Genomic DNA, 56,533 nt, shown 5'->3' with positions numbered 1-56,533 from the left:
GTCCGGGTCTGCAGCGAAAACCTCCTCCAGAAGGGAGGCGACCATCCCGGTCCAGCGCCCCCTGATCATAGTATTTCCCACCTGAAAGGACTCAGGGTGGTGATCGAGGTAGGGTCTGCCCCGTGCGGCAATCTCAAGGGTTGTGAGGGGGTGCTGGTGCGATATGGTGAACGCCCCCTCTCCCGGCATGGCACAGGGTGTGACCCCGAACGCTGCACAGAGGCGCTGCTCGGGACGGATATCGACGTTGAAGACCTCTGCAGTGTAGTGTGTCTGCTGTTCGATCAGTTCGGCGGTATGGCGGGGTGCTGTGATGGAATATCCGGTTCGCCGACCATGGAGCGTGCTGAATGTACACTCCCTGCAGTCTGTTTCTCTCTCGAGTGCCTCGATCATCTGCCAGTGCAGGTGCGGATCCTGAAGAGAGAAGAGAAAGGGAGCAGGAACCGGTTCGCGCCGGCATCTGATCTCGCCCCCCTCCTTCTCCCAGATGTCGACCGCACCGTTGTGCGGTGCCAGATCAAGGATCCACATCAATGTCCTCTCCCTATTCGAACTGTCCGGTCCGCCTGTTCTGTGACTGCGGCAAGAGTCGGGTCGAACCCGGTGGCACAGATGATGACGGTGGCGGAGAGGGCAAAATCGCGGCAACCTCCCGCAAACACCATGGACAGTTCCGTCAGATCACCGAAGGTTTCACGGTCATATTCGATGATGACAGTGCTCTCGCTGGCTGTTTGCAGGATGGTGATGACCTGGAAGGCGGTAAGTGCCCTCCGTACAGAAAAACCGGGATCAGGGATCCGGATCGTTCCGACCAGGCGTGAATAGTTGGGGGAGATGTAGAGGGCCCGACTGTCTGCAGCATTCAGGCACTCCTCCAGCACGCGCCGCAGCATGTTCTCCGGTGCCACAAGCACCGAGATGGCGGATGAATGCAGGATGGATGAGATGAAACAGGGGTCGGGCATGGTGGCGAAGATCTTCTCCGCATACCGATATGAGTGATCGCCGTGTGTGCGGGGTGAAAGTTTACTTCCTCGTGGAAAGGAAGCGGGTGTGGGCCAGCATCAGGTCGGTCCTTGTCAGAAAACCGGAGAGAATGAATGGGTCATCCTCACGGACCACCGGCAGGTGATGGATGTCGTGCTCGATCATCACCTGGAGCGCCTCCTCAAGGGTGCTGGTCTCAGCGATCGTCACCACATTCCTGCTCATCCGCTCGCTCACCGGCAGCGAGAGATCCCCGTCTGCAAGGAGTTCCCGGACATCCCGTGTGGTGATGATCCCGACGATCCGGTTGCCTTCGAGCACCGGGTAGCCCGTATGGTGTGTGGTGGTGATGAGGGAGAAGACCTTCTCGCAAGGGTCGGTGGGGTCGAGGGATATGACGGCAGGGCGCCCCACCATCACCTCCTCAACACTGATCTCCTCCAGCACGTCGACGGAGAATTCTCCCCTGTGCGCTCCGGACTGTGCCTTGTTTGGTACCTGCTCGATAAAAATTGTCTTTTCACCGATGAGCACATGGGCAACGGCCACCGCACCCATGGCCGGTACAAAAAGGGAAAAGTTTCCGGTCATCTCTACCACCATGATCATCACGGCGATGGGGGCATGTGAGATGGCGCCGAAACAGGAGATCATCCCCACGACCACAAAGCCTGGTATGATCTCCGGGGGGATGAGGGAGGGGATCACGATGTGCAGGGCCATGCCGATGGCACCTCCGGCGGCACCGCCGATGACGAGGCCCGGGGCAAACACACCTCCACTCCCGCCGGAACCGACGGTCAGGGATGTGGTCAGGATCTTGACGAAGGGGAGGACGAGCAGGACCGAGAGGGGCAGCATCGAGTAGAGGGCGAGCTGGACAAAACCGTAGCCGGTGCCGAGTCCTCCAAGCCCCATCATCGCTGTCTCGGGGGAGATGTAGCAGAGGGAGACGACGATGGCCCCGGTCAGGAAGGCGCCGGAGAGGGGTTTGATATGGTTCGGGATCCGGTGCTTCTCGAAAAACGACGAAAATACCTTTTTTGTCCCGTAAAATGTCTGGATATAGAGGATTCCGAAGACGGCGGAGAAGGCGCCGAGCAGGAGGAAGAAGGGGAGGTGCACAACCGACCAGTCCACCGATACCGGGGAAAACACCGGTTCAAATCCTTCAAAAAAACCAAATATTGCATAACCGATCACTGAGGCCAGGAAAGCGGGTACTATTGCATCGGATTCGAAGTCTCGGGTGTAGAGGATCTCTGCTGCCAGAATGGCCCCGCCGAGCGGGGCCTTGAAAATCGTTCCGATGCCCGCCCCGATGCCGGTGGCGATGGCGATGCGGCGTTCACGCTCGGAAAGACCCAGGAAATCCGCCACCATCGATCCGAACCCGGCGGACATCTGGGCGGTGGGACCTTCACGCCCCGCACTTCCGCCGGTGGAGATGGTGATGATGGCGGTCAGCGCCTTGAGGAGGGGGATGCGGCGCCTGATCCTCCCTTCGCCATGGAAGGCGCGGATCGCCGCGTCAGTCCCGTGCCCCTCCGCCTCCGGAGCGTAGGTATAGACGAGGAGACCGGAGAGGAGACCGCCAAGGCAGATCACCGGCAGGATCAACCATGGAGATTGCGGTGGGGACCACATGGCGATCTCGGTGAAACTCTGCCCCTCCTCAGGCAGGGAATAACCGACGATCGTCTCCATAAAAAAATGTGTCCCGATCTTCAGGCCTTCGAAGAACAGGAGGGCGCCGACACCGGAGATGACCCCGACAACGATTGCAATGAGGAATACTCGTTGATACGTGATGGCGCCATCGGACATGGTTTTCCTCATACATATTGCAGAGCAGATGAGAAAAAGCATTTCATCCGGCCATTTTTTCGTCAGGGCGACTGTCCGGGGGAGGAAGCGGGTGAATGCTGGATTCTGCGCGCCCGGTGTGGCATCCCCTGTTTTCGGCGCGTATTCGGGCTGAAATATGGCGGGATCAGGGGTCGGACGAGGCGATATGTATTAATTTTGGCCATTTGTAAACTATTTCATATTTACTTCTTGATCCTGATCGGTGGTGTCTGACACCCACAGTCATGGGAGTTCTGGCATCAGATTAGAAAGTGTTTAATACGATTTGACAAGAGTGTTGTTTAGCCTATACGAGAAAGACTTTATAGTGCTGGTATAGGTAGGACGTTTAAGAGGTGTAAGAAGAATGGTGTTCCATCCTCCAGTAGCAATCGTCGCCAAAGCAGGCGATGCAGGGAAGTATAAGACGTCCCTGCCAGCGTGGAACATGATCCTGAGGGGATTCATGGCCGGTGCGTACATCGCCATCGGCGGCGCCCTCGCTACAGTCTGTAGCACGGGTGTCTCGACTTTCCTCGGAGCAGGTTTCGCAAAACTCATTCTGGGTGCTGTTTTCCCTGTTGGGCTTATTATCATCGTTCTCACTGGTGCTGAACTCTTCACCGGCGATGCGATGCTCGCTCCGATGGCCGCGTTTATCCACAAGATCTCGTGGGCCAGTGTGATCAATCTCTGGGTCTGGGTATATATCGGCAACCTTATCGGTTCGATCGTCTACGCCTACCTGATGGCCGTCGGTCCGTTTACCTCCTGGGATGCAGCGGGCGCCGGCACTGCAACCGCATTCGGTCTTTCTGCTGTGAATATCGCCGCAGGAAAGGTCTCATATGTTGGTCTTGCAGCCCAGTGGTCGCTCTTCTGGAAGGCAATCGGCTGTAACTGGCTCGTCAACCTCGCCATCCTCCTCGGCATCTGCGCCGACGACCTGATTGGCAAGTTCTTCGGCATCTGGTTCCCGATCATGGCTTTCGTTTCCACCGGATTCGAGCACTGTGTCGCAAACATGTATTTCATCCCGGCAGGTATCATGACCGCCCCCTACCTCACTCCTGAGCAGGTGGCGATTGTGGGCGCAAAGCTCCAGAGCCTGAACTGGGTCACCATGTGGACCAACAATATCATCATGGTCACCATCGGCAACACCATCGGTGGCCTGCTCTTTGTCGGTGTCCTCTACTGGGTCGCCTTCAAGAAAGAAATTGCCGCACTCAAGTAAGCAGTGTGTACAATGGAAATCAGAAATGTCAATGTGCGAATGTCGGCCCTTTCGATGGCCGTATTCGCCTTTTTTTCAGTTTTGATCGTCATCACGGTCGTACTGACCGGTGAGCTGTCGTTTCTCGTCTGGGCGGTTCCGACGCTGATTGTCCTGCTGATCATACCGCTGGCCCTGAACTATTTGAGCCAGAAACAGTATGCCGATCTGCTTCCTGTGTATGAGGCAGAGTCAAAGGACTACCGCATCAAGGCGATCAATGCCACGATGATCGGTTCTCCGGTACGGATCCGCGGCATCGTTGAAAAAGCGATGTTCCGTTTCCTGAACAGGCCTCAGTTCGTTGTCGCTGACAGGAGCGGAGAAATCTCGGTGAAGATGTTCACCACGCCGCAGGAAGATGTGAAGGAGGGCGACCATGTCGAGGTGCTCGGACTGGTCATCAAGCGCTACATCGCAACCGGCGATCCGGTGATAAACTGCGTCTCGATCCGGAAGATCGATCCGGAAAAAAAGAAGCAGACGTAACCTCTCTCTATTTTAAAAGGTGGGGATTTCTCACTCAAAGCCTCGTTTCAGCCCTTCGTCCATCGGAGATTTCGCCTCCCGGTTCAATCGCTCGATATAGTCATCGAAGAGGTGAATGCGGGTGCTCACCGGGAAGGGGATCCGCAGCGTGGAGATCACCGCCTCGCCGGTGTCAAGGGTCTGAATTTCGGTATCCATCCTGGAAAGATCCTGTTTTGCGCTGCTCCCGATGATGTCGCGGTCGCCCCTGTCGCCGAGTCCCATCACCACAAAGGTGTTGATCTGGGCGAGCACACGGGCGTCGATGTTCTTCGGCTGCTGGGTGATCACGCAGAGACCCACACCGAACTTTCGCCCCTCCATTGCCGCCTCCCTGAAGATCTGTGTCCGCCGCCCACCCGCACCGAGGACGCGCTGGGCCTCCTCGATGGCGATGAGCACCTGTGGGGGCTCTTCTTCCCGGTTCACCCCCCATTCACGGTGCCGCCCCAGGATGCCGCGGGTGATCACCGAGAGCACGAAGAGTTCGCTGCGCTCGCCCATCTTTGGTATATCGATGAGCACCACCCGGTTCTCGTCGAGGGCCCGCACGATCTCGCTCAGGGCAGATCCTGACGGCTTCAGGAAGGCGGCGTTCGTCCCGGTGAGGATCCGGACGTGCCGGGCGATCACCTTCAGGCTGCCCGGGTGGAAACCGCGCAGGCGTTCCGCGATTGCCCTCCCCCCCTCCTCCTCCGGGTAGGTGGCAGGTTTATCGGGATCAAAGGTGTCGAAGTCGACGTTGCTGAAGAAGTCGATAAGGGCCGATCCCCCCACGTCTTCAAGGATCTCGAGCACGTCGCGCTGGGCGTCGGAGTGGTCGAAGAGCAGGTTGAGGTCAGATGCCCGTACATCGTCGTATTCAAGCCTGAGCCGCGAGAAGGTGTAGGTCCTGATCTTTGCATCATCGATGGTGAAGACCGAAAGCCCGTCCCGTCCTGCAGTATTGTGGACCAGACCCTTTGTGGCCTCCATGGTGGATGAACGCCCTCCAGTGGCGTATTCGCCGTGCGGGTCGACGATGAGAAGACCGAATTTCTTCTCTTTCATGCAGGAGGCGCAGAAGACCTTCATGAAGTTGCTCTTGCCCATGCCGGTCGTTGCAAACACCCCCATATGCTGGGCCATCACCCGGGCATGGAGTCCCACCGGCACCCCCTCGAGCACGCCCTGCCCGGTCTTCATCACCCCGACTTCGATCTCCCCCATCATCTCTCGCAGAAATGCGAGATCCTCCGCGGTGGCGACCGACACCGCCGAGAACTTGGCCGGGATCGTCTTGGGTTTCCTGAAGGCGCTCTCGCCGTCAAGGTAGCCGAGGGGGACCGCCTCGACGCCGAGGAATACGTCCTCTCCGATGGTGTAGAACCGGTTTGTATAGGGCCGGGTGTCCCAGTTGGGATCAGAAAAATTGCAGTCGTGCACAAGGTCGGTGACCTTTGCAAAGAATGTCAGACCCTTTGCATCGTCACTGATCCGGACCAGATCGCCGATGCAGAGGAGTTCGTCATGGGGAACAATGAAGCGGTAGGCAAGGACGCTCCTGCCGATAAGCCGGTATTTTGCGCTGTCCCGGGTATCAATAGCGTGCAAATTCATCATGGTAATCACCAAAATATGAGGTATAGTCGGATTCCTGCATCCCCATCCCGGCCATCCGCCCCCTGAGTTCCTGCCTGACGGACTCGGTCTGATCGGCGGTGATGGCTGCGAGGCGGTGGGCATCGAAGAGGGGATAGGGATATCCCGTCACCCTGCCGTCGTCGGCATAGGCGGAGAGGGCGGAGAAGACGGCTGATACCTCCGTCGTCCCGCATCCCTCGGGCAGGTCCACTTTGAAGGCCCGCGGTGAGCAGCGGTGGAGGGATGCGACATAGACCGACTCGAAGTGCCACTCCCGGTGGTGGACGGCATCGAGGAGGTGGGGAGGGATCTCCAGGTACCAGGGGCCATGGATCCCGCTCTCCCGCGCCAGCGCCTCTGCCGACTGGACGATCGGGATGCCGTCCCCCCATGTCGAGGTGGCGGCCTTTGTCACCGCGGCGATATGCACGCCCTTCCTCCGTGCGTCCGTGAGGATCCGTTTCATCACCTGCCTGAGCGCCCCGTGGTTCACCCGCAGGGTGCCGTCGATGAGCAGCACGTCACCCTCCCCCAGGATCGCCGCCACGCGGGAGAGCGTCCAGTACTCGAGGGTGTCCCTGAGGACGGCGGCGGCGCGGGATCGGTCCTCATTTTCAAGAGGTTCGAGGGGGTCGTCACCAAAACACTCGAAATAGAGATCTTCATACCCTTCGTTCGTCTTCTCCGGGCCGATACGGACGAGCCGAAGGGGTGTCTCGCCGGCATGGACACGTGCTCCCAGATGGAAGGTGGTCTCGACCGCCCTCACGGCGGCGACGGAGAAACTCCCGCTCTCGAGCACCATGGCATTGCTTCCGTCGACAGCCGAGATATGCCCGGCAAATCCGGGGAGGCACGGCTGGAAGGATTCTGCATCAAACCCACCCTCTCGTGCAAACCGCTGTGCCAGGTCGGATGGGCGGATCCGTTCCATCCAGCTCATGATCGCCGAGAGATCAGACTGCTCGGGGGGGATCATTCGACGCACTCCACCCGGCTCTGTTGACCGGGGCCCGCCTCAACGCGGAGCGTTGTCTCGAACTCCTCCTGCACCTCGCCGATATGGGAGATCAGAAGTATCTGGGGGAAATGCGCCTCCTGTGTCCGCAGTGCTCGGATCAGGTTCGCCCTTCTTTCCTCGTCCTGACTCCCGAAGATCTCGTCGAAGATGAGGACGGTGGGGTCGCGGGCGCCCCGCACCTCGGAGAGGTAGCGGGAGAGGGCAATCCGCAGTGCAATGGCGATATCGTCCTGTTCTCCGCCGGAAAAACGGTCGGCAGGATAATCCGCGCCCATATCATTGATGAGGGGGGTGAAGTCGTCGTCGATGAGGACGGAATCGTAGCGCCCGTCGGTGATCTCGGAGAGCACGTCGCCGACCACTCCCTCCAGGTGCCCCCGCACCACGCCCAGGAGATAGGCGGCATACTCGGAGATCAGAGTGCGGGTGAGCTTGAGGCGCTCGCGTTCTGCACCGATCTCGGTCTTTTTGCTGTGGAGGGCTGCCGCACGCTCTATTTTTTCCTCATATCCTGTTTTCTTCTCCTGCCAGTGCGAGATGTCCCGCCGCCGTCCGGCGATCTCCTCCCGCAGGGCGGTGATCCTCCGGTCGGCGTCCTTTGCTTCTTCCCGCAGGGCGGAAAGTATGAGGGGATCAAAACCGAGTGCCGCCTGTCTCTTTTCACATTCGCAGAAACGCTCCGCGGCGGCGCTGAGTTCGGCACCGGCATGCGCCTGACGCTGTCGGAGCGAGGGCAAATGGCCAGTCGCAATCCTGAGCTCCTGATAGCGTTCGATACGGGAGCGGGAGGCTTCAGCAGCGCTCCTGAGCGCCTCAAACCGCTCCCTATCATATCCGAGTGCTTCAATCTCTGCAGAGAGCGCCTGAAGGTGTTTTTCAGTTTTGAGCAACTGTCCCGAGAGGGTGTTCCGTTCAGCCTCAAGTCCGGGCCGTTGGGCGCACCGTGCCTCCGCGGCCAGGAATTCCTTCACATCCACATCGAGGGCGTTCAATTCGTCCTCGAACCGTGCGATCTCGCCAGGATCGTATCGGATCGTCTCCTGCTCCCGGCGGGTGCGATCGATCTCCCAGATGGCGCCTTCTGCTGCGGTGTACAACCGTTCCCTTTCTGTTTCTTTCTGAGGGAGGGCGGCGCACTCGCCGGTGAGGCGTTCATACCGTATCTTCACCTCCCGGAGGGCGTCGCGCCGCTCCTGCACCGCACGGTGGTGCGCCGGATCATACTCGCGGCACCCCAGGTTTGCAAGCGCCTCTTCTGCAGAGAGAATGGTTGTCCGGCAGGACTGTATGTGTGTGCCCCTGGTCGTGGCCTCCGCCTCCATGGCGGCGATGCGGCGCTCCATCTCAGCAACTTCCCGGGCAGAGTCTTTGATTTCTGCGGTCCGTTTTCGGAGTTCTGCCTCTTCTGTTTTCCATCCGATGATGGCCGTATCCAGGTCCTTTATCGATGAGGCCAGTGCCGCCGCCTCTGTTTCTGAATCCTCAAGGAGGGTTGCGTGGTGGTCATGGAGGGGGCGGGTGCAGGTGGGGCAGGGTGAATCCGGTCCCAGCCTCCGGATCTCTTCCCTCCATTCGAGGAGTTCCTGCCGTTTTTTCTGGAGACCGGTCCGTTCCGATTCCGCCCGGATTATCTCCTCTGATACCCTGCGCACGGCGGACTCGGCCGTCTGGATCTCCTCCTCAGGATCGCCGCATTTTTTGATCGCCGTCCTGAGAGAATCGATACCGCTCCGGAGGCGGCCGCATTCCCGTTCCTCCTCTGCGATCGCAGACCTGAGGCGTTCGATCTCCTGTACATGGGTTCGGGCCCTCTCCAGTCGTTCCGCTTCTGCTGATACCGATTCGACGTCTGCACACTCGGCCTCAAGGGCTGTGCACTCCTCGAATTTTTCCCTGAGGTGTGTGATCTCTGCTTCGAGTGAGGCAATCGCCCGTTCGATCTCTGAAAAATGTGCCTCAGCGGTTGCGGTCCGGGCCTGTGCATCGCGGAAACGCTGCTCCTTTTTCCGCGCCTCTGCAAGGGCGACCGTCACCTCGTCTCGCCGTTCCACCGATGGCAGCAGGGCGGTGCACCGGGCTGTATCCCTGTCGATGTCCTGGAGGGCGGTATCGATCCTGGTGATTCTGGTGCGCAGACCGGAGGCCTCGGTATCGAGCACCTCCATATGGTCGCGGCAGCGCTCGTTTTTCCTGTGGCGCTCTTCGTAGTCAGAGTAATCAGTAATTGTCTGTCGATAGTCCGGTATTCGGCGCTCCAGATCCTCGCACTCGGCAACAAGGGCGGCACATCCGTCGATCTCTGCGGCAAGCCTCTGGCACTCATCCTGAAGATCGGAGATCTCCTTTTGTGCGGCCTTCGCCTGCTCTCCAAGCCGGAGATACTCGCGCTCTCGCCCCTCATGTGCGGCGATCTCGTCGGCGCGCCCTGCCTGTTGATCAGTCAGGCGGGTGCATTCCTCCTCCCTCTCGCACGTCGCCGCCGTCAGGGTCCGGATCGTCTCTGTCGCCCCCTCCAGCGCCCTGCCTGTTGCCTCCTCGTCGATCTCCGCCAGTCGCCCGCCGATCTGATCGAGGTCGCCTTCAAGCCGATCGCTCTCCTCCTTCAGGATGGCAAGACTCTCGTCCCTGATCCGGTCGATCCCGAGGACGCGCATGAACCATTCCTTCCGCCGCCCGGGCTGGGTGTCGAGGAGGGAGAGGAGATCCTTCTGTGCCGCAAACACCGTATGCCTGAAATCTGCCGGACTCATGCCCAGCAGCCGCCGTACCTCTGTCCCGACCGCCGAAACGCCGTCGGCTAGCTGCCGCCCGTCCATAAAGAGTTCGGCGTCGTGCTGGGTGGACGACACCGTCCGCCGGTAGGTGCGCCTGACGGTGTACTCGGTCCCCCCGACTGCAAAATCGAGTCTGACCTCGCACCGTTCCTTCGGACCGGCAAATGATGAGACGATATATGCCGAATTCGGTCCCCCCTGCAGCCCGAAGAGGGCGAAAAATACCGCCTCGATGATGGTGCTCTTCCCTGCCCCGTTGTTCCCGACGATGCCGGTGATCCCGTCGGCAAAACGGATCTCGGTCTGCCGGTAGCGCTTGAAGTTTTGGAGGACAAGCCTATTCAGAAGCATCGTCCGCCTCCGTCTGCCGCTGCATTGCCAGTGTCAGGGTCTCGAAACCTTTTTTCAGGGCATACTCCTCGATACCGGCGGGGAGATGTTTCTCCTGTACAAACCGCCTGAACTCCTCTGCAAAATCGATCCGGCGGAGGTCATCTCCCGCGAAACGGGTGCGCTCCTCCTCAACAGACTCGACCCGGATCCTGAGATCGAGGAGGGCACGGGTGGACTCTCTCATGCCGCTCCGTGCGATCTGTCGTTGCATCTCCCTGTTCAGCCCCTTCAGGGTGATCTGGGCCATCGCATGCTCTGCCGTGATCCCCTCCAGTCGCTTCGCGACGCTCTCTGCCGCCTCCATGGCGGACATCCCTTCGCAGGAGATGGTGCCAAGATTGAGCATCGGCGTCTTCGGGAGGGAGAGATGCTCCGCCCTTCCGCTGACGGTATCGACGACAAGACCGCCCTTCGTGTCATCGATCTCGCCGTAGGTGCAGTGCTCGATGGACCCGCTGTACCAGGCGTTGGGCGCCACCTGCACCTGCCCGTGGTAATGACCCAGGGCGATGTAGTCGAAGGCATCGGAGATCATCGCCGCATCGATCTCGTGCTCGGCAACGGTGTTGAGGCGGTGGTCCTTCAGCATGGAGGCAAGACCATGGGTGACGAGCACATTCTGGCTGGAGGGATCGATCCTGATGTCATCGAAGGCGTGCCGGTATCCGGCTGGATCGAGCATGTTCGGGATGAGGTGGAAGCGGGTGTCGCCGCACTCGACCATCTCATAGCGGTAGCGGTAGGCGGCGTGGACCTCGGCCCCATGGTATTCGAGGACCGCAAATGGGGACTGGGTATAGCGGGTCTTTGTCATCGAGTGGTTGCCGGCGATGAGGATGAGGGGGACGCCCGCATCCCTGATCAGGTCGAGGGCCGCAAGCACGGTCGTATAGGCGCGGGTCTTGGGCTTCACCATGTGGAAGAGGTCGCCGGCATGGACGATCGCGTCCGGGCGCTCCTCGAGGATCCGCCGGGTCGCCGCCAGAAAATTGTCGTACACCAGTCGTTCCCGGAGGTTCATCCCGCTCTCCGGGTCCAGTTTATTGAAGGCCGAGAGGCCAAGGTGCGTATCGGCGATATGGACACATTTCATTTAGTTACTCCTCATCTGGCCGATGGTATAAAGGAATGCTCCGTGCGTCCTGAAACTGAACGCCGGGGAAGCGTCACCACTATCTATTGAGGGGGCACAATATGAGGGTGGTGATTCTGTGACACAGCGGGCAGTGGAGGCGATCTTTCAGGCGCTCTTTCTTCTCACCGATCTGCGGGTCATGATGCGGGAAACGGCGCCATCTCATGAACTCGCAGAAGAGCGGCGGGCGAAGGCCGCAAAAACAATTGAAAAATTGAAGAAACAGATCGGAATTCTTGAACAGGAGGTGCTGCGATGAAGTGCACCGGGGGAATCGATCTCCGTGATGTCGAAGAGATGAACATCAACATCGATCCCATCCAGGCGGGCGGGCGCCTGACCGCTGATGCGATGAAGGCGGTCATCTCCTATGGGGACGGCTACTCGGTCTGCGACAACTGCGGAAAACCGTTCAGGCTGGATTATATAAACAAACCGCCCATCGCAGAGTTCCACGAGGACCTCGCCGCCTTTGTCGGCATGGACCAGGCGCGGGTGGTTCCGGGGGCGCGCCGGGGTTTCCAGGCGGTCGCCGGCACCTATGTGGGGAAGGGCGATCCGGTGATGCTCACCGCCCTCTCCCACTACACCGAGTTCATCGCCGTCGAGAATGCCGGCGGCATCCCGCACGAGATCCCGAAGGACGCTCAGAACATCATCCGGGCCGATGCGGCGGCCGAGCGGATCGAAGAGGTAACCCGCACCTTCGGGCGTCCTCCGGTGCTGCTCTTCATCGATCACGTCGACTACCAGTTCGGCAACATCCATGAGGTGCGGGAGATCGCGCGGGTCGCCCACGACTACGACGTGCCCGTGCTGCTCAACGGCGCCTATACGGTCGGGATCATGCCCGTGGACGGCAAGAGCCTTGGAGTGGATTTTGTTATCGGTTCCGGGCACAAGAGCATGGCCGCGCCCGCCCCCTCGGGTATGCTTGCCACAACGTCTGAGCGCGCCGAGGAGGTCTTCAGGACGACGCAGGTGAAGGGTGACCTCACCGGGCGGACCTTCGGGATCAAGGAGGTGGAAATGATGGGGTGCACCCTGATGGGCGTGACCCTCATGGGGATGATGGCCTCCTTCCCGCATGTGCAGGAACGGGTGAAACGCTGGGACGAGGAGATCGAAAAGAGCCGGATCGTCATCGATGCCCTCACGTCCATCGAGGGGACGGCGGTCCGCTCGGAGATGCCCCGCCGCCACACCCTCACCCGTGTGGACACGAGCCGTTCCTTTGACCGGGTTGCAGAGACCCATAAAAAGCGCGGCTTTTTCCTCTCCAGTGCCCTCAAGAAGAAGGGGATCGTCGGCGTGATCCCCGGGGCGACGAAGGTCTGGAAGTTCAACACCTACGGGATCACCCGTGCGCAGGCGGAGTATGTCGCCGCCGCCTATCTCGAGATCGCAGAGGAGAACGGGTTGTCCGTCTCACCTGCAGAATAAACTTTTTTAGTTGTCTGGATCGACTATCCGGCCATTTTTTGCCCTGATGCGCCGGAGCGAACCGAGCGCACCGTCGATGATCCCGTCCATATCGATGCGCCCCTCGCTCTCAAGGACGGCGTCGAGGTCTGCCTGTGTCGCCGGACGCCTCGGGACGGCGGCGCACGAGAGGTCCCCGGCGTTCTCATCGAAGGTGCCGATCCGCCGGGCGATCTCGATCGCCTCGTTCTTCTCGGAGGTGAGGAGGGGGCGGAGCACCGGCATGGTGGCGGCCGATTCGATCACCGCCATGTTCTGGAGGGTCTGGGAGGCGACCTGCCCCAGGTTGTCGCCGGTGACGATGGCGAGCGCCCCCTCCTGCCGGGCGACGGCCTCTGCCATCCTGAACATGAAACGCTTGCAGAGGAGGCAGCGGTAGCGGGGCACCGCGGCGGCGGTCATCGCATCGAAGAAGGGTTCCATATCCGCCACGATCAGGTCGAGGGGGTGGCCCGGACACCACGAGGAGAGGGTGGCATGATGGCGGATCACGGCATCCCGCACGTCCTTCCCCTGCCAGCGCCCGCCGTCCATGGTGAGATGGGTGATCCGGCAGCCCCGCCGCATCATCATCCATGTGGCAACCGGCGAATCGATGCCGGCCGAGAGGAGGGAGAGCACGCGGTCCTGTGTCCCGAAGGGCAGACCCCCGGGCGCGGGTATGCGCTCGTCGTAGATGAGCGCCCCGAAGGGCCGCGCCTCGACAAACACCTCATAGTCCGGATGGGTGAGGTCGACGGAGAGCCCCGGGATCGCCTCATAGATCACGCTCCCAACTTCGGCCCCGATCTGCTGGCTGGTATACCCCTCCACCCCCTCCCGGCGGGCGCGGACAGCGAAGGTCATACCGGCATGCAGGTGGCGGCGCGCCCGTTCGAGCGCTGCCTCCCCCATCTCGGGTATGGAGGTCCCGGTATGCGTGCAGACGGCGACATCGATCGCCCCGAAGGTTCTTGCCGCCGCCTGCGCGATTCTTTCGGGGTCCGGGCCATGCAACAGGATGCGGTCGCGGTGGACCTCGATTGTATGTTCGCATCCGGCCGCCGAAAGCGCATAGTCCAGGTTCTGTTCGAGTGTGCGCATATAGAAGCGTTTCACGGCCTCGCTCTTGAGAAAAAGTTCGCCGAACCGGACCACCGCCGTCCCCATCATTGTCCCTCCACCGTTGCATCCTCAAAACCGATTTCAATGATCCGTGGGATGAGTGCCTGCGCCGTCTCCTCATATCCTGCCGGCACCTCGATCCGTGCGAGTCCCCCCTCGGGGCGGACGCGGACCCTGCCCGGTATCGCCTCACGGAGCACTGCCTCCGCACGGTCGATCCGCCGGAGGATGGCGGGCGTCACCGTCGTACCGAACGGCAGGCGGGTGACAAGGCAGGAGGAGGAGGGGCGGACTGGCATCGACCATTCGCGGGCGAGTGCACAGATCTCCGCCTTCCCGATCCCGCACCGTGCAAACGGGCTGATCACCCCGAGGTCGTGGAGGGCCCGCACACCGGGGCGATCCGCCGGATCGTCGTCGGCATGGGTGCCGTCGGCAACGGCGGCACACCCATTACGGTGCGCATGCTCCACGATCGCCTCCATCATCCGTCGTTTACAGACATAGCACCGCTCCGGTGCATTGGTCCTGACCGCTTCCTCTGCGAGCATATCGATCGGGATAATGGTGTGTTCGACGCCGAGCGCCTCTGCCGTTCTCGCCGCCGCCTCCATCTCACCTGCAGGAGCGAGTCCCGTGTCCACACTGACGGCGGCCACCTCTATCCCGCTTTTCACTGCTGCCGCCAGCAGGACGGCGCTGTCCGTTCCGCCTGAGAGGGCAACGACGATTCGGCCGTGCTCACGGAGAAGACGCTGCAGGCATTCCCGGCGCATGCCGTTGTATATGGCGCTCCGATCTGATGAAGATTGGGACGGGATCGCCGTTCATGTCCCCTGAACGGCGGTGTGGTAGCGTTCCACCGCCTCGCGGACCGTCACCCTCGGCATATACACGATCACGATCCCCTCCTCCCCGAAGATCTCCTCGGCATGCGGGCCGAAGTGACCGGCGACGACGGCGTCGACCCCTTCCAGGATCACCTGATCGGCGGCGGCGATGCCGGCACCCTGTGCGATCCGCCGCCCATCGTTATCAACCACCCGGACACTTCTTATCTCCGTCCCCTCGGCCTCGACGATGGTGAAGGTATCGCCCCGTCCGAAATCGGTGGCTACAACCGCATCCGGGCCCCCCTCGCCGTCGGTAGAAACTGCAAACTTCATGTGCACCTGTTTTGCCCGATCAGATAAAGCGCTTGCGCAGGGAATACCTTGAAATAACCCTGAACCGCGCCGTTCCTGTATAGAAAATTCTTTAATTCGGGGTATTCCACCACTATGGTAATGGCGAAAAAAAGCGCGAAAGAGCAGGAGCCGATGAAGTTATTCTATATATTTTACAGCGATGAACGCTGGAATAACTGGCTCTCAACCCTCAGGGAGGCGGACTTCGAGGGCGATGCCGATGCGGAGGAGATGCCCGAGGGGTTCAGGATGCTCCAGAGTTTTGTTGAGGACATCACCATCTCGGTGCTGAAGATCGTCAAACTCTACCAGAACGAGCGGTTTTCAAAGGATGAGGCGATCGAGAAGATCGGGGTTGTCGAGGGCATCGTGATGGCCGACCTCCCCGAAGACGACGACCTCTGCGGCATCGTCGGCGGGATGCAGCTCTCACTCCTGCCCCTCTTCGCCTCGTGCCGCGCCTTCCTCCAGGAAGAGTATGAGGGTGATGCCAAGGCGCTGGTGAAGGACGGGCGAAAGATCGCCGAGGAGAACCCGGAGGAGGCGCTGATGATGGCGGCGAAGATCGGCGCCCAGATCATCGACGGCGGGAAGTTCAGCGCCACCTGGCTGAAGACGAAGGACGAACCGACGATCTTCGATGAGTGGCTTGCCGAGATCGAGACGATGTCAGAGGCGGTCAAGTCCCTCAAGAAGTTCGACGAAGAACCCGGTGACGCATCGTGATCGCAGATAAGGCCCGGTTCCGCGCATCACGCAAGGTTGAACGTGCGATTGGAGTCCGCCTCCCGGACCGGGTCTTCAATACCGCTTTTCTGGAGGCTGTTGCACCGGCGATGGGTCACCGCTCCCTCGATGCCCATCTGCGCGAGCACCTCCTCAATATCCACCGGGATTTTCTGGTGTGCGCCTGCAAGGACAGCCCGAACTGCGGGTGTCCAGAACGGAAGTTTGCCGTCACCATCCTTGAATATCGCGAGACCGGACTCGATCACCGGCAGATCGCCGAGGCGATGCTGGAGGAGTACGGGATCGATCTCTTCCCTGCCGACATCCTCTCGTTTCTCGAGGACTCGGTCCATGTGCTCGAGGTGATACGGGAGGTGGCCCGGATCGAGGGGCGGGAGGATCTGGTGAAGGAGACGGACCGGCATATTCGAGATGTGGAGCGATGAAGTCAGCGGAGTGCCGCGTTCACCTGCTGAATACAATATGATATATGTGGCAGGTGTCCCGAGGCCTGCCTCAATCACTATCTCCCGAGGTCGATCACATGGCTGAGCAGGGAGAAGAGGACCAATTGAGACGGCATAATCGGTTTTTGGATCATCTGCCGTTCTGGTGCAGGTCGGTGCAATAGACTCTGATATCCGCAAGGATAACCGCGATCCGCTCACGGTCGTACACTGCACTCCCCCATCATCCGCTCACAACAGCGCCTGAGTATGCGGGAATAATCGAGATATCTGCTGATGGTCCGCCCCTTCAGCCTCTGCAATTGCATCTCATCACGGCAGAAAAGCACCTTTCCGCCCCTGAACACACGGTACATTGCTGAGTGGCAGGTCCCGGAAGGGAGAGATCATATCCCGGTGCACTGTTGCTGAGGAGTTCCTCTTTTTCATCTCTCCGGAGGGGGTGGGATGCGAAGATGCAAAGATCGATGTCGGAAAACGGCCTCCGGTGTCCGGTTGCGGTCGAGCCGAAGAGCATGACGGCAAGGACTGCCGGGTGCTCTGTAAGCGGCCCGACCATATGGGGCCATGCCTCCGCTTCTGTTTCCCTCTCTTTCTTCATCACTCTCAGTTGAGATGGGGATCATGTGCAGATATCCCTTCTGCGTTCATTCTCTCACCGGGCAGATCCCGAGGTCGGCAAGGTCCCACGCAGAGAAGTCCTCCTCCCTCAGCGACTCCTTTCCCTGGATCGTGCGGGCGACAATCCCCAGCTCCACCGGCCCTGAGAGTCCCTTTACCCGCGGGATCTTCTTTTCGAGGGCGGAGAGGATGCCCAGCGCCTCTGAGAAGGTCAGGTTTCGGTTCTTGATCTCCACCGCAAGGTCTCTCTGAGGGCCCAGGGCCAGGAAGTCGATCTCGTCTCCGCGCCTGTTCCACCAGGCACCGGCCTGTTCATACTGTGTTTCTGTCTCCCGCACCAGGAGGGCCCGCACCATCTCTTCGAAGGCCCGGCCCGTAAAGTCCTTCCATTCAGAGAGGATCCGGTCCTTCAGGAGTTCATAACGCCCTCCCTCGTACAGGCTCATGTTCCGGTAGATATAGCGGGCATAGAACCGGAAGAAGTTGTCAGAAAAGATGTAATGCCCCATTTTCGACCGGTGCCTATCCTCGGTGACCGGGACGCGATACTCGAGGATCCCGAGGAGGTCGACAAGTTCCCGCAGGTACGGCGGGAGGGAGGTCGGTGCACGACCGGTGAAATCGGCGATCTCCTTCTGGGCCATCTTTCCCTCTGCGATGGCAGCGAGAATCTCGTAATAGGTTGCATGCTCGCGCCCGAACTCCTCGATCATGACCTCGCTCATCTCACGCCTGAGGGGGGCGAGGTCGTTGAGGACGAGGCGGTCAAGAGCGCTGGACAGATCGGTACAGCCGTACTTCTCCAGGAAGGTGTAGTAGTAGATCGTCCCGCCAAAGAGGAGATAGAGTTCGAGCTGCGCCGCCGGCTCCTCCACCCCGAGGTCTTTGAGAATGGCGAGACAGTCTCGCGGCTCGAAGGGGCGGAGCGTGAGGATATTGTCGGCCCGCCTGAAGAGGGGTGCATCGCCGTCAAGGAAGATCTTTCTGATCATACCGACCGACGAACCCGAGACGATGAGAAAGAGGTTTGACTCCCGGCCTTTGAGATCCCAGAACCGCTGCATCTGCGAGATGAACGAGGGGTGGACCTTCTGGAAGCGCTGGAACTCGTCGAAGACGACAACCAGGGGGCGTTCGTAGGAGAAGAGAAATTCGAGAAAGGCTTCAGGGGTATCGGTCCTGATGTAGCCGGGCAGGTCGAGGGTTTTTGTCATCAGTTGTCCGAATTCCTCGATCAGGGCTTCGATGCTTTTGTTTGCATCTACATAGAAATAGAGGGCCGTTTTGTCCCTGCAGAACTCCCTGATCAGTTCGGTCTTCCCGATTCGCCGTCTTCCGGTGACGACCAGGAAAGAGGGTGCAGCGGTATAGAGGCGTTCCATCAGCCCGAGTTCTGCCGTCCTGCCGTAGAAGCGCATAGTGATTATGGATATAATTATTATGGATATAATCATTATCCTCGGCGGGGTCACCCGGTGTCTATCCCATCACTCTGTCTTCTCCCCGATGATCACTGCGATCGCCCTCGCCGCCTCCCCCTTCCCGAAGACGTCCGACCGCTCCCTCTTGGGCGAGAATGTCCTGGCGGCCCGCACTATTGCCTCATGATCGCTCCCCACGAGCATGTTCCAGCTGTCCTGCACGGTCTCGACCCACTCGGTCGTCTCCCGGAGGGTGATGCACGGGACGCCGAGGACATAGGCCTCCTTCTGGACACCGCCGGAGTCGGTGAGGATCTGGTGTGCACTGCTTTCCAGGGCGAGCATCTCCAGGTAGCCGACCGGGGGGATGAGTCGGATCCTCCTGTTTGCCTCTTCGTAGAGGCCTGTATTTTTGAGCATCTTCTCGGTCCGCGGGTGGCAGGGGAGGACGACGTCGCCGAGGTCGCCGAGTGCCCCCATGATGGCGGCGAGTTTTGCCGGATCATCGGTGTTCTCGGCCCGGTGGACGGTGGCGAGGCGGTACTGGCCTCTCTCAAGCCCGAGTTCGGCGAGGATCGGAGAGGTCTTTGCCACCTCCGCATGCCCGAGGAGGGCGTCGACCATCACGTCGCCGGTGAGGTGGACGCCCCTCGTGATCCCCTCCTTTCGCAGGTTCTCCATCGCGGTCTCTGTCGGGCAGAGGAGGAGGTCTGAGCAGTGGTCGGTGAGCACCCGGTTCACCTCCTCTGGCATTCGGCGGTCGAAGCTCCGCAGGCCGGCCTCGACATGGGCGACGGGCACATGGACCTTTGCCGCCGCCAGGGCGCCTGCGAGGGTGGAGTTTGTGTCGCCGTAGACAAGGAGGAGGTCCGGCTTTTCCTCCAGGATCAGATCCTCGATCCCGGCGAGCATCTCTCCGGTCTGATGTGCGTGGGTGGCAGAACCGATGCCGAGGTTGTAATCCGGTTTCGGGATCCCGAGTTCCTCGAAGAAGAGGTCTGACATCTCCCTATCATAGTGCTGGCCGGTGTGGACGAGGACCTCCTCGTGCTCTTTTCTGAGTTCCCTGGAGACGGGTGCGCACTTGATGAATTGCGGGCGGGCCCCGACGACGGTGAGGATCTTCATGTTGAGGATGTTGGGAAGGGGGAGGAGATGAGGGTTTGCGATGGGGGGAGGCGGAGGGTCATCTGGATGACAGAAATCCGGGAAGGCATCTGTATCTCCGGCGTATCACTCATTCTCCGGAGGCTTAAGAGTGAGACGCATCTTCTCGATCTGATCTCTCAGTTCAGGGAGTTGCCTGGTGATGATGAACCAGACCGTCTCAGGGTCGACACCGAAGTAATGGTGAATGACCACATTCCTGAGGCCGACAATTTTTCTCCAGGGGATCTGGGCATACTGCTCCCTGAGCGTGTCGGGGATATTGCTGCAGGCCTCGCCGATCACCTCAAGGTTCCTGACCACGGCATCGAAGGTCTTTCGATCGCCGGCGAATTACTCCTGGGAGAGACCGCTGATATAGTCCTCAATGGCGCCGATGCCCTCCAGAATATCGTCAAGAAAGAAGGTGATTTCACGCCTGGACATAGACGACGTCCCGGAAAATGGATCTCATCAGATTTCTGCGCCGGCTGACCCCTCCTTTCAGGACCAGATCGACCTTAAGACCAAGAAGATGTTCCAGGTCGTCCCGCAGGTCCACGACATCCCATCCGATAGGATCTGCAAGATCGACCAGGATATCCACATCGCTCCCTTCGACCTGCTCGTTTCTGGAATAGGACCCGAAGACGCCGATCTCTCTGACGCCATATTTTCTCTGTAGATCGGGCTTTGCCTGCCTGAGAATCTCAAGGATCCGCCGTACCTTCCAGGTCTCAGGGATCGTCTCGACCGTTCCGGCCATGCACTCCATTCAGTCCCTGGAATATTAACGATTCCGGTTGTGCCTGGGACTGTTCTACAGTTTTTTCGAACCGCTCTGGAGAGAATAGCCCATTTTCGCCGTCGGCCGGCAGCCGCGAAGGTATATGAAGGCAGAAGAGAGATGTGGGATGAGGAGGTGCGATGATGCCGTCTGAGGAGGGTGTTCTGTCCATACAGGAGCGAGACTGGATCCTCTCGCGGCTCTCCGCGATCGAGGGGTTCGACCGCGTTAGATTCATCATCCTCTACGGTTCCTATGCAGAGGGGCGGGCGATGGCCGACTCGGATGTCGACCTCTGCATCTACTATAATTCTCCACCGGAGGATTCGTCGGCATTCAGGTTCCGTGCGCTATCCGAACTCTACAGCGACCGCTACGACGTCCAAATTTTTGAGCAACTACCCCTGTACATCAGGATGGACGTCCTGAAAGGGCGTGTGCTCTACTGCCCTGATGAGCGCTTCCTTTATGACATTGCCCTGGAGACGATCCGGGAGTTTGACGACTTCAAACACCGGTTGTATGATTATATCGGCGAGAGGGTGATGAGTTGACCGCGTTCCTCAGGAGGGCCGCAATACGGATCCTACTCTGGGAGATGGATGAGCGTGTTGCGCTGGTCCTTGATTGGCATGAAACTGAAAAAGGCATATGAACTGTTGAAGGGCAATCCGAAAAATATCCGTTATGAGGATCTTTGTCAGGCAGCAGAAGCCTTTGGTTTTCGCCTGAGGGGAGGGAAGGGCAGTCACCGTGTGTATACTCGAGAAGGGGTGAGAGAGATCCCTGAGTTCCCGTTTTTTAAGCACAGCATAATTGCATTTTAACTCACGAATTCAGCATTCCCCAAACCAATCGCAAGGTATTAATATTCATAATGCGCTTATCCAATAAGCACACGAAACCCCTCGTCCGGATCAAACGTATCAAAGGGAAGGAATACTGGTACGAAGACACCCCCTACTACGACCCCGAAACAAAGCAGATCCGGCACAAATCCCGATATCTCGGAAAAAACATCGACGGAAAACCCGTCAAAGTACGGACAGAAACCCTCAGTACATCCATCGCCTCCGTTCCCACAAACGCCTATTCTCACGGCCCGTTTCTGCCTCTCCTGGCAATCATCGAGGATCTTCACCTGGACGATTACCTCTCACCATTGACAAGCGAGCTCGAAACAAACGTCATTTTAGCGCTCTCCATGAACCGGGTCGTGCGGCCGATGGCCATGCACCTGGTCGCTTCGTGGTACGAAGATACCTCCCTCTTCCTGACCAATCCCGATCTTCCCCTTTCCAGCCAGCGGATCAGCGAACTTCTCTTTGAGATCGGTGAAAGCGGCGTCCCCGACGCATTCATGACGTCTCTCCTGAGGAGTATCGGTACCGACTCAACCCTGATCTACGACATCACCAGCCTGTCCAGTTACTCCCAGCTCATCCCACTCCTCGAACACGGCTATAATCGGGACGGCCTCGATCTGCCGCAGATCAACTTCTCGCTCATCTTCGACACCGAGCATGCGATTCCGGTCATGTACGATATCTATCCCGCCAGCATCGTCGATGTCGTCACGCTGAAGAACACCGTCCACAGGCTCAGTGCGCATGGCATCCATAATTATACCCTGGTCCTCGATCGAGGGTTTTTCAGCCAGGGAAACCTGGAGGAACTCCTTCAGGAAGAGATATCCTTTGTTATCCCGGCACCGCTCACCCTCAAACAGGTGAAGGAAGTGCTGACAGAAGCGCAACGGGATCTGGAAAGCCCGCAGTACCTGCAGATGTACCAGCAGGATCCGATCTTCGTAAAACCCGTTACCCTGACGATTCAGGACATTCCTGTCTCTGGATTCTGCTATTACGATCTGAAACGGGAGCAGACGGAACGCAACCTGTTCTACATCCGCCTGCATGACCTCAAAGCGAAACTTGAATCAAGTCGGATCCCTGGGTGGCGCAGACCGGAGGAAGTATTCAAGGAGCGGGCAGGAAAGATGGCGAACTACTTTTCATGGCAGGTGGTTGAAAACCGGTTCCAGGTTGAGATCCGGAAGAATGCGGTCTCGCAGAGGGTGAACAGGATGGGAAAACAGATCATCCTCGCCCACAGTTCGCTCGACTGGCAGGAGTGCCTCACGGTGTACCGGGAGCGCGACGCGGTGGAAAAGGCCTTCCGAACGTTGAAACAGGATATTCAGGTGATGCCCCTCAACGCGAAAAATGAGTCTTCGATGAAGGGATTTCTGTTCGTGACCTTCATCAGCCTGATCCTGAGGATGCGGTTGCTGAAATGGATGACGGAGACGGGGCTGATGGAGGACTATACGCTTGAGGGGATGCTGCTGGAACTGGCCAAGATCAAGAAGATCAAGCTCGCCAATGGCGAGATTATGGTGACGGAGATCTCGCGGAGGCAGAGGATGATCCTTAAGAAGTTGGGGCTATGCGCTTAACTGTCGGGAAGTCAGGGAGATCCTGAATTTTCAGGATGTGGATGGGAGAGCAAAACCCTATCAGGTCAGGCAACTTCTTAAGATCGTTGAGAACTATAAATTGACGGAGGATGACGATGCCATATAAATACGCAATCGAGATCTTCTACAGCGATGAGGACGAGGGATTTATCGCCGTCGTCCCTGAGCTTCCCGGGTGTTCCGCATTCGGTGCGACCGAAGAGGAGGCGCTGGAGGAGGTGAAGGTCGCCATCGAGCTCTGGATGACGGTCGCCCGGCAGGAAGGAAGAGATATCCCCGAGCCCTCGGGTCGGGAGCGGTTGAGAGATCTTCTTATGGATAAAAGCGCTCCCTGCGAGCCGCGTGAAACGGCCTGAATATTTTTGTTTTTTATCCTATGTTTGCCACCCCACTCAAATTTCTCAGATTGTGGCGGAATAGAATTTGACAGTTCCAAGTCTCTGGAAAAAGATCTCCCGAAATCTCCTCATTCTGGCCTTAAAATTCAGACAGAAATGGCATTCTGATCGTAATGCGTGCATTTTACCTACAAATTTAACTCAACTGTCAAATTCAATTCTGGCTATTTTGGATATTTTTAGGGATGAAGCACCTCCAGACACCAAATGGCAAACTTGAGTTTTATTTAATTGCAATAATTTTTTGAGATCTGTTCTTGGGTAGTCACAGCCACCGCGGCCAGGGTGCCCCGAGCTGCACTACAAGGGCCCTGATCTCGTCGTGGAGCCCGGTGTCGGCCTTCAGCAGCACGAAGCCATAGACGATCCCCCCGAGAGCGACGGCACCCAGGACCAAGAAGATGTTCGAGAGGGGAATGGCGAGGCGGTATGCGAGGACGACGAGGGCCATCGCCCCCGCGGCAAGGAGGATGTGGAGAACGGGCCCGCGTTCGATCTGCACCGGGATCTGTCGTGCGAGATAGTGGCGGGCGATCGCCACGTTGACAAGCATCGTGATCAGCGTGGCGACCGCCGCCCCGACGATCCCGAGGATGGGGATGAGGGCGAGGTCGAGGAGGATGTTCACGACCGCCGCCGTGCCGGTGGCGTAGAAGGACTCTCTGGGGCGGTCGATGGCGTTGAGGCACATCGTCTGGAGGTACATGAAGACGTTGACGATCTGCACCAGCAGGAGGATGGCGAGGGCCGGGGCGCCCGCGGCAAAGCCTGCGCCGTAGAAGAAGTAAAGGAGGCGGTCGCCCAGGATCCAGCCGCCGACGGCGACCGGGACGGCGAGGAGGAGGGAGTAGGTGACGGCGCGGGCGAGTGAAAGGTTGATGCGCTCGAGGGAGTTGTCGGCGTGCCAGCGGCTGATCTTTGGGTAGAGGGTGGTCCGGAGAGCAGTGGTCGTGAAGGTGGCGGCAGCGGTGAACTGGAAGGCGATGCGGTAAACGCCGACGTCTGCGGTGGACATGAAGTAGCCGAGGAGGATTGTGTCGGCGTACGAGAAAACAAGGGCGCCGCTGGTAGAAAGAAAGATCCAGATAGAGAAGGTGAAGAGTTTTTTGAGGTGTGCGACGGTGAATCTGGCTAGATCGAGGTGAATATAACGGAGACAGAAGAACCCCCCGACGATCATGCCCGAGATGAATCCCCCTACCAGTCCGGCGGTACTGTAGCCGAGGTAAACAGCGAGGATCTGGAGGAGGACTTTAAAGATATTATTAAAAAGATTGGAGGTCTGGCTCACACCGACCATTCCTTCGCCGTAGGTGCCGTTCACTGAAACACCATAGAAGATACCTGCTACGAGAGCGAAGAGGAGCCATGGGACCATGCTGGTGGTCCCTTCTCTACTGAGGTAGTCGGAGAGAGCAATAACCACTACTACCGAGACAGCGAGGAGGGCGACCCTGAGGAATATAAAGGCAGTAAAGTAGGCGTTTCTCTCGTTTCCCTCTGATATCCGTTTGACTGCCGCCCCACCAAAGCCACCATCACCGATTAAACTGAAAATGCCATAGTAGGCGAGGAAGAGTGCGTACACACCGTACATTGACGACCCCAAGATATGGGCGAAATACATCGTTGCAACGAAGCCAACAGCGGTGAGCCCGAGAGTGGAGGTGAGACTGATGAAACTCTGCCTTCGAATAGGATCGATATCCATGAGGCGGGTGAAACGGTAGGCAGGGAGCACAGGGATCTTTTTGGAAAGAATAGGGTTAAACCTTATCTTCTATTTTACATAACCTTCAGTATCTAAGATTTTGGAATATACATCCATTATTTCCTTTGCAATTTTTTCCCATGTAAATTGCTCTGCATAATGGAGGATTATTTCTTGATCCCACTGTTTATCCAGTGCCTTCAAGATTTTATCTGCTAGATCTCTCGGGTTTGCAGGCTCGACAAGGAAACCATACTCATCCGCTATGAGTATCTCCTCGCTCCCCCCGTTTTTGGTTGCTACTATAGGCTTTCCACAAGCCAAAGCTTCAATTTGAACAATTCCGAAACTTTCTGAGAGGCTTGGTAATACAAATAGATCGCAGGCGTTCATCCAGAGTCCAATTTCGTCATGGGGTCTTCCACTGGGCATCATAATGTAAGAAGAGAGGTTTGTATGGGTAACATAATCTTCAATATCTTTTTTTAATTTTCCTGTTCCAATAAAAATGACAATAAAATCTTTTCTAACACGCAACAATTCTTTGGTAGCATTGACTAGATGGACATGTCCTTTTACCGGATCGTAAAAATTACCTACATATAGCAATATTTTTTTGTCCAGTGGTAAGCCCAAAAGTTTTCTGCAATTTTTCAGATCCCTTGGATAAAACTTATATTGGGTATATCCATTTGGAATATATGATATTTTGTGTTTGGGAATTCCAACCCCTTCAATTTGTGCAATATCGGATGATTTTACTCTAATTATATGATCGGCATCTTCCCATGTTTTGATCCATACAGCATCATTATTTTTTATTGCCTGGTTCATTGAATTCGAAGTATGTTCTGTAATAACAACCGGGACATGGAATTTATTTTTAAGTCTTACTGCTATGCTTCCGCAATACCATGTATAATGTGCATGAATCAGATCAAAATGAATTTTTTTTGATCTGATCACCTTCAATAACTGTTTCGACTCGATGTTGAGCCAGAAACCTCGCAAAATATGGGGCAGATATGGAATTGGGAAATTATATGAATCCATGTAATACACGTTCACATTTTCAAAAGAATAGTTTGAAAAATTATTTTGGTCGAAATATTTCGAGAAAATTGAATTGCGTGAAATAACGTAAATATTGTCAAAATATTTTTTAATTTCTTGGATCTGTTCTTTTACAAATATCCCCCCCGTTGATCGGTTTTCACTATCTGGAAAGGCGGAGGTTAGTACCAAGAGGTTTTTTCCGTCCATACCATCACCGAATATCGCGGATTACAAATTTCCATTTGCCTGAAGCTGGTTTCTGAATTTTATTTACTATTTTGTACTCCACATTCCAGCCGTTACTTTTCTTCTGAATATATTTGGAGATGATTTTCAATTGGTTGGTATCAAAATTTGTTTCTGGAACGATATATATGATGATTTCATTTATTTTATCTTGTATTATTTGGAACTCTTTTACACCATTTATTTCCCAGAAAATATGGGAGAAAAACTCACCATGAATAAATAAACCCTCTGGGGTTTCTAAAAACTCCTGTTGTCTTCCGGTTATTTTTTTTAAGAGGGGGGCGTTTCTCCCGCATTTGCAGGTTTTCTCGCCTAATATTCCTCTATCGCCTGTATCATATCTAATGAACGGCATTGAATAGTTATGTAATCCCGTTACTACAATTCTTCCTTCTTCTCCCGGGGATACGGGTAAACCGTTGCCATCAACGACTTCAAGTACTGCTCGTATCATGTCAACATGCAGTCCAGAATGCTCTTTACATTCAAATGCACTTGCGCCGCCATCGTTTAATCCGTATTGATCAAATACCTCTGTTTTGAATGCTTTTTTGATCGTTTCACGCTGAAAATCGAATAATCTTTCAGCAGTGGAAAATATGCCATGTGGCCGAAACTTTAATTCAATCCCATTTTTGATGACATAATTCGCCAAAAAATATAATGACGATGCATATCCACGTATAAACTTTGGATCGAACTCGTTGCAGTCTGAAATAATTGCTGCCAAACGTGTTTCATTCATATCAAATGAGGAAAAAAAACGATGATTTGTTGCGTGACTCCATAAAAAATTTGAAATCTTAGTTTTAGGATCTGGCAGAAGAGATGAGCCAGCGATTATTGCCACTTTATCACCAAGATCATATCCTGCATATCCCCAGTTTGCATATTTTATTGCAATCCCTAGGATTTCGTCATCCAGACTAATCCTGTAATGGAGAGGTTCGCCCGTAGATCCCCCTGTAGATGTCTCCTTATATTTTTGTGTGGCAAGGTTATTTGGACAGAATTCTTTTTGATTTGTACGGATAATATCTTTAGTCAGGATAGGAATTCTCTGTAAGTCTTCGATTGAATTTATATTCTGAGGTCTAATGCCAATATCTTGAAATAAGGTTTTGTAATAGGGGACGTTTTCATAGGAATGTGATATCAATTTCCGCAGTTTTTCTTCCTGCAATTTTTTAAGAATATGATATGGCTGAAATTCATTCGCCTTTGCGAGTGAATAATAATGGTTAAAATTTCGATTTTTTAAAGAATAAGCCGAAGAAAACATTAATTTACTCAACATTAGTGCTTTCCCTCCTGGAATGACGCATATATATTCAATAAATTTTCTTCCATAATTGCCCAGTTGTATTTCTGGATTGCTGCGCGTCTGCCATTTATTCCTATTTTAACCGCTTCATCGGGGTGTGAAAATAGGCACCTAACTGCTTGATTGACTGAACTGCTGTCAGATGTATCTATTAGAATCCCACACTGAGACTCTGTGATGACCCTGCTGATTTCTGGAAAATTACTTGCCACAACTGGAAGACCACAGAGCATGTAGTCGAAAAGTTTGTTAGGTAGGCCAATGTATGAGTTGTAATGTGTGTTTTGAAATAATATCAGCCCAATTGCTCCTTCTTTAATCTGCTGATACATTTGATCGAGAGGGAGCAGACCGGTTATTGTGGTTCTTTCCTTTACATCTGAATCGGGATACTCTTCAAAAAATTTTCTGTCTGTTCTACCAATTATTTTTAAAGAAATATCCGGATATTCTTTCTTCAATGAGGATATTATCCCGGCAGCAATCTCAGTACCCTTTGAAAAACCAAGGTTCCCCCCCATATAGATCAGCATATGGGGTTTCTTGAGAATTGTTTCAGATGCAGTGATATCTGCTCGGGGAACGTTCATGATAACAGTAAAAGGCACATTTTGTTTTTGAAACAGTTCGCCCACACTATCACTTACCACAATAAGTTCATCTGAAAAATGGGCTAGAAATAGTTCAAACCTTCCAATAACTCTTTGAAAAAAGGCAGATGTACTGGGATATTTAAAAATATTCATCCTAAGTAAGTTTCCGACCATAAGCGTCCACATACTCGGCCAGTGTTCGTGTACATCAAAAATAACACGCTTTTTTTTAAGTATCTTGATTATTATGCCAATAATCAATGATTCCATCTCATGGCAATGATAAATATCTGCATCTTGGCGCAGTGCCTGTAAAAATGTCCTCCATAGGGTGATGGGGTAGAATATTTTCGCTGTAGGCGATGGCACTGTAACAACTTTTACGCCGTCGTAGATTCCATTTTGAATCTCTGAGGAGGGGGCAACAACAGTGACATTATAGTATTTTGTAAGACTTTTTGCTTCTTTGTAAAAAATGCGGTTATCAAAGGGGGGATGAAAAGTGGTCACCATACAAATATTGAATGTATCTTTCATGCGCGAAGCACCCCCATCTCCGAGAGCCGCGCCGGCAGATACTCCCGAGTCACAAAGTCCAGCCCCCGCGCCGCGAACGCCTGCTGCTCAGACTTCAGGTCCATCTCAAGCTGCAGCCCGATCTGCTCCCGCCAGTAGTCAGTTGCAAACCGGGGATCGGTCATCTCCGCCTTCAGGGCGTTCACGTCCTGCTCGGAGAGGTGGTCCGCGGGTAAATCATAGTCCCTGATATCGGCGGGCTGCACCCCCACGAACTGCGCCTGCGGTGTCGCCAGCAGTTCGGACATATGCGCCGCCTTGATCGATCCATAGGCCACCGAGGCATAAATCCGGTACGACCAGGGGTCGCCGTCGGTGAAGACCACCACCGGAAGCCCGAACTCCTCGTGGATCCGTTTGAGAAGCCGCCGCGTCGAGCGGGCGGGCTGCCCCTTCAGGTGGACGAGCGCCGCCCCGTAGTCCTCGTCGAAGCCGTTCTCGATCAGGCGGGCATACATACCGCCGGTCTCGATGGCCACGACAAATTTGGCGTCGTGGTCCAGGAATTCCAGGGCGTCGACATTGTTCGGGATCTGGTAACCGGTCTCGCCCACATCGTCCTGGCAGTGGATATCGCGCACGCCCCGGCGGGTCTTCTCACGGATCCGGATCGCCCCGAAGATCGAGGCCCCGTCCTCCTCCGGGCGGAGGTGATAGATCTCCCGCTGGATGTCGGTGAGGATCTCCAGGTCCTCCACGAGCTTGTTGGATTCGTCCTGGGCACCGAATTTCGCCCCCTTCCAGCCCTCTGAGATGTAATACATCTCTCTCAGGGTCGAGGAGCGGTTCTCGGCGAGCTGCTGCTTCAGAAACCCGATCACGTAGGCCATCTTCAGGAGGTGCGAGGCGCCCTTGGCGTTCCGGGCCGAACGCACGCTCTCCTTCTCGCCGTACTTCCAGACCTCGGATGCGTCGTCGTACTCGATGTTCTGTTTTGTGCGTGTGGGAAGGCGGATCGAGGGGATCTGCCCCTCCACCAGCTGGTCGTACCAGCGCTCGGCGATCCCCATCAATCGTTCGACGCCGGCGGCCTCCATCTCCTCCTTTGTCTTCATATGATCACCACCACTTTGCGCGACTCCTCAACACCCCTGACATCCAGCATCCCGCCGCCCCGACCCGGATATGCGACCTCCCAGCCCCCGCCAGGGGGGAGGGCGCAGTTCCAGAGGCGCGTGAACTCGCCGTCGAGTTCGCTTGAAAACTCGGGCGCCGGTTCGGCACCCTCGGCTGCATCTGTCGAGATGTCATAGATCGTCAGGACGACCTCCCGGTCGGTATGGTTCTGGACGGTGATCTGCACCCATCCATCGCGCACGCTCTTGCGCGCCACCAGCCGCCGCATGATCCGCCCCTCGATCGCTGAGATGTCGGGCACCGGGCGCTCCACGATCTCCGCCACCTTCTCGGCGATCGCCGGCATCACGGCGCAGACCGCCCGCGCCCGGTCCTCCTGCTGCCGGTTCCGGTCCCGGCGGGAGAGGTAGGTCTTCAGCTCCCGCCCCAGGTCCTGCAGGACAAGGGTGATCTCTTTCTCGATCTCGGGGATCGATGCCACGGCGTCCTTGCTCTCCGAGGTGAACGGCACGTTCGTCGAGGCCACATGCACGAGCACCAGCACCGGTCCGGTGGGGAGTCCGGACTGTGAAACTCCGTAACTCTTCCAGTTCACGCCGGCGATCCGGGCCGTGATGGCGCACGCCCCCTGCTGGTAGATCAGGGGCACCCGGTTTGCAAACCGCATCACCTGCGCTGTCCCCTCTGCATCGAGTTTGCCGCCATACCCGATCGCCGCCTCCACCACAAAGGGGTGGCCCGAGAAGACCGAGGGCGGGCGGGTGCGCGCCTTCACGAAGTCGAGCTGGAACTCCTTATCGAGCCCCTGTGTTATCAGGTCCTCGCCGATCGGCGAGAGGCACTGGCTCATCGGCGGCGCCGGCACATGCACCGCCTGCATCGCCGCAAGCAGCGCCTTCTGCGCCTCGGCGCCCACGTCTCCCATCCGCGCCCCTATCGGGAGACCGGCGGTGGCGGCGATCTCCTCAGCGGTCTTTTTGCCCACCCGGGAGAAGGAATCGACCAGAAAATCTCCGAGTTTTGTTTCAGGCGTCGACGCCGCCATCCGCTTCAGGGTGCCCAGTTCGATCCCGTGAGGGTGGGGGCGGATTGCCTGCGGTGAGCGGATCACCTCGTCCGACACCCGCTCGAAGGTCGTGGCCTCGCCGTCGATCTCGACCCGGATGCGCGCATGCGGGTTCACCACCGAGGTATACTTGAGATAATCGAGGAGACGTTTTTTCGCCGCAAGACTGCTCCTGAACTCGAGTTCGATCCTGGTGCCGTGTGTCCGGTCCCAGGCGATCTCCTCGTGCTCCAGCACATCGGGCTCGTTTGTCTCCGTCCGGATCATCAGGGAGAAGCGGTGGGCAGTGCTCTTTGCCGATGTGCGGGAGACGACCACCGCAGGCGTGCCGGTGGTGAGCTGCGCATACAATACGGCGGCGCTGATCCCGATCCCCTGCTGCCCTCGCGACTGCCGGATCTGGTGGAAACGGGAGCCGTAAAGGAGTTTTCCAAACACATACGGCACGTTCTCCGGGACGATCCCCGGACCATTGTCCTCGACGGCCACGCGGTAGGCCTCGGGGCCGATCTTCCGGACGGATACAAAGATGTCGGGGAGTACCTCCGCCTCTTCGCAGGCGTCCAGGGCGTTGTCCACCGCCTCCTTGATCGTGGTGATGATCCCCCGGACCGGGGAGTCGAAGCCCAGTAGGTGCTTGTTCTTCTCGAAGAACTCGGCGACACTGATGCTTTTCTGCTGTTTCGCAAGGTCTTCAGCGATCACCAACGCCGGTCACCTCCGAGACGGCGTCGGAAAGGGCCATCTCCCGCTGTTCGCCGGAACGGAGATTCTTCAGGGTGACCGTCCCGGCCTCTGCCTCGCGTCTGCCGATGATGCAGGCATAATCGGCGATTTTTGCCGCATGGGAGAGCTGCGCCCCCATACCGCGGTCGAGGAGATTGATCTCTGTGCGCACCCCTTCACCCCTGAATGCCCGTGCTGCTGCAAAGGCATGCACCCGCACGTCGGCAGGGGAGAGCACGGCGACGACCGGCGGGTGATCGACCGGGTGCTCGCCAAGGGAGACCATCACCCGGTCGAAACCGATGGCAAACCCGGCGCTGGCCGTGTCCTCGCCGCCGAAGAGATGGGTGAGGCGGTAGTTTCCGCCGCCGACCACCTGACTCTCGGCGCCGAGGTTGGGGGCAAACCCCTCGAAGACCATGCCGGTATAGTAGTCGAGGCCGCGCACGATCCCGAAGTTGGCGGTATACTCGATCTCCTCGCCGTCGAGTATGGCGAAGATCTCTTCGATACGCTGCTGCTCAGGGATCTGCCCGCAGATCTCAATCGCTTCTGCGGGGTTCCGGCAGGAGACCAGGCCCGAGAGGGCGCCCTCGAGATCGGTCTGGCCGCAGGACTCGAGGCATGCCGCAAGCCCGTCCATATCTCGCTTGTCCAGGTAGCCCATCACCGTCCGCTGCAGCCCGGATTCGACGTCGGAGAGCAGATGCTTCATCGGTGCCAGGAAACCGACCTTCAGGTCGAACGTAAGACCGACCGATCGCAGCACCTCGTCGGCCACCATGATCACCTCGGCGTCCGCCGCCGCCGAATCGGCACCGATCAGCTCCACACCGAACTGCCAGAACTGGCGGTAGCGCCCCTTCTGGGGACGTTCATACCGGAAACAGTCGGCGACATAGTACCAGCGCACGGGCTTGGGGATGGAGCGCCCTTCGTTGACGAACATCCGGGCGACCGAAGCGGTCACCTCCGGGCGCAGGGTCATCTGCCGCCCTCCCTTGTCCTCGAAGGTGTACATCTCCTGCTTGATGTTCTCCCCTGAACGGATGGTGAAGAGTTCGACATGTTCAAAGGTCGGAGTGCAGACCTCGCCGTAGCCCCATCTGGCCGCCGAATCGCGCATCAGGCGCTCGGCAGCACGCCGCTCTGCCATCTCTTCGGGCAGGAAATCCCGTGTACCGCGTGGTTTCTGTAGCATCAGCTCGACTCCTTCTCTATATTTGGGGGGCGCCTCTTATCTTACCTGTGCCGTACACTTCCGAGGAGGCGTTCGAGGGCGCTCTCGTCGCCCTGCCAGACCCGCTCTCTGGGTCCGCGCCCCTGCAGATACAGGGCGAGCAGCACTGCCCCGAGGGCGAGATACTCAAGTTCCTCCGACGAATATGCCATCAGAAATCCGGCAAGGGCGAGGGCGGAATAGAGCACCCCCCGGTACGCGGCCTGCCGATATCCGGGAAGTGCGGTGCGCCAGAAGATCCGGGCGTCACGCACCCAGAGAAAAAAGGTCACCGCCGTCCCGAATGCAGCCACGTAGAGGAGATAGGTCATTTCAGTGGTGATTTTATTATACGGCCACCTATATTGTAGTATTGGACCATGACCGCTGAAAAATCCCTGAAGGAGGTGCTCGCCGCCTATGCCGCGGGCAGAATCTCACTCGAAGATGCGACGGAGACGATAGCCGGACTCCGGGTTGAGCGGGTGGGCGAACTTGCCAGGATAGACCTCGGACGGGAGGTCAGGTGCGGCATCCCCGAGGTCGTGCTGGCCGAGGGGAAGGATACAGCCGATCTGGTCTCGATCATGGAACGGCATTGCAGCGCCGCCGGCCGCTGCCTTGCCACACGCGTCTCTCCTGCACAGGCGGAGGCGATCGGTATCGCTGCAGACGCCGCCGGTCTCACCGTCCGCTATGAGGAGCGGGGGCGCACGGTCGTGCTCTCGAACGGCGAACCGCCGCAACATAGGGGCGGCATCGTCTCCATCCTTACCGCCGGCACCGCCGATATCAGGGTGGCCGAGGAGGCGCGGGTGGTGGCCGAGGAGATGGGATGCGAGGTGCGGACCGCCTATGACGTGGGTGCGGCAGGCGTCCACCGTCTCTTCCCGGCGCTGAAGGATCTGGCAGGATCTCATGTCTATGTCGTCTGTGCAGGACGGGAGGGCACACTCCCGGCGGTCGTTGCCGGTCTTGTGGACCGCCCGGTGATCGGCGTCCCGGTCTCCACCGGGTATGGTTATATGGGGGCCGGAGCAGCGGCACTTGCCAGCATGCTCCAGTCCTGTGCGGTGCTGACTGTTGTGAACATCGATGCAGGCTTTGTTGCAGGGGCCCACGCCGCGCAGATTGCACACCTGGCGGAACGCGCATGAAACGGGCCTTCTATATCGGGCGGTTCCAGCCCTATCACAATGGCCACCAGTCGGTGATGGAGCGGATCGCTCCCCTTGTGGACGAGATCGTCATTGGTGTGGGGAGTGCACAGCTCTCGCACGAGGTCAATAACCCCTTCACCGCCGGAGAGCGCCTGATGATGATCGCCGCCGCCCTCCGCGAGATCGGCGTGTCCTATCACGCCGTTCCGATCGAGGACCTCAGGCGAAACGCCCTCTGGGTCTCCCATGTCTACTCGATGACGCCGTATTTTGACGTGGTCTATTCCAACAATCCCCTTGTTATCAGGCTTTTTTCAGAGAGCGGGAAAAAGGTGCAGACCCTTCCGATGTACCGACGGGAGACTCTTTCCGGCACGGAGGTGCGGCGCCGGATGCTCGCTGGCGAGGACTGGCGGAGTCTTGTCCCCGATCCGGTCGCTGCTGTGATCGACGAGATCGGCGGGGCGGAGCGCCTGCGCGCGATCTCGTCATCAGACTAACAATCCTTTATATTCAGGCACCGATAGATCGATGATGTTCAGGTTTATCAGGGGCCTTTTTGAGAAAAACGAGGAAGAAACCCTCAGCCTGACGGCAGATGAGGCCGGACTGTGGCTTGACGAGAGAGAAAAAGTGATCGAGAGTGGTCTGGCGGAAAAAACCGAAACCTGCCGGACCATTGTCTCTGAATCCCTCTCCGGTCTGGAAAATATGCGTTCCGAACTCGCAAAGGCGGAGGGGCGCGAGGATATCCACCCCAAACTCCGGAGCGTCACCGAGCGATCCCTGCCCGCCTTCCTGGCGGCGCTCGGACAGCAGACCTCCCGCTCCCTCCCCGCCGATCCCGACGAATTTTATCCGGTCGCCGCCGATATCCTCACCAGCCTGCTCAAGATCCAGAAACGCCAGGGTCGCTATCTCGCCGGAGCCTTTCCCGAGGAGATGAAGGAGATACGCGGGTTCAGCGCCGAGATCGGGCGGAGCATCAATGACCTGACCGAGGCTGTGAAAGATGCGCAGGCAGCGCGGAAACAGATCGAATCCGCCCGTGACGCCCTCTCGGCCCTGAACGGTTCATATGAAGAGATCCGTACTGTTCAGGAGAAGATGCCGGCTATACATGCTCGTATCGCTCAATCCGAGGGCGCCATCCGGGAGAAGGAGGAACTGGTCCGGGTGCTCAGGGACGATGCCGAGTATCTGGCCTGCATGGACCTTCAGGGGGAAGCGGATAGACTGGAGAAGGAAGAGGGCGCCGCAGCACAGGACCTCCGGAACCTCGGTACGCGGACAGGGCGCGTCCTGAAGAAGGCAGAAAAAATTGTCATGCGGAGCGATCGGCCAAAAGATACAAAGACGCTTTCTGCCTGTATCCGACTCCTTGAGAATCCGGGTGCCGCGGGTATCGATGCCGTCCTCTCCTCTCTTTCCCCAGCGGTGGCGATGGTGCGGGCGCAGATCGCCTCTGGTTCGCTCAGCCTGAAGGGAAAGGAGGATCTGGCGCTCTTCTGCGATGAAGAACGGCTGGAAAATGCATTTTCCGCTGCCTTTGCCAGACTTGAATCGGCCCACGAGCGCACTTCAGAGATACACAGGGAGATTCAGGGCTGCACCCTGCCCATTGAGGTGGCGGCGCTGGACAGGGAGCTCGGGGAGATCTCCGCAGCGGTAGAGGCGGACCGGACCGCCTTCAAGGAAGCCGAAGAGAGGGTGGCCCTCCTCAGCGCTGATCTCCCCCGGCAGGCGCAGGCGGTGCAGGATGCCCTCACGGCGGTTGCCGGAACTCCAGTTGATTTCAGGGACAGACATCTGCCGAAAGCCGGAGCAGAAAAAACCGCCTGAAATCGGTGATACCGATCTCAGGATGGTTGCCCATGCAGGCGCCCACCCGTATGATGGTCGGATCATTGAGGTCGATGCAGGCACATTCACCGGCGATCCCCCTCCCTGTGAGGGGGATGAAGTCCAGACCGACCCGTTTGATTATGCCCCCGTCTTTCCGGCAGCAGATGGGCGTGTGCTGGTGTCCGATGCAGAGGTGGGACAACCCGCGCCGATCCAGTTCCTCAAACGCCATCTCAGCAGTATAATGATAGCCTGAGAATGATGGGCCTGGACGGGTCGAGAGGCGCTGCCAGAATGGTTGTTCGGTCAGTCCGCCCCCGAGTCGGAGGGGTCCGCCATGCACGAACAGCATGCTGTCGATCACCGTCTCCTGCTTCATACCCCTGATCATCGAGAGGAGTGGGGACTCCCTGATCCCTTCATGCGCCTCACCGCTCCGTCTGTCCCCGCCGCTCACAGGGATGTGCCGGAGATAGGCGTCGTCGTGGTTTCCGAGGAGAAATGTAACCGGGAGTTGTTCTGAGAGCGCCTGCATCCGCTGGAGGGTCTCTTCGGGTTGATGCCCGCGCCCGAGGATGTCGCCCAGACAGACGACCCCATCGATCCCGCCGAAGACCTCGCAGAACCGCCGGTCACAGAGGAGCGCGATCACGCGGGAGAGGGCCTCTGCGTCCGCGTGAATATCAGAAAGGACACAGACCGCCATATCACTACACTATACCGCAACGTCCTTTAAAAGAGCAGCGCCATATCTACTGATGAATATTGAGCCGAGCGCGCTGGACCGGTTGTGGCTGGTTGTTCCCGCCGTTTCCTTCGGGGGGATACTGGCATCGGCGATTGCCATCACGGTCTCCGGCAGTCCGCTGTTGATCGATCACTCGCTGTGGGCGATCGGGAAATGGGCATGCATTATCGCTTCGGTTCTTCTCTGTGCCTATGCATATACGAGGAAGAGGAAGGACCTTGTTGCTCTGCTTGCCCCCGCCTATGCAGTGCTGATCTTTATGAACGGCGATTTCACCAGCGGACCTATCATGCAGGTGCTGTTTGCCGCCTCGATCAGTGTGCTGGCCGTGAGGGTGGAGAAAAGGTTTCAATAAAATCGGCTTCAGAGGGAGAGTATCATGGGACGGGCGGAGCGATTGTTTGATGCGTACTGCGAGCGGATTCGGCCGGCATGTGCGGGTATCGATAAGGAAACGGGCCATGCCATAGCGTCAGCCCTGCTCAGTTACAAGTTCGGGCTCTATGGAAATGCCGTTGAAAAGGCCGAGGCCGCTATCCGGTTGATTGAGAAAAAGGGTGCTCCAAAGGCCATTTATACGGCTCTCGGTCTTTTAAAACGGCGCGCGGCCGATCTGAAGGCGGCGGTGATCGTCTCCGAGGGACTGACGCTGTTCTCTCCGGAGGACCGGGAATATCTTGCGATGGATCTCTCTGAAGACCTGATCGAGGACCGGATCTCCTTTTCAATTGACAATGCCCTTATTCTGCTCTATGCAGTGGGACTGATCACGTCGCCCGATGACGAGCAGGCGCTCGACGAGCACCGGGGTTTTCCGATCCAGATCATCACCTCGTACAGGAAACAGCTGGATCTCTAAACATCACCCTCCGACGATACCGGGCGGGATGGAACACCACCCCCATCTCCGGGATTACCCCATCCCGCCGTGGAGAGGGGTGAATACGCTCCTTTATGGGTGATCTGAGATGAACGCCCATCCTGGATTCTCTTTTTCAAATATGATTGGACATCTCCCTCATTGCCGGCAGGGCCATATGGTCACTCTGAATCGCATGCGACCCGCCTGGAGGGACAGACGAAGCAGCTGCTCACCCATGAGTGACTGGACAAAAAAGATGGGGTTCAGAACGAATCGATGCTGATCCCTTCAAAGGAGTCGGCGATCTCCCTGACGTCCTTCATGCCGAAGGCGGTCTGAACCGAGAGGAGATCGAGTTCGGCGGCGCACGAGCACATGTAATCGATGATGTCCACCGAGAGTTCCCGGTGCTGCTTGCTCTTTCTGAGCTGGTCCATCAGGTGCGCCATCCGCTCCGGTGACTCCATCCGGATCTTTGCCAGGGAAACAACGCACATAAAGATCCGGGTGAGGTTCCTGTCCGGTCCGGTGATGGTGTCGAAGAAATTTTTGAGCACCTGTGCCTGATAGACCTCGCCGCCCATAGATATCAGACTTCTTACGTGCCTCTAAAAAAAGGTATCTATTTTCCTGGGTAAAGGGGTGGAGGGGGAGGACCCCGACCAACAGGTGCGGGGATGAAAGCGGAACCCCTTTTGTTGATTGTGATTTATGGAGAAAAATTTATTATTGCGTGCCTTATGGTGCTTTGTATGCTCCAGGCTTACATGTATCGGATGTATCCTTCTCAGGAGCAGGTCGCTCTCCTCATGAAGCACATCCATGCCTGTCGGTTTGTGTACAATCATTCTCTGGAGCAGAAGATCCGAGTATATGAGCAGGAAGGTCGAACACTCTCCTGTTTCGACCTGAACAACCGTCTCCCGGCTCTCAAGGAAGATTATCCGTGGCTCAAAGAGGTCAATTCTCAATCTCTCCAGAGTGCAAACAAAAATCTCGATAATGCTTTCAGTCGGTTTTTCCGGGAGAAAAAAGGATTTCCACGGTTCAAGTCAAAGAAAAATCCTGTGCAGTCTTTTCAGGTGCCTCAGAGTTACTCCGTGGACTTCGATCAGAGATGGATCAAACTCCCGAAGATCAGTACGATTAGAACCATCTTTCACCGTGTCTTCACCGGGAAGATGAAGTATGCCACTGTCTCCGTGACTTCGACGGGAAAGTGGTTCGTCAGCATTCTTGTCGATGATGGGAAAAACGAACCTGACCCCGCACCTTTCACTCTGGACACCACGCTCGGGATCGATGTTGGGCTGAAGCACTTTGCGACCCTTTCCACCGGAGAGAAGATTGAGAACCCTCGACACCTGAAGACCTCCCTTCAGCGGTTGAAGGTGTTGCAGCGGCGAGTATCCCGGAAGAAGAAAGGATCCAAGAATCGGGAGAAGGCGATCCAGAAACTTGCCCGGTGCCATGAAAAAATCGCCAACCAACGTAACGATTTTCTGCACAAAGTCTCTTTTCGAGTTGTGAGCGAGAACCAAGCCATTGCAGTGGAATCGTTGAATGTTGGTGGGATGATGAAGAACCATCTTCTGGCACAGGGGATTGGAGATGTTTCGTGGTACGCTTTCTTCACGATGCTGGAATACAAGTGTCGGAGGTACGGGAAGACTTTCCTGAAGATCGGGAGATTCGATCCCTGCTCGAAGATATGCAATACTTGTGGATATCTTAAACGGGATCTTGCCCTCTCTGACAGGGGATGGGTCTGTCCTGATTGTGGTGCTCATCACGACCGCGATATCAACGCGGCGATCAATATCAAGAAGTTCGCCCTGCAAGAGCAGAATCTTGTTGGGGTATCAGGTGCGGGACGCACCGGAGAGCCTGTGGACTTGCCTCAGTAGAGGGAGGATGAAGCAGGAAGCCAGGCCCAACAGGCGCGTGGTAGTTCACTTTTTCGTGCTCACGATCTTGATGATATCGCCGTCCTTGAGTTCGGTGCTCTCCTTGATCCGCATCCCGCTCCGGGCATCGACGGCATACAGGAAACCCTCACCGATGTCGGAGTGAACGCGGAAGGCCAGGTCTCTGGGGGTGGAACCCCTGCGCATCAGGAAGGCGTCAGGAAGCACCCTCCCCTGTTTGTCGGTGTAGTGGTGCTCGTCCTCCACGGGGTAGACGACGATCTGGTCCAGGAGTTCGTAGACGGCGCGGTCGATCACGCCCTGGACGCCGGTGCCCCCGTGCTCCGCCATCAGAACGGCGATCTTTTCGAGTCCTGCCCGCTGTTGCGCCGAGAGGTTTGTCTCCGGTTTGATGGCGAACGATGGATCGCCCGGGACATACTCGATGAACCCGCCGTCTGCGGCCATCCGGACGGCGAGTTCTGCCGCCGCGCTCACCGGGACGGCGCCGAGGTCCTTCAGCCCGGAGAGCATTTCGGGCGTGGCGGTATCCATCTTGTTCCCGATGAACAGCACCGGTTTTGTGCGCTGGAGCAGGCGTTCGCAGAAGGGTTCGAGGTCCTCCTCTCCGGTCCGCCTGAGATCGATCCCGAGTTCGTCTGCCGTATCCTTCACGTCCTCATAGGTGATCCCGAGGCCCGCCAGAACGTCGGCGACGCCATCGATGATGTCAAAGGTCCGCTGCTGCGCCTGCCGCTGGAGCCGCGGCCAGTGTTTGCCCAGGATGCCGACGACCCACATCGTCATCTCGTGCTCGAGGAAGCGGATATCCTCCCGTGGATCATGGCTGCCCGGATCGACCGGATTGCCCTCCGCATCGGTGGCCCCGCTGGCGTCCACCACATGGATGATGGCGTCGGCCTGCCGGAGATTGTCGAGAAACTGGTTGCCAAGCCCTCGCCCCTTGTGGGCGTCCGGGACGAGTCCGGCGACATCGATGAGGGCGACCGGGACGAACCGGACCCCCCCGGTACAGTTCCCGCACCCATTGATCCCGAGGTCCTGGCACGGGCAGCGGGTGCGCACATATGCAACGCCGTTATTGGCGTCAATGGTGGTGAAGGGATAATTGGCGATCTCGACCTGCGCCATCGTCGCGGCCTTGAAAAAGGTGGATTTGCCGCAGTTCGGTTTGCCGGCGAGTGCAAGCGTAATCATAACAATTCTCTTTTACGTCTGCACCTTATTAATCTGGTACCATGGGCTATATTACGAGGAATACCTATTATTTCGATGCGCCGGGGGAGGAGAACACGGCTGATGCAGCCAGGTTCGCCGTCGAACGGGCTCAGGAGACAAATATCGGCACGATCGTCGTTGCGAGCACCTCCGGGTACACCGCCCGCCAGTTCCTTGAAGCGATGGAGGGGACCGACCTGCGCCTTGTTGTGGTGACGCATGTGGTCGGCTTTTCTGCGCCCGGCGTCTGGGATTTTGACACTGAGACGGCAGACCTCCTGCGGGCCGGCGGTGCAACGATCGTCACCGGCACCCATGTTCTTTCCGGGCTTGAACGCTCGATCTCACGCTCTCCAAGACTCGGGGGCGGATCGCGCACCGAGGCGATCGCCGAGGCGCTCAGGCGGACTGTTGCCGTGGGATTGAAGGTGGCGGTGGAGTGCGCCCTCATCGCCGCCGATCAGGGTGCGATCGGCGTGACCGATGAGGTGATCGCCGTCGGCGGTACGGCCAGCGGTGCGGACACGGTCTGCGTGATCCGTCCGTCGCATACGGCCTCCTACTTTGACCTGCAGGTGCGCGAGATCGTCGCCATGCCCAGGAACAGGTGATTATGGTCCTGCACTCCCTCAGGGAGGCCTTGAGCCTCCTCATCCGGATGCCGATTATCTGGCTCTCCGGCATCGTCGCCGGCGCCGCTGTTGGAATTGACCTCTATCTCGAACTGAGTGGAGAGGCATTCTTCGGCGGCAAGATCCTCCTTCTCGGGCTGCTGGCCCTTCCGTTCTGTATGGCCGGCAGCATCGGGGCGATCAACCGCGCCGAGGGGAGCCTGGAGGTGTTCCTGGAGGAGGGGCGGAAGGGATATTTCCGGGTGCTCCTTCCCGCGCTCGTCCTCCTCTTTGCTGTCATCGTGACGATATTCCTCCTTGCAGTGCCCCTCTCGATCATCCTGGGCGGGAACGCCATAGAGGCGGCTGCATCCACGGCGCTCGGCGTGATCTTCACCTTCGCCCTGTTCGCCTATTTCACCGATACGACGGCGGTCACCGGAGGACATGGTGTGTTTGCCTCGATCCAGCAGAGCACGGTATTTGTGCTCTCCCACCTCTCGAGCACCATCCTGTTCTATCTTGCCAACCTTGCCGCCCTCTGTGCCCTCGGGTTTGGCGGTGTGTTCGTCTGGACGGTCCTGCTCTATGATCGCCTCGCACCTCTGGCCGAGAGCGGCGATCTGGTCATCGTCAATACGACCAGTGCGGCGGCGGCGCAGGCAGAGTTCGCCGCCATCCTGGGACCTGAGGGGATCTGGGCGAGCGCCCTTGTCTATGCCCTGATCATTGCCGTATTCGTCCCCTTCGCCCTTGCGTTCAAGACTGTCTTCTATCTCCGTCATGCCGGTGAGATGGAAGCGCCGGTGCAGGGGGAGTACGACGAAAAGGGACGATGGTATAAGTATTAATTCATTTTTGGCTGGGAGGGTTTGCCCCCCCCTCTCCGGTGCTCAGATCAGCGCCACGAGCACCATCGCGAACACTCCCCCTGAGAGGGTGGCCACGAGGTTGGTGCCCGCGTTCCCGAAGACGCCCCGGTTTTCAAGTGTGGCGCCGATCAGACTGTCCACGTTCGTGCCCACAAATCCGGCGACAATCCCGATGACGGCGATTGCGGGATCGGCCACGCCGAGCGCCCATGCCGAGAGGGAGACGATCACCGCCGCTCCGAGCGCCACCGCCTCACCGAGAAGGGTGACGCCCCCGTTTGTCCCGGGACTGACACGCTCGAGGGTGGTGATCAGGTAGGGGTCACCCCCCATCACACCGATCTCAGAGGCCACGGTGTCGGCCGCTGCGGAGGCGACGCTCCCCAGGAAAAGCCCGATACATGCAGGATGCCCGGTGATCCCCCAGAGCACGGCGCCGGCGGTGCCGACCAGACCGTTTGCAAACACGTTGAAATATCCCCGGACGCCACCATGGGACTGGGCGACGCCGAGCGTATTCTTCTCCCGGTACCTGAACTTCGTCGCCGCCGAACCGACGACGAAGAAGACGAGCATGATGAAGAACCAGCGCACATCGGCGAACACGATGAGCAGCAGACCGATGATGGCGCCGGAGAAGAGGCCGGAGAGATCGGCGGCCCTGAGACGGTAGGCGGTGTAGCCGAAGAGAAAGGCGATGAACGCCGCCAGGGCGAGTATCGGGAGGTCCACCGAATAATCGATCTCATAGAAGAGCTGCATCGCCATCGCCGCCCCCAGCGCCTCGATCATCAGGGCGTCGTCCCTGCCGGTGAGGGCGGCGTGGAGCAGCACGGCCACCAGAACGCCGAGAAGGGCCGTGAGGGGGAGAAATTCCCCGACATAGTACATCGCCAGCAGCGCCGCTGCAAAACCGACCAGGATGAAGGGGATATAGGACCGGGTGCGGTTGCCGCTGAGCCTGAAGGCCGACTCACCGATCACGACGATGGCAAGCGTGGCGCCGAAAACGGCAATCGAAAGATATCCGACGCCGTAGAGGGCGGCGATAACAATGATCGAGATGGAGAAGAAACGGGTTCCCTTGATCAGGAGAAGAACACCTGAAAACAGGATAACCAGCAGGGAGAGAAGCCATGCGGGCTGGATCAGAGGGGCTACCATAATCCCGATGAGGGCGAGGATTGTGGCGAGCGCCGGGCCCGACTCCCGTATCATGCAGTGTGATGGTTGTGAGTTCTCCAAAAAGAACTTTGTAGTAGGAATCGGTCCGCTCCTCTATTCACGCTTCCATATAATTCCTTTAAAAACATGGAAATCCAATAGGGATGGAGATGTCATCCCCGCATACGATACCCAAAACCTACGACTTCCGGGAAGTGGAGGAACGGTGGCAGCGCACATGGCGCGACGAGGACAACTTCTTTGATCCCGACTCGACGCGGCCGCGGTTCATCATCGACACGCCGCCGCCCTATCCGACCGGCAATTTCCATATCGGCAATGCCCTGAACTGGTGTTATATCGATTTCATTGCGCGCTACAGGCGGATGTGCGGTTACAACGTGATGTTCCCGCAGGGATGGGACTGCCACGGCCTCCCCACCGAGGTGAAGGTGGAGGAGATCCATGGCATCACCAAAAACGATGTTTCCAGGGAGGAGTTCAGGCAGATGTGCCGTGAACTCACCCTCGGGAATATCGAGAAGATGCGCGCCACCCTCCGGGCCTGCGGTTTCTCCACCGACTGGAGCCATGAGTACATCACCATGCTCCCCGAATATTACGGGAAGACTCAGCTCTCCTTTTTGCGGATGCTGAAATCCGATTATATCTATCAGAGCGAGCATCCGGTGAACTACTGCACCCGCTGCGAAACGGCGATCGCCTTTGCCGAGGTCAGTTACGAACCGCGCCAGACAAAACTGAACTATTTCGATTTCGACGGTCTTGAGATCGCAACCACCCGCCCGGAACTCCTCGCCGCCTGTGTCGCCGTCGCCGTCCATCCGGAGGATGAGCGCTATGCGGACCTCGCCGGGAAATCCCTGCGTGTCCCCCTCTTTGGGCATGATGTGCAGGTGATCAGGGACGAGGCGGTCGATCCATCCTTTGGATCGGGCGCCGTGATGATCTGTACCTTCGGCGACAAGCAGGACGTCCACTGGTGGAAGGAGTATGACCTTCCCCTCAGAAAGGCGATCGACCGGACCGGGAGAATGACGGCGATCTGCGGGTCCTATGAGGGGATGACGGCACAGGAATGCCGGGAGGCGATCCTCGCCGCCATGGAGAAGGAGGGCATTCTCAAGCGCCAGGAGACGCTCGAGCAGCGGGTCGGCACCTGCTGGCGGTGCAAGACCCCGATCGAGATCCTCTCCGAGCGGCAGTGGTTCATCAGGATCCGCCCCGACGAGATCATGGATGCGGTGCAGCAGATTGGCTGGTACCCCGAGCATATGCGCATGCGCCTCGAGAACTGGGTGGAGCAGATGGAGTGGGACTGGTGCATCTCGCGTCAGCGGATCTTCGCCACGCCCATCCCGGTCTGGTTCTGTGCGCAATGCGGTGAGATGGTCCTCCCCGAGGAGGGCGATCTCCCGGTCGATCCGACCTCCGATGCCCCGAAGCGCCCGTGCCCGAAGTGCGGTTCTGAGACCTTCACCGGCGAACAGGACGTGCTGGACACCTGGATGGACTCCTCGATCTCGGTCCTGAACATCACCGGGTGGGACGGCAGCGGCACTCCCTCCATCTTCCCGGCACAGATCCGGCCGCAGGGCCATGACATCATCCGGACATGGGCCTTCTACACGGTGCTCCGCTCGGTTGCCCTGACCGGTCAGAGGCCCTGGGACCAGATCCTTGTCAACGGCATGGTGCTCGGCGAGGACGGGTTCAAGATGTCCAAGAGCCGGAATAACATCATCGCCCCGGAGGCGATCCTCTCCGAGTACGGCGCCGACGCCTTCCGTCAGTGGGGGGCGATGGGCGGGGCCACCGGTCAGGATATCATGTTCACCTGGAACGATGTCGTCGCTGCCTCCCGTTTCCAGACGAAGATGTGGAACATCATGCGCTTTGTGCTGACGCAGCTGGAGCGCGCACCCGTCACCGAGGGCCCGGTCACCGGACTGCTGGACCGCTGGCTGCTTGAAAAGCTCTCCGGGTGTATTGCCGAGGTGACGGAGGCCCTTGAGACCTACCAGTTCGATCAGGGGCTCCGGGCGATCCGCGACTTCACCAGGAATATCCTTGCCGACGATTACATCGAACTGGTCAAGGGGCGTCTCTACTCCGACGACGCCGAACGCCAGAGCGCCGCCCGCGCCCTGACTATCACCATCGACGCTCTCTGCAGGATGATTGCGCCCTATGTGCCGCACTTTGCCGAGGAATGCTGGTCGATGTTCCGGGAGGGGAGCGTCCTGAAGCAGGAATGGCCCGCCGTCACCTTCGAGGACGCCGGGGCCGGGCGTCTCGGCGACCGGGTGGTCGCCCTCACGGCCGAACTCAGGCGCTACAAGCACGACCTCGGTCTGGCGCTGAACGCCCCGTTCGGCACCCTGGCCATCTACACCCCGGAGCCGGTCGAGGACGGCGGGGACGTGGCCCGGGCCCTGAACGCCTCGGTGGTCTGGCGGACCGGAGAACCGGCACTGGAGAAGGTTCCGGCAGGTGTGGAGTTCAATATGGCCGTGATCGGTCCTGCCCTCAGAAAGCAGGCCCGGGGCTTCATGAAGGCCGTCGAGGCCCTGCCGCCCGCGCTCCTCCAGAACCCGCCGTCGACGGTCAGCGTGGACGGCGAGGAGATTGCCGTTCCCGAGAACGCATTCGCGCCGAAGTTCACCTATGCGGTGGAGGGCGAGGCCGTCGATGTGCGGACCATCGGCGACGTCACCGTCACCCTCCGCCGCCAGGGCTGATCCCTTTTTTGTGGGGGGCGATTCTTCGCTTCCCAAACCTCTTCTATGGTGCCGACACACCTGTCGGTGATGAATCTGCCTGAGTGCGGGGGATGCCGGTGACTGCAGGGCCGCTGCTGATCGGTGGTGCCTGTCTGCTTGCAGGGGTGGCGATATGGGTATTCACCGGCAGCATCGCCGTCGGCGGACTGCTTGCCCTTGTCGGTGGCGTCCTGGTCCTGATCGGTCTTGCCCCCTCTGAATATGACGAGGAGGAGCAGTTCGAGACCGAGGAGGAGATCCTGAATATCTATGATGAGTGATGGCGCCCGCCGCCGCCGGCGGTGTTGTTGTTGGGATCAGCGGACGCTCCTGCTGTTATTTTATAAAATCGATGGGCCTGTCCGGATTCGAACCGGAGATCTTCGCCGTGTAAGGGCGTTAAATTTGATATTGGGTCAGATTATTCCTTAAATTCTGAAAGTAGTAATGGTGAAAAAAATGAAGATTCGGAATTTGATGATCGTAGTATAACGCTCAACAGCGTGTGGATAAATCATCTGAATGAATTCAAGAAATGGTTATACTCTAGATCTATCTCAGAGAGGGCAAAAAAGGATTATCTGTCCGCAGTATCTCGTTTTTTTGAAATGCGCGTCATAAAAAGACCCGGTGATTTTCGATATTTGACTTTGAAAGATAAGGAATCCCGAGGGATAAGAAATTTCATGAATTATTTCGAGGATTCTGAGTTTGAAGAAATCATTGGCTTTTCAATTGACAAATGGCGGAAATATTTAAAGATTAAATCTTCTGGCGTTGTGGAAGTGTATGTTTCTGATGAAGAGATTCTAGATGCCTTTCTTGCATGTCCTGATGAGTTAAAGCCTGTCTTTAAGTTGCTCGTATATTCTGGAAGTCGTTTTTCCCATATTTATGGTATGCTGAAGGGCTTTGATACGCAAAATGTCATCGTTGAAAATGGTGTGGCCCATTATCCTACATCTGGACTCTCAAAGGGAGCAAAAAAAACATTTCATGTTTACTTTCCTTCATCATTCCTTCCTGAGTTGGAAAATGTGAGTGAACTTAAGTCTGAGGATTATATTCTCAGGATGATCAAGCATGGGCGTGTATCTGCAAAAACCATCAGGAAGTGGCATCTCAACTTTATGATCGGTCATGGGGTGCAGGAGAGTGTTGCTGATTTTATTCAGGGAAGAGCAGCAGTTACTGTTGGGAGTGCCCATTATCTGAATAAAGTTAAACAAGCGACGGATTCTTATGGGTCTCTAATCTTGGAATATGTTGTTTGAAATATAGAATGCATTGTTTTGTGGGTTCTTAATTTTCAGAAACTATTTATTTTATGTGGATAATTTTTGTATGTGGTTATATGGGCATAATGGGCGGATTTTTTCGAAGGAAGAACACTCAAAATAAGGAAGATATAAGGGAATATCCTCTTCAGGAGGATTTTTCTCATAGTGATCGGAATGATGTAGAAGACAGTTGTCTTAATAATGGAGAAACAATTGGAATAAACTACAATTCGTCTGGCATGAATAATACCGATGAAAATATTGAGGCGTATGTATCCAGGTATTTGTCGAATGCACCTGAGTTTTTTTTGGACAATATCATCTATTTATCAGAATTACAATCTTGTGACGAATTAAAAATAATTTATGATATGAATGATTGGTCTGATCTTGATCGTGTAGAGGGGCATATATTCAATCTTATAAATGAATCTAATGATGATCTGAAGGCTACTAGTGATCCTGAAGATAAGGAAAACATAAGAGGAATGATTTCAATATGGGAATCTTATCTTAAGTTCATAAATGATTCAAAGAAATTTAAGAAAGTGTTTGACAAAAATGGATATATTATCACGTTTCCACAGTATTTTTCTATATTTTTAGATTGTATTAACAAGAAGAAAGCAATATTGCAAAAAGAAGACGATGATCAGTTAGATGAATGTTTTGGGGATTGTTTTGAGCCTTATATGATCATATGGAAGAACAAATTGGGGCCCAATCCAACCATCTCTCAAATCCTTAAGGAAATATATTGTACTTCTTTCCCAGATCTAGACGACGAGGGTTCTGAATTTCCCCCAAGTATATGCCGATTCTTACTCAGAAAATTTGGTTATGACTGTAGTGTCGATGAAATTAGGTCCATGCTGTCTGATATTGAGGAAGAAGTAGAGATAGATAATTTTGAGGCCAATTTGGAGAACGAGTTTAACATTGAAGATATTCCTGTGCAGAAAGCACAGAAAATCGATATTTCAGATTTGGATGGGTATCAGTTTGAGAGAACGTTGTGTGATGTTTTTGAACAACTTGGCTATACTGCGGTTTTGACATCCAAATCTCGTGATCAGGGTGCGGATCTGGTAATTAGCCAGGATGGTACGAAAGCCGTTGTCCAAGCCAAGTATTATGAAGGAAAGGTTTCGAATGCAGCAATTCAGGAGGTAGTTGCTTCAAAGGCTTACTATGGCGCTGATGATGCAATGGTAGTCACCACAGGATCATTCACAAGTAGTGCTCTAGAGTTGGCCGAAGCGAATGATGTTGTCCTGTGGGACGGGGAAAGATTATCTCAAGTCTTATCTGATCTGAATGAAGTCATTGATCCAGATATTGACGTGGAAAATCGTTCCGAGTACTGCTGTCCATTCTGCGATGTGATGTTTCTTGTTGATGCTGAGTCTCTGGTGGATAATAATGTTATAATCGAATGTCCTCGTTGCGATAATGATATTTTTTTCGAAGATGGTGTAATTATTTCCGAGGATGACATCAGAGCGTACATGGATTCTTCTGTTGAGATAGTTTCAGATTATCTACACGAGGTTTGTGATTTTTCCGTTGTTAAATTAGATGCAATTGTTGGATTGATTCTAGATTTGCTGGAAAGAAGCGAAAATTTTAACGATAAACATTTGTACGCCGTGGTCTATAAGGCTCTTAGCAACCTGGGCATGACATATGATTATTCTGTTGTTAAAGAACTTGTAAATTCGGTAGAGGGTAATAATAGAATCAGCTTGAAGGACTTCTCTGAGCGATCTCACGAATCTCTGAGGGTTTCTGTTGATAGTGATGTGGATGAGATTGGCTTTTTTGCGCATTGTCCTGCTTGTGGTGGATCTGTGGAAATAAACGTTGAGCGCAATGATAGTCCGCAAAAGGTTGAGTTAACTTGTCCCCACTGTGGTGTTTTGTGGTCTTCCACGGTGACTCTAAGTCAGAATCCTTGGAAAGGGGGCGAGGACGAATGAAAAGGATATATTTCTTCCTTCAATATTGCGAGATGTGTTATTTTTTGTTTACTTGGAGTTCTGATAGTGCCTGTATTATATCCAAACACTTGCTTTGCTCTCCTCCGACGGATTGTTCATGCATTTTTAGCCAAATTTGGCACAAATTTAATTATTTGAAAAATTGAGTTGATATTGTTGTTATTTTTTATAAATGGGCGTATATGCTGGGTTTTTTGGCATAAATAAAAAATGCTTCCCTATGTATATTATAGTGTGCCGTTGTGGTGAATGATTAACTTGAGTTTAGTATGCTCTCTGATTGTTGTTTGGTGGGAGATATCAACTCAGTTTTCCTACAATGAATTTAGTGTTCCTATTATTCTGACCAAATGGCTTCGTTTTAATGGAATATCTCAATTCTAACTCAATTTTTAACTTTGTTGCTGACATTATTTTGACTTGATCACTGCCGCTCTCTGCGAATTTATGGAGTGAAATGATTTCTCCTTTGTCTAATCTCGCTTCAATTTCCTGACACATTTTTTCTATAATTTTTGGTATAAATATACCTTTATATTCTCTTTTCAGTCGATTTTTGATAGATGTCTTGCCTTTTTCTGTGTTCATCCAGCATTTTTCGATTCTCGCCCCATTCTGAGGCATATAATCTTCTTGTGCGATTTCTGAGTTGCTGAACAGGATGCAGACTTTTTTTTTGTCTGGGTTTGACTCATCCTGGCGAAATATGCGGCCAAGCATCTGGAAAATCTCGTTGTTTGAGTCATTTTCGATTATTTCATTTTGAACAGGATATACTGGTTTTTTATGGGTTCGTTCCTTGTTCTGCTCAATTTCCTTTTCTATTTCCTCTTTTGGCTTCATCACTTCCTCATATGCTGGGTGATAGTACGCCTCTGGGGGGAGTATTGGTGTGCCTGGGATAATTGCCATGCTCTTATCTCGATGGTCATTTGTTCCCTTCGACTCCTTTCCAAAAAATTTGACGTGTTCGTGTGGGAGGTCGAACACCGCACCTGATTCAAATGCTCTACTGTAAACATTGTTCTTCACGAAAATCACGGCTTTCTCATCGAGATAATTGAGTGCCCCAATAGCATCATTTGACACTGTTTTGATCTTTTTGATCAATGGTTCTGGATTTTGAAGTATCCCTGATGCAGGATATTTCGCATCCTGAACCTGTATAATTAGATAATTGTCATTTGGTTCCGCATCTTTTATCAGGGGAGAACCGTAGTCGCCTAATATGTCCATGCAGTATCTGTCTTTTTGGGAGGGTGTTGCATTCAGGTAAAATACCCTGTGCTGTTTTAAGTGGTGTGATTCATCCAGCACCACTTTTATGGGTGCCATTTCATTGAGTGATTTGTTATAGAGTGTAAATGGATGGTCTTGTCCATATCCTTTGATTAGTGAGTAAATAATCCTGAAATCTGGAATCGATTCATTACTGGAAGTAAGTATTGTTTCAATTACGTGCCTCTCTATGATCTCAAGTTCTCTGTTGATTTTAGTGTGGTTTCCATCCAGATAACTCCTGATGTCAGTCAGAGGCCCATCTATGAGCATCGGGACAAGTTCTGGAATGATGGTGGTTCCTTGAATATTTGAAACAAATTTTGATATCTTATACAGATTGTCAATATCTGTTTCCTCTTCTGGCATCAGAACGTCTGAGAGGGGAACGTCATCAATTATTATCGTTATCTCTCTTCCTATTAGGAAGGAAAGAACAGGTTTTATCATCTCTTTCACGGTAAATATGGCGATTCCTTGTCCGTCTCGGATCAAACCCCTCAGTTGTTCTCCCTGTGATCGATATATGCAGGACTCTTTGTTATTGCAATTTGAGCATATATTCGATGGCTTGATGTGTCTGTAATATTTTTTAATCTCCTCCTGGCGGCAGCACATATTTTCCTGTGTTTTTCCACGATAGATCATTGTTCTATCTTTATATTTGGGAGAAATTTTGCCATGCATTTCCTCAAGCAACGTGTACGACTGCATAACGTAGATGACTATCCGGCCTTGTTTCAGTTCGTCATCGGTATAACCAATTGCTGATGTCGTTTTTCCGCAACCAGTATGTCTTTTATCAAGCAGGTTCCGGTGTCGGTGTTCTGAGTACTCGGATTCTGCAGTTATTTTTTGAGGTTCATCTCCAATCGTCCTGGGGATTTCATCCACTGTACAGGTGAGCGTTTGTACATACGCTCCGCTAACTCCAAATTCTTCAGTCATAAAAATCACATTAAAAAAACTTAATAATCGGTCGCTCTGCTCAACAATTCATCCTGACAATCATATCTTCAGGTCAGCAAATGAGGGTTCAACCTTCAGTAGTGTAATGTGCTCAATTAGGGTTCGTGTAGATGCCGTGTGCGAATGGCCTTTGAGAATGAGTATGTATGAACTCTGAGAGTCAGGAAATAACAGAATCTAAAATGAAAGGCAAACCCGAACTATTACTTTTTTACAGAAGTTGAACGCTCTCTGATGTCTACCTCTGATCATGTCCTATATGACGTTTATCGTATTTATTAATTTTCATTTGGGTGCAATGTTTGGAATGTGGAATTGTTGGGTGTGTTCAGAAGTGTCGCGGAAACCCTGAATTTATGGGGTTAGAGACACAAAGGTTGTGATGGATATGGTAATTGCCTGCCTTGTTCATTCCTCTTGATTATAATGAAGGATTTTATCTTCATTCTGGCCGTCCTTTATATCTACACTTTTTGTCTCTTTTTTGTCTTTTTCTCCATGATCTGCTCTTCGATTATGATGGCGGGGTAAAATTATTAATATTTATTAGAATTATTTAATCCTCTGTGTGTTATCATGTGGATGCGGTAACGGAGGTGTCTGCCGCATTCGGTCTGTTCGCATCTTTGCTATCTGCGCGCTTAGGTTGGCGCTGTTGTCTGCGGAAATTATATAATGTTATAAAACCAATTGGACAACTATGAAACTCATTGGTCAATCGAAGATCAGTAAATTAAAACCAAAGCAAAATATCACGTATCCCCTGATCAGACTCCCTCAGGGGCGCGCAGATCTCATTGGTGAAACCGCATACATTTACGAAATCAATCGTGGCGGCAAGACTGCCTTATTATTGACCCTTGACTCTGATGTTGAATGGATATCTGAAGTTATACAACCTTGCGGTAAAGATGGCCTTGCGGAGAGAGTGTCTGAACTTGAATCTAAAGTCAATATGCTCTTAGAATCTGAAAATGATGGTGAAAATCGATGGGCCTGTCCGGATTCGAACCGGAGATCTTCGCCGTGTAAGGGCGACGTCATGACCAGCTAGACCACAGGCCCCAGAAATACCTTCTATTGTTGTACGCACGCACATATATCTCTGTTGTTCTCCGGCGCCCGTCGTTCTCGTGCTCCTCCGCTGCGCAAAAAAAGGTGGCATCCGTTCTGCACAAACCTTCAGGATCTCTTCATCTCCTCCAGAGTTCTCCGGATCGCACGCACCTCCTCGAGCAGTGCGTCGCCTCCCGACGGCAGGTCCTCACCGCCGGTCGCCGCCGCCACCGGCGGGGTCCCCCGCACCCTGGACATGATCAGCTCCCGCAAGGGCTCGGGCTCTTCAATCCCCAGAATCCGGATCTCAGCCTGCGGTTGCGCCGAGTATCCGGCGGTCTGAATCCTGAGGTTGGAGATGCCGAAATAGCGCATCAGTGGTCCCTGGATGATATCGACGTTCGTGATCCGGTTGTAGGGTACGATCCCGGTCTGCCTGAACCAGACGCCTCGCCGCCAGGTCATCTCGGTCGGCGTCAGGTGATAGAGGATGCTCCGATAGTACATCGGGATCCATACACCGACAAAGATGGCAATCGCCGCCGTGGCCAGTGCCATGCCAAGCGTCACCCAGAGGGGGGCCCCGGTGATCGCCGCCGGAAGGATCAGGAAGGCGACCAGAATTGCAACGACGAAAATAAGGGAAAGAAAGTAGTATGCCCTGAAGCTGGGTGCAGGCTTGAACTCCTTTCCGATGGTGATCTCTCTGGACACGATAATCAACCTCTCCAACCATTTATCGACGCCGCCCCTCTTCAATCTGTAGGCCGGTCGCAGATCCCCGGCGGCATGGACTATTGAGGCCTTTGCCTTCCGGAATCTCATGTAAAGGCCCGCTGCAGGGGCTCACTGCCTCTCTCCAGATCCTGACGAACCTTTATATTCAGGTATGTGTCAGGGCGTTCCATGACACCATCATATGCAGACACGGTGATGGCCGCCATCAGGGGGAGACGGAGCGTCCGGGCCTATGAGGGCCGTTATCTTGATGAGGAGACCGTCCTTTCGATTATCGACGCCGGCATCCACGCCCCGACGACACTCGGTCTCCAGCCGTGGAAGTTCGTGGTCGTCCGGGACCATGACCTGATGAAGCGCATATCCGACTTTTGCAAACCGGTCCTGCTCCTGAACCTCAAGGACCGGACCGATGCCGAGTCCGACGTGTTCAAAAAGATGCTCGAATCCAAGGAGTTCAACATCTTCTATAATGCGGCCGTCCTGGTGCTGGTCGTCGGGGATGAACGCAACCGTTTCAGCACCTATGACTGCACCCTCTGCGCCGGGAACATGATGCTCGCCGCCCATGCGATCGGGATCGGGAGCTGCTGGATCGGTGCGATCGAACCGGTCACCGGGAGTCCCGACCTGATGCAGGAACTGAAGATCCCGGAGGGCTACCGGATTGTCGCGCCTGTGGTCTTTGGCTATCCAAAAGAGGAACCGGAAAAACCACCGAGACGGGCCCCGGAGATTGTCTGGGTCCGCTGACGGATCGACTTCGCGGGGGAAATGCGGAATGAGCCGTTATCTCCCGCTCCTATTTCTCAGCGATTGTAAAAAAAAAGAATTACTGAAGGCCGAAGGACTTCAGGGTGACATCGGGGTTGACCTCGCCGACACGGTAGACGGCGCCCTCGGAGAGTTCGTTGATGACGACCTCTGCCGGAGAGAAGAGTGAGGTGTCGATCTTGTAGAAGTCGTAGCCTGCCTCCTTGAAGATCTCGTTAAAGGGTTTGCCGTAGCCCTGTGACGTGCAGGAGGGGATGCGCTCCAGGTAGTCCTTGATCTCGGGCGCCTCCATCGTCAGCGTGATCTGGCCGTGGTAGATCGTGGCGTCATTGGTCACGCCCATGGCGTTCTTCGCGCCGCGGACCGGCGGCACGGGGGCGGTGCCGAAACCGGCGATGATCTTCTTTGTGTCGAAACCAAGTTCGTTGAGTTTGTAGACCGCCGTCTCGACACAGCGTCCGGCCACCTGGATGGAGCCGACAATCGAGGAGGTGGGTGCGACGATGGCGCAGGTGTTGGCGACCTCAACCTTGCAGGCGTCGGCAATCGCCTGCATGACCTCGCCGTTCGGGAGGTGGTCGCTCTCCAGGCAGATCACGGCGGCATCGCACTCGTCCTGGTAGTCGATCACTTCATAGGTGTGCTTCGGCTTGAGGGAGAGGGCGCGGGCCGGGCCTGACCCCATCGCAAAGTAGTTGCCGACCTTAACGGTCCATCCCGCCTTCTGGGCGCCAAGGCAGGCGATGGCCGGGAAATCTGTCGAAACCTCGATGAAAGGCATCGGGATTCCCTTGATCTGCCCCATCGTGAAGTTCACCTCGGCGAGACCGCCGAGACAGATCTCTGTGAAGATGCGTCCCGCACGGTATCCGCCGGGGACGCTTACGCCGGCATCGACAATACGCGCACCATTGTCCAGCTCGTGGGCAGCGGCATTGTAGTCTTCAGGGTATTCAAAAATGTCGTTGAATATGTCAAGGGCCTGTTCATTCACGCTCAGCATGGGTATATCACCGTTCACATTATGAACGCAAAGAGAATAGATAAGACTTGCCAATCTTCTGTTCAGCGGAGAAGTTCCAGCACTCGACGGGGGTCGTATCTGAGGGTGATCACCCGTGTCCTCCCCCGCCCCTGCCGGTAATCAAGGTTTATCAGGCGCATGGCATCGAGTTTCTTGATGATCTCGTAAAAGCGCGTATATCCGATTTTTGCGCTGTTTTTCGCCACCTTATACACCTCTCCGGCGTTCATTTCCTCGCCTTCGATGCTCATCTCCGCGATCGTGGAGACGAGCGCTTTTTCTTCGCTTTTGAGCGTCCGAAGCGTGAAGGTGAGGTGAAGATATTTGGACACCTGATAGGCGCTGCAGATGTCGTCCTCCTCGACGCGTCGGCGTGCCTCGGCCTCGGCGTTCAATGCAGCCCGTTTGAGGAGATCGAGACCTACTCTAAGGTCTCCGCTCTTCATCGTCTGCTCGACGACGAGGTCGAGCATGCTCTCTGAGAGCACATTCGGGTAGAGTCCGGTATGCACCCGCTCCGCGAGGATGTGGCGGACTTCCTCTGCCGAGTACGGCGGGAAGTAGATCTCGGTCGGGCGGAAGACCGATGACACCCGCGGGTCCACCTCCCTGGAGAGGTCGACGTTCATATCCGAGATGATTGTGATCACCCCGATACGGGTGCCGGGATAGGATTCGTGTGCCCGGAGGAGGGCATAGAGCACCTTGTTGATCTCATTCTCATAGAGCAGGTAATTGGCGTCGTCGAGGGTGACAAGCAGCACGGTCTCCTCTTTCTGGAGGATGCGGGCCACGGCGTCGAAGACCTGCTTGAAGGATGTGCCGGACGGTGGCGGGAGGTGTCCGGTGAGTCTGCGGTAGATCTGGGCGAAGATGGCGAATTTGGTATTGTCGATCTGGCAGTTGATATAGACCGGGATCAGTTTCTGGGTGGTATCCTCGATCTGGGCGAAGAGTTTGCGCACACTCGTCGTCTTCCCGGTGCCGGGCAACCCGCGGCAGATGGTGTTCAGCGGTCGCCCGCCCCGCATGCCGGGCCGGATCTGGAAGGCGAGTTCGCTCATCTGCGTCTCGCGGTGGTTGAACTGCTCGGGGACATAGTCGATCTCGAAGACCTCGGGGTCCCGGAAGAGCGTCTCGTCCCACATGAGCAGGTCCTTCTTCATTACTGATCCCTCGGCATGTGCCTATTTATAGGCTGCAGATTTCACTTC

General features: G+C 55.8%; 53 protein-coding genes, 1 tRNA gene and 1 pseudogene (1 of these 55 cut by a window edge). 23 read left to right on the top strand and 32 right to left on the bottom strand.

Going from position 1 to position 56,533, the window contains the following annotated elements:
• From CUJ86_RS09630 to CUJ86_RS09620, 3 genes are all read right to left on the bottom strand, one after another.
• Nucleotides 1–534, bottom strand: the beginning of a protein-coding gene (locus CUJ86_RS09630) for a type B DNA-directed DNA polymerase (protein WP_130647343.1). Its footprint begins 1,485 nt before the window's first position; 534 of the gene's 2,019 nt are visible here — the first part of the coding sequence; the start codon lies at nt 532–534; its stop codon lies off the left edge, out of view.
• Entirely contained in the window at nt 534–971 is a 438-nt protein-coding gene (locus CUJ86_RS09625; protein WP_130647342.1) for a hypothetical protein, read from the bottom strand. Before CUJ86_RS09625 ends, CUJ86_RS09630 begins: the two co-directional genes overlap by 1 nt.
• A gap of 61 nt (nt 972–1,032) precedes the next feature.
• Complete coding sequence (locus CUJ86_RS09620) at nt 1,033–2,832, bottom strand: chloride channel protein (RefSeq protein ID WP_235855636.1); 1,800 nt, start codon at nt 2,830–2,832, stop codon at nt 1,033–1,035.
• Nucleotides 2,833–3,208: 376 nt separating this feature from the next.
• Between CUJ86_RS09620 and CUJ86_RS09615 the strand changes: the two genes are divergently transcribed.
• Together CUJ86_RS09615 and CUJ86_RS09610 are read left to right on the top strand one after the other, a co-directional pair.
• On the top strand, nt 3,209–4,078 hold the full coding sequence (locus CUJ86_RS09615; protein ID WP_130647341.1) for a formate/nitrite transporter family protein: 870 nt from the start codon (nt 3,209–3,211) through the stop codon (nt 4,076–4,078).
• A gap of 12 nt (nt 4,079–4,090) precedes the next feature.
• Complete coding sequence (locus CUJ86_RS09610) at nt 4,091–4,606, top strand: nucleotide-binding protein (protein WP_130647340.1); 516 nt, start codon at nt 4,091–4,093, stop codon at nt 4,604–4,606.
• Between the two features lie 30 nt (nt 4,607–4,636).
• Here the strand turns inward: CUJ86_RS09610 and CUJ86_RS09605 are convergent, their stop codons facing one another.
• Genes CUJ86_RS09605 through CUJ86_RS09590 form a run of 4 tightly spaced genes read right to left on the bottom strand, consistent with a single transcriptional unit; the run spans nt 4,637 to nt 11,549 of the window.
• Nucleotides 4,637–6,247 (bottom strand): ATP-binding protein, encoded by a 1,611-nt coding sequence (locus CUJ86_RS09605; protein WP_130647339.1) that lies wholly within the window; start codon nt 6,245–6,247, stop codon nt 4,637–4,639.
• Nucleotides 6,225–7,247 (bottom strand): DNA double-strand break repair nuclease NurA, encoded by a 1,023-nt coding sequence (locus CUJ86_RS09600; protein WP_130647338.1) that lies wholly within the window; start codon nt 7,245–7,247, stop codon nt 6,225–6,227. Before CUJ86_RS09600 ends, CUJ86_RS09605 begins: the two co-directional genes overlap by 23 nt.
• Complete coding sequence (locus tag CUJ86_RS09595) at nt 7,244–10,414, bottom strand: AAA family ATPase (protein WP_130647337.1); 3,171 nt, start codon at nt 10,412–10,414, stop codon at nt 7,244–7,246. Before CUJ86_RS09595 ends, CUJ86_RS09600 begins: the two co-directional genes overlap by 4 nt.
• Entirely contained in the window at nt 10,401–11,549 is a 1,149-nt protein-coding gene (locus tag CUJ86_RS09590; protein WP_130647336.1) for a metallophosphoesterase family protein, read from the bottom strand. Before CUJ86_RS09590 ends, CUJ86_RS09595 begins: the two co-directional genes overlap by 14 nt.
• A 118-nt stretch (nt 11,550–11,667) precedes the next feature.
• Between CUJ86_RS09590 and CUJ86_RS09585 the strand changes: the two genes are divergently transcribed.
• Both CUJ86_RS09585 and pscS read left to right on the top strand, forming a co-directional pair.
• Nucleotides 11,668–11,850, top strand: coding sequence for a hypothetical protein (locus tag CUJ86_RS09585; RefSeq protein ID WP_130647335.1), 183 nt, complete (start codon nt 11,668–11,670; stop codon nt 11,848–11,850).
• Nucleotides 11,847–13,034: an O-phospho-L-seryl-tRNA:Cys-tRNA synthase gene (gene pscS, locus CUJ86_RS09580; RefSeq protein ID WP_130647334.1), complete on the top strand. Its 1,188-nt coding sequence runs from the start codon at nt 11,847–11,849 to the stop codon at nt 13,032–13,034. The genes CUJ86_RS09585 and pscS overlap by 4 nt, the downstream gene beginning before the upstream one ends.
• Before the next feature lie 6 nt (nt 13,035–13,040).
• Here pscS and thiI read toward each other — a convergent pair whose 3' ends face one another.
• Genes thiI through CUJ86_RS09565 form a run of 3 tightly spaced genes read right to left on the bottom strand, consistent with a single transcriptional unit; the run spans nt 13,041 to nt 15,343 of the window.
• Entirely contained in the window at nt 13,041–14,225 is a 1,185-nt protein-coding gene (gene thiI, locus CUJ86_RS09575) for a tRNA uracil 4-sulfurtransferase ThiI (RefSeq protein WP_235855635.1), read from the bottom strand.
• Nucleotides 14,222–14,953: an ATP-dependent sacrificial sulfur transferase LarE gene (gene larE, locus CUJ86_RS09570; protein WP_130647333.1), complete on the bottom strand. Its 732-nt coding sequence runs from the start codon at nt 14,951–14,953 to the stop codon at nt 14,222–14,224. The genes thiI and larE overlap by 4 nt, the downstream gene beginning before the upstream one ends.
• Nucleotides 14,954–15,004: 51 nt before the next feature.
• Nucleotides 15,005–15,343, bottom strand: coding sequence for a NifB/NifX family molybdenum-iron cluster-binding protein (locus CUJ86_RS09565; protein ID WP_130647332.1), 339 nt, complete (start codon nt 15,341–15,343; stop codon nt 15,005–15,007).
• Nucleotides 15,344–15,463: 120 nt separating this feature from the next.
• Between CUJ86_RS09565 and CUJ86_RS09560 the strand changes: the two genes are divergently transcribed.
• Both CUJ86_RS09560 and CUJ86_RS09555 read left to right on the top strand, forming a co-directional pair.
• Nucleotides 15,464–16,090, top strand: a complete 627-nt coding sequence (locus CUJ86_RS09560) for a DUF2150 family protein (protein WP_328590968.1) — start codon at nt 15,464–15,466, stop codon at nt 16,088–16,090.
• Nucleotides 16,087–16,539 carry a DUF5814 domain-containing protein gene (locus CUJ86_RS09555; RefSeq protein ID WP_130647330.1) on the top strand — a complete coding sequence of 151 codons (453 nt, stop codon included), beginning with the start codon at nt 16,087–16,089 and terminating at the stop codon, nt 16,537–16,539. The genes CUJ86_RS09560 and CUJ86_RS09555 overlap by 4 nt, the downstream gene beginning before the upstream one ends.
• Nucleotides 16,540–16,849: 310 nt before the next feature.
• Here the strand turns inward: CUJ86_RS09555 and CUJ86_RS12370 are convergent, their stop codons facing one another.
• From CUJ86_RS12370 to CUJ86_RS09530, 5 genes and pseudogenes are all read right to left on the bottom strand, one after another.
• Complete coding sequence (locus CUJ86_RS12370; protein WP_394342419.1) at nt 16,850–17,119, bottom strand: nucleotidyltransferase domain-containing protein; 270 nt, start codon at nt 17,117–17,119, stop codon at nt 16,850–16,852.
• Nucleotides 17,120–17,207: 88 nt separating this feature from the next.
• The gene (locus CUJ86_RS09545; RefSeq protein WP_207231405.1) at nt 17,208–18,599 is read right to left on the bottom strand and encodes an ATP-binding protein; all 1,392 of its coding nucleotides are present in this window, start codon (nt 18,597–18,599) and stop codon (nt 17,208–17,210) included.
• 69 nt (nt 18,600–18,668) lie between these two features.
• Complete coding sequence (wecB, locus tag CUJ86_RS09540; RefSeq protein ID WP_130647327.1) at nt 18,669–19,730, bottom strand: non-hydrolyzing UDP-N-acetylglucosamine 2-epimerase; 1,062 nt, start codon at nt 19,728–19,730, stop codon at nt 18,669–18,671.
• 105 nt (nt 19,731–19,835) lie between these two features.
• Nucleotides 19,836–20,090, bottom strand: a pseudogene (locus CUJ86_RS09535) (HepT-like ribonuclease domain-containing protein); the annotation flags it as partial.
• A 91-nt stretch (nt 20,091–20,181) separates the two neighbouring features.
• Complete coding sequence (locus tag CUJ86_RS09530; RefSeq protein ID WP_235855633.1) at nt 20,182–20,514, bottom strand: nucleotidyltransferase family protein; 333 nt, start codon at nt 20,512–20,514, stop codon at nt 20,182–20,184.
• Between the two features lie 161 nt (nt 20,515–20,675).
• On the opposite strand from CUJ86_RS09530, the gene CUJ86_RS09525 reads away from it, so the two are divergent.
• The 4 genes from CUJ86_RS09525 to CUJ86_RS09510 all read left to right on the top strand — a co-directional run bounded on the left by CUJ86_RS09525 (nt 20,676) and on the right by CUJ86_RS09510 (nt 23,370).
• On the top strand, nt 20,676–21,089 hold the full coding sequence (locus CUJ86_RS09525) for a nucleotidyltransferase domain-containing protein (RefSeq protein ID WP_235855632.1): 414 nt from the start codon (nt 20,676–20,678) through the stop codon (nt 21,087–21,089).
• A 48-nt stretch (nt 21,090–21,137) separates the two neighbouring features.
• The gene (locus CUJ86_RS09520) at nt 21,138–21,362 is read left to right on the top strand and encodes a type II toxin-antitoxin system HicA family toxin (RefSeq protein ID WP_207231404.1); all 225 of its coding nucleotides are present in this window, start codon (nt 21,138–21,140) and stop codon (nt 21,360–21,362) included.
• A 50-nt stretch (nt 21,363–21,412) separates the two neighbouring features.
• Nucleotides 21,413–22,993 (top strand): IS1634 family transposase, encoded by a 1,581-nt coding sequence (locus CUJ86_RS09515; RefSeq protein ID WP_130647325.1) that lies wholly within the window; start codon nt 21,413–21,415, stop codon nt 22,991–22,993.
• Between the two features lie 116 nt (nt 22,994–23,109).
• The gene (locus tag CUJ86_RS09510) at nt 23,110–23,370 is read left to right on the top strand and encodes a type II toxin-antitoxin system HicB family antitoxin (protein ID WP_130647324.1); all 261 of its coding nucleotides are present in this window, start codon (nt 23,110–23,112) and stop codon (nt 23,368–23,370) included.
• A gap of 307 nt (nt 23,371–23,677) precedes the next feature.
• On the opposite strand, the gene CUJ86_RS09505 is transcribed toward CUJ86_RS09510, so the two are convergent.
• Genes CUJ86_RS09505 through CUJ86_RS09470 form a run of 8 tightly spaced genes read right to left on the bottom strand, consistent with a single transcriptional unit; the run spans nt 23,678 to nt 33,341 of the window.
• Nucleotides 23,678–25,153, bottom strand: coding sequence for a flippase (locus tag CUJ86_RS09505; protein WP_235855631.1), 1,476 nt, complete (start codon nt 25,151–25,153; stop codon nt 23,678–23,680).
• A gap of 39 nt (nt 25,154–25,192) precedes the next feature.
• On the bottom strand, nt 25,193–26,386 hold the full coding sequence (locus CUJ86_RS09500) for a glycosyltransferase (RefSeq protein ID WP_130647323.1): 1,194 nt from the start codon (nt 26,384–26,386) through the stop codon (nt 25,193–25,195).
• A 4-nt stretch (nt 26,387–26,390) separates the two neighbouring features.
• Entirely contained in the window at nt 26,391–27,725 is a 1,335-nt protein-coding gene (locus CUJ86_RS09495) for a phenylacetate--CoA ligase family protein (RefSeq protein ID WP_130647322.1), read from the bottom strand.
• Complete coding sequence (locus CUJ86_RS09490) at nt 27,725–28,882, bottom strand: glycosyltransferase (RefSeq protein WP_130647321.1); 1,158 nt, start codon at nt 28,880–28,882, stop codon at nt 27,725–27,727. Before CUJ86_RS09490 ends, CUJ86_RS09495 begins: the two co-directional genes overlap by 1 nt.
• Entirely contained in the window at nt 28,879–29,976 is a 1,098-nt protein-coding gene (locus tag CUJ86_RS09485; protein WP_130647320.1) for a DNA topoisomerase IV subunit A, read from the bottom strand. Before CUJ86_RS09485 ends, CUJ86_RS09490 begins: the two co-directional genes overlap by 4 nt.
• A complete protein-coding gene (locus tag CUJ86_RS09480) occupies nt 29,973–31,772 on the bottom strand; it encodes a DNA topoisomerase VI subunit B (protein WP_130647319.1) in 1,800 nt (599 codons plus the stop codon). The genes CUJ86_RS09485 and CUJ86_RS09480 overlap by 4 nt, the downstream gene beginning before the upstream one ends.
• Entirely contained in the window at nt 31,759–32,991 is a 1,233-nt protein-coding gene (hisS, locus tag CUJ86_RS09475) for a histidine--tRNA ligase (protein WP_130647318.1), read from the bottom strand. The genes CUJ86_RS09480 and hisS overlap by 14 nt, the downstream gene beginning before the upstream one ends.
• A 41-nt stretch (nt 32,992–33,032) precedes the next feature.
• The gene (locus CUJ86_RS09470) at nt 33,033–33,341 is read right to left on the bottom strand and encodes an ABC transporter permease (RefSeq protein WP_130647317.1); all 309 of its coding nucleotides are present in this window, start codon (nt 33,339–33,341) and stop codon (nt 33,033–33,035) included.
• 48 nt (nt 33,342–33,389) lie between these two features.
• On the opposite strand from CUJ86_RS09470, the gene larB reads away from it, so the two are divergent.
• From larB to CUJ86_RS09455, 3 genes are read left to right on the top strand one after another with little or no spacing between them, the layout of a single operon-like run.
• Entirely contained in the window at nt 33,390–34,166 is a 777-nt protein-coding gene (larB, locus tag CUJ86_RS09465; protein ID WP_130647316.1) for a nickel pincer cofactor biosynthesis protein LarB, read from the top strand.
• Nucleotides 34,163–34,669, top strand: coding sequence for a nicotinamide-nucleotide adenylyltransferase (locus CUJ86_RS09460; protein ID WP_130647315.1), 507 nt, complete (start codon nt 34,163–34,165; stop codon nt 34,667–34,669). Before larB ends, CUJ86_RS09460 begins: the two co-directional genes overlap by 4 nt.
• 31 nt (nt 34,670–34,700) lie before the next feature.
• Entirely contained in the window at nt 34,701–36,011 is a 1,311-nt protein-coding gene (locus tag CUJ86_RS09455) for a coiled-coil domain-containing protein (protein ID WP_130647314.1), read from the top strand.
• Here the strand turns inward: CUJ86_RS09455 and CUJ86_RS09450 are convergent.
• Nucleotides 35,965–36,720 carry a metallophosphoesterase family protein gene (locus CUJ86_RS09450; RefSeq protein ID WP_130647313.1) on the bottom strand — a complete coding sequence of 252 codons (756 nt, stop codon included), beginning with the start codon at nt 36,718–36,720 and terminating at the stop codon, nt 35,965–35,967. The genes CUJ86_RS09455 and CUJ86_RS09450 overlap by 47 nt on opposite strands.
• A gap of 52 nt (nt 36,721–36,772) precedes the next feature.
• On the opposite strand from CUJ86_RS09450, the gene CUJ86_RS09445 reads away from it, so the two are divergent.
• Both CUJ86_RS09445 and CUJ86_RS09440 read left to right on the top strand, forming a co-directional pair.
• A complete protein-coding gene (locus CUJ86_RS09445) occupies nt 36,773–37,117 on the top strand; it encodes a hypothetical protein (RefSeq protein WP_130647312.1) in 345 nt (114 codons plus the stop codon).
• A 24-nt stretch (nt 37,118–37,141) separates the two neighbouring features.
• Nucleotides 37,142–37,621, top strand: coding sequence for a hypothetical protein (locus tag CUJ86_RS09440; RefSeq protein WP_130647311.1), 480 nt, complete (start codon nt 37,142–37,144; stop codon nt 37,619–37,621).
• A gap of 266 nt (nt 37,622–37,887) precedes the next feature.
• On the opposite strand, the gene CUJ86_RS09435 is transcribed toward CUJ86_RS09440, so the two are convergent.
• The gene (locus tag CUJ86_RS09435; protein WP_130647310.1) at nt 37,888–38,208 is read right to left on the bottom strand and encodes a hypothetical protein; all 321 of its coding nucleotides are present in this window, start codon (nt 38,206–38,208) and stop codon (nt 37,888–37,890) included.
• A gap of 168 nt (nt 38,209–38,376) precedes the next feature.
• Between CUJ86_RS09435 and tnpB the strand changes: the two genes are divergently transcribed.
• Nucleotides 38,377–39,531 carry an IS200/IS605 family element RNA-guided endonuclease TnpB gene (tnpB, locus tag CUJ86_RS09430; RefSeq protein WP_130647309.1) on the top strand — a complete coding sequence of 385 codons (1,155 nt, stop codon included), beginning with the start codon at nt 38,377–38,379 and terminating at the stop codon, nt 39,529–39,531.
• A gap of 45 nt (nt 39,532–39,576) precedes the next feature.
• Here the strand turns inward: tnpB and CUJ86_RS09425 are convergent, their stop codons facing one another.
• Entirely contained in the window at nt 39,577–40,749 is a 1,173-nt protein-coding gene (locus CUJ86_RS09425; RefSeq protein WP_130647308.1) for a redox-regulated ATPase YchF, read from the bottom strand.
• 41 nt (nt 40,750–40,790) lie between these two features.
• Between CUJ86_RS09425 and CUJ86_RS09420 the strand changes: the two genes are divergently transcribed.
• Together CUJ86_RS09420 and CUJ86_RS09415 are read left to right on the top strand one after the other, a co-directional pair.
• Nucleotides 40,791–41,381, top strand: coding sequence for a pyruvate kinase alpha/beta domain-containing protein (locus CUJ86_RS09420; protein WP_130647307.1), 591 nt, complete (start codon nt 40,791–40,793; stop codon nt 41,379–41,381).
• A 2-nt stretch (nt 41,382–41,383) separates the two neighbouring features.
• On the top strand, nt 41,384–42,232 hold the full coding sequence (locus CUJ86_RS09415) for a DUF7847 domain-containing protein (protein WP_130647306.1): 849 nt from the start codon (nt 41,384–41,386) through the stop codon (nt 42,230–42,232).
• A gap of 42 nt (nt 42,233–42,274) precedes the next feature.
• Here CUJ86_RS09415 and CUJ86_RS09410 read toward each other — a convergent pair whose 3' ends face one another.
• The gene (locus CUJ86_RS09410) at nt 42,275–43,471 is read right to left on the bottom strand and encodes a DUF92 domain-containing protein (RefSeq protein WP_130647305.1); all 1,197 of its coding nucleotides are present in this window, start codon (nt 43,469–43,471) and stop codon (nt 42,275–42,277) included.
• A gap of 116 nt (nt 43,472–43,587) precedes the next feature.
• On the opposite strand from CUJ86_RS09410, the gene CUJ86_RS09405 reads away from it, so the two are divergent.
• From CUJ86_RS09405 to CUJ86_RS09390, 4 genes are all read left to right on the top strand, one after another.
• Nucleotides 43,588–46,179, top strand: a complete 2,592-nt coding sequence (locus tag CUJ86_RS09405; RefSeq protein ID WP_130647373.1) for a valine--tRNA ligase — start codon at nt 43,588–43,590, stop codon at nt 46,177–46,179.
• Nucleotides 46,180–46,271: 92 nt separating this feature from the next.
• Nucleotides 46,272–46,481: a hypothetical protein gene (locus CUJ86_RS09400; RefSeq protein WP_130647304.1), complete on the top strand. Its 210-nt coding sequence runs from the start codon at nt 46,272–46,274 to the stop codon at nt 46,479–46,481.
• 327 nt (nt 46,482–46,808) lie between these two features.
• Nucleotides 46,809–47,474, top strand: a complete 666-nt coding sequence (locus CUJ86_RS09395; RefSeq protein ID WP_130647303.1) for an integrase — start codon at nt 46,809–46,811, stop codon at nt 47,472–47,474.
• Nucleotides 47,475–47,554: 80 nt separating this feature from the next.
• The gene (locus CUJ86_RS09390) at nt 47,555–49,459 is read left to right on the top strand and encodes a restriction endonuclease (protein ID WP_165394854.1); all 1,905 of its coding nucleotides are present in this window, start codon (nt 47,555–47,557) and stop codon (nt 49,457–49,459) included.
• A 321-nt stretch (nt 49,460–49,780) separates the two neighbouring features.
• On the opposite strand, the gene CUJ86_RS09385 is transcribed toward CUJ86_RS09390, so the two are convergent.
• From CUJ86_RS09385 to CUJ86_RS09375, 3 genes are all read right to left on the bottom strand, one after another.
• A complete protein-coding gene (locus CUJ86_RS09385; RefSeq protein ID WP_130647301.1) occupies nt 49,781–51,706 on the bottom strand; it encodes a hypothetical protein in 1,926 nt (641 codons plus the stop codon).
• A gap of 1,012 nt (nt 51,707–52,718) precedes the next feature.
• Nucleotides 52,719–52,792, bottom strand: a tRNA-Val gene (locus CUJ86_RS09380).
• A 117-nt stretch (nt 52,793–52,909) separates the two neighbouring features.
• Nucleotides 52,910–53,608: a PH domain-containing protein gene (locus CUJ86_RS09375; protein WP_165394853.1), complete on the bottom strand. Its 699-nt coding sequence runs from the start codon at nt 53,606–53,608 to the stop codon at nt 52,910–52,912.
• Between the two features lie 81 nt (nt 53,609–53,689).
• Here CUJ86_RS09375 and CUJ86_RS09370 point away from each other — a divergent pair, with 81 nt between their 5' ends.
• Nucleotides 53,690–54,274, top strand: a complete 585-nt coding sequence (locus CUJ86_RS09370) for a nitroreductase family protein (RefSeq protein ID WP_130647300.1) — start codon at nt 53,690–53,692, stop codon at nt 54,272–54,274.
• 79 nt (nt 54,275–54,353) lie between these two features.
• Here the strand turns inward: CUJ86_RS09370 and mch are convergent, their stop codons facing one another.
• Together mch and CUJ86_RS09360 are read right to left on the bottom strand one after the other, a co-directional pair.
• Entirely contained in the window at nt 54,354–55,298 is a 945-nt protein-coding gene (mch, locus tag CUJ86_RS09365) for a methenyltetrahydromethanopterin cyclohydrolase (RefSeq protein ID WP_130647299.1), read from the bottom strand.
• 62 nt (nt 55,299–55,360) lie between these two features.
• A complete protein-coding gene (locus tag CUJ86_RS09360) occupies nt 55,361–56,485 on the bottom strand; it encodes an ORC1-type DNA replication protein (protein WP_130647298.1) in 1,125 nt (374 codons plus the stop codon).
• Nucleotides 56,486–56,533: the final 48 nt, after the last annotated feature.

Origin of the sequence: Methanofollis fontis, from assembly GCF_004297185.1 — an archaeon.
Lineage (GTDB): Archaea > Halobacteriota > Methanomicrobia > Methanomicrobiales > Methanofollaceae > Methanofollis > Methanofollis fontis.
Note: the sequence above shows the minus strand (reverse complement) of the source record. Positions and strands in the feature narration are given on the sequence as shown.

Excerpts from the sequence above, each read along its gene's own strand:
- CUJ86_RS09625 (WP_130647342.1), bottom strand. The coding sequence starts at position 971 with ATGCCCGACCCCTGTTTCATCTCATCCATCCTGCATTCATCCGCCATC.
- CUJ86_RS09620 (WP_235855636.1), bottom strand. The coding sequence starts at position 2,832 with ATGAGGAAAACCATGTCCGATGGCGCCATCACGTATCAACGAGTATTC.
- CUJ86_RS09615 (WP_130647341.1), top strand. The coding sequence starts at position 3,209 with ATGGTGTTCCATCCTCCAGTAGCAATCGTCGCCAAAGCAGGCGATGCA.
- CUJ86_RS09610 (WP_130647340.1), top strand. The coding sequence starts at position 4,091 with ATGGAAATCAGAAATGTCAATGTGCGAATGTCGGCCCTTTCGATGGCC.
- CUJ86_RS09605 (WP_130647339.1), bottom strand. The coding sequence starts at position 6,247 with ATGATGAATTTGCACGCTATTGATACCCGGGACAGCGCAAAATACCGG.
- CUJ86_RS09600 (WP_130647338.1), bottom strand. The coding sequence starts at position 7,247 with ATGATCCCCCCCGAGCAGTCTGATCTCTCGGCGATCATGAGCTGGATG.
- CUJ86_RS09595 (WP_130647337.1), bottom strand. The coding sequence starts at position 10,414 with ATGCTTCTGAATAGGCTTGTCCTCCAAAACTTCAAGCGCTACCGGCAG.
- CUJ86_RS09590 (WP_130647336.1), bottom strand. The coding sequence starts at position 11,549 with ATGAAATGTGTCCATATCGCCGATACGCACCTTGGCCTCTCGGCCTTC.
- pscS (WP_130647334.1), top strand. The coding sequence starts at position 11,847 with ATGAAGTGCACCGGGGGAATCGATCTCCGTGATGTCGAAGAGATGAAC.
- thiI (WP_235855635.1), bottom strand. The coding sequence starts at position 14,225 with ATGATGGGGACGGCGGTGGTCCGGTTCGGCGAACTTTTTCTCAAGAGC.
- larE (WP_130647333.1), bottom strand. The coding sequence starts at position 14,953 with ATGCGCCGGGAATGCCTGCAGCGTCTTCTCCGTGAGCACGGCCGAATC.
- CUJ86_RS09565 (WP_130647332.1), bottom strand. The coding sequence starts at position 15,343 with ATGAAGTTTGCAGTTTCTACCGACGGCGAGGGGGGCCCGGATGCGGTT.
- CUJ86_RS09560 (WP_328590968.1), top strand. The coding sequence starts at position 15,464 with ATGGCGAAAAAAAGCGCGAAAGAGCAGGAGCCGATGAAGTTATTCTAT.
- CUJ86_RS12370 (WP_394342419.1), bottom strand. The coding sequence starts at position 17,119 with ATGGTCGGGCCGCTTACAGAGCACCCGGCAGTCCTTGCCGTCATGCTC.
- CUJ86_RS09545 (WP_207231405.1), bottom strand. The coding sequence starts at position 18,599 with ATGCGCTTCTACGGCAGGACGGCAGAACTCGGGCTGATGGAACGCCTC.
- wecB (WP_130647327.1), bottom strand. The coding sequence starts at position 19,730 with ATGAAGATCCTCACCGTCGTCGGGGCCCGCCCGCAATTCATCAAGTGC.
- CUJ86_RS09530 (WP_235855633.1), bottom strand. The coding sequence starts at position 20,514 with ATGGCCGGAACGGTCGAGACGATCCCTGAGACCTGGAAGGTACGGCGG.
- CUJ86_RS09525 (WP_235855632.1), top strand. The coding sequence starts at position 20,676 with ATGATGCCGTCTGAGGAGGGTGTTCTGTCCATACAGGAGCGAGACTGG.
- CUJ86_RS09520 (WP_207231404.1), top strand. The coding sequence starts at position 21,138 with ATGAGCGTGTTGCGCTGGTCCTTGATTGGCATGAAACTGAAAAAGGCA.
- CUJ86_RS09515 (WP_130647325.1), top strand. The coding sequence starts at position 21,413 with ATGCGCTTATCCAATAAGCACACGAAACCCCTCGTCCGGATCAAACGT.
- CUJ86_RS09510 (WP_130647324.1), top strand. The coding sequence starts at position 23,110 with ATGCCATATAAATACGCAATCGAGATCTTCTACAGCGATGAGGACGAG.
- CUJ86_RS09500 (WP_130647323.1), bottom strand. The coding sequence starts at position 26,386 with ATGGACGGAAAAAACCTCTTGGTACTAACCTCCGCCTTTCCAGATAGT.
- CUJ86_RS09495 (WP_130647322.1), bottom strand. The coding sequence starts at position 27,725 with ATGTTGAGTAAATTAATGTTTTCTTCGGCTTATTCTTTAAAAAATCGA.
- CUJ86_RS09490 (WP_130647321.1), bottom strand. The coding sequence starts at position 28,882 with ATGAAAGATACATTCAATATTTGTATGGTGACCACTTTTCATCCCCCC.
- CUJ86_RS09485 (WP_130647320.1), bottom strand. The coding sequence starts at position 29,976 with ATGAAGACAAAGGAGGAGATGGAGGCCGCCGGCGTCGAACGATTGATG.
- hisS (WP_130647318.1), bottom strand. The coding sequence starts at position 32,991 with ATGCTACAGAAACCACGCGGTACACGGGATTTCCTGCCCGAAGAGATG.
- CUJ86_RS09470 (WP_130647317.1), bottom strand. The coding sequence starts at position 33,341 with ATGACCTATCTCCTCTACGTGGCTGCATTCGGGACGGCGGTGACCTTT.
- larB (WP_130647316.1), top strand. The coding sequence starts at position 33,390 with ATGACCGCTGAAAAATCCCTGAAGGAGGTGCTCGCCGCCTATGCCGCG.
- CUJ86_RS09460 (WP_130647315.1), top strand. The coding sequence starts at position 34,163 with ATGAAACGGGCCTTCTATATCGGGCGGTTCCAGCCCTATCACAATGGC.
- CUJ86_RS09455 (WP_130647314.1), top strand. The coding sequence starts at position 34,701 with ATGATGTTCAGGTTTATCAGGGGCCTTTTTGAGAAAAACGAGGAAGAA.
- CUJ86_RS09450 (WP_130647313.1), bottom strand. The coding sequence starts at position 36,720 with ATGGCGGTCTGTGTCCTTTCTGATATTCACGCGGACGCAGAGGCCCTC.
- CUJ86_RS09445 (WP_130647312.1), top strand. The coding sequence starts at position 36,773 with ATGAATATTGAGCCGAGCGCGCTGGACCGGTTGTGGCTGGTTGTTCCC.
- CUJ86_RS09440 (WP_130647311.1), top strand. The coding sequence starts at position 37,142 with ATGGGACGGGCGGAGCGATTGTTTGATGCGTACTGCGAGCGGATTCGG.
- CUJ86_RS09435 (WP_130647310.1), bottom strand. The coding sequence starts at position 38,208 with ATGGGCGGCGAGGTCTATCAGGCACAGGTGCTCAAAAATTTCTTCGAC.
- tnpB (WP_130647309.1), top strand. The coding sequence starts at position 38,377 with ATGCTCCAGGCTTACATGTATCGGATGTATCCTTCTCAGGAGCAGGTC.
- CUJ86_RS09425 (WP_130647308.1), bottom strand. The coding sequence starts at position 40,749 with ATGATTACGCTTGCACTCGCCGGCAAACCGAACTGCGGCAAATCCACC.
- CUJ86_RS09420 (WP_130647307.1), top strand. The coding sequence starts at position 40,791 with ATGGGCTATATTACGAGGAATACCTATTATTTCGATGCGCCGGGGGAG.
- CUJ86_RS09415 (WP_130647306.1), top strand. The coding sequence starts at position 41,384 with ATGGTCCTGCACTCCCTCAGGGAGGCCTTGAGCCTCCTCATCCGGATG.
- CUJ86_RS09410 (WP_130647305.1), bottom strand. The coding sequence starts at position 43,471 with ATGATACGGGAGTCGGGCCCGGCGCTCGCCACAATCCTCGCCCTCATC.
- CUJ86_RS09405 (WP_130647373.1), top strand. The coding sequence starts at position 43,588 with ATGTCATCCCCGCATACGATACCCAAAACCTACGACTTCCGGGAAGTG.
- CUJ86_RS09400 (WP_130647304.1), top strand. The coding sequence starts at position 46,272 with ATGCCGGTGACTGCAGGGCCGCTGCTGATCGGTGGTGCCTGTCTGCTT.
- CUJ86_RS09395 (WP_130647303.1), top strand. The coding sequence starts at position 46,809 with ATGCGCGTCATAAAAAGACCCGGTGATTTTCGATATTTGACTTTGAAA.
- CUJ86_RS09390 (WP_165394854.1), top strand. The coding sequence starts at position 47,555 with ATGGGCATAATGGGCGGATTTTTTCGAAGGAAGAACACTCAAAATAAG.
- CUJ86_RS09385 (WP_130647301.1), bottom strand. The coding sequence starts at position 51,706 with ATGACTGAAGAATTTGGAGTTAGCGGAGCGTATGTACAAACGCTCACC.
- CUJ86_RS09375 (WP_165394853.1), bottom strand. The coding sequence starts at position 53,608 with ATGAGATTCCGGAAGGCAAAGGCCTCAATAGTCCATGCCGCCGGGGAT.
- CUJ86_RS09370 (WP_130647300.1), top strand. The coding sequence starts at position 53,690 with ATGACACCATCATATGCAGACACGGTGATGGCCGCCATCAGGGGGAGA.
- mch (WP_130647299.1), bottom strand. The coding sequence starts at position 55,298 with ATGCTGAGCGTGAATGAACAGGCCCTTGACATATTCAACGACATTTTT.
- CUJ86_RS09360 (WP_130647298.1), bottom strand. The coding sequence starts at position 56,485 with ATGAAGAAGGACCTGCTCATGTGGGACGAGACGCTCTTCCGGGACCCC.